50 protein-coding genes and 1 riboswitch (1 of these 51 only partly in view) are annotated in these 56628 nt (G+C 68.2%); of the genes, 15 read left to right on the plus strand and 35 right to left on the minus strand.

The annotated features are described in order from the left end of the window. Positions 1–226: 226 nt before the first annotated feature. The 5 genes from ASF94_RS18395 to ASF94_RS18415 form a co-directional block, all read right to left on the minus strand. A complete protein-coding gene (locus ASF94_RS18395; RefSeq protein ID WP_056669978.1) occupies positions 227–1615 on the minus strand; it encodes a phospholipase D-like domain-containing protein in 1389 nt (462 codons plus the stop codon). Then, positions 1612–3195 (minus strand): ATP-binding protein, encoded by a 1584-nt coding sequence (locus ASF94_RS18400; protein WP_156382595.1) that lies wholly within the window; start codon positions 3193–3195, stop codon positions 1612–1614. The genes ASF94_RS18395 and ASF94_RS18400 overlap by 4 nt, the downstream gene beginning before the upstream one ends. Next, complete coding sequence (locus tag ASF94_RS18405) at positions 3192–3851, minus strand: response regulator transcription factor (RefSeq protein WP_056669981.1); 660 nt, start codon at positions 3849–3851, stop codon at positions 3192–3194. Before ASF94_RS18405 ends, ASF94_RS18400 begins: the two co-directional genes overlap by 4 nt. A gap of 218 nt (positions 3852–4069) precedes the next feature. Beyond that, on the minus strand, positions 4070–5623 hold the full coding sequence (locus tag ASF94_RS18410) for a Do family serine endopeptidase (RefSeq protein ID WP_056669985.1): 1554 nt from the start codon (positions 5621–5623) through the stop codon (positions 4070–4072). A gap of 232 nt (positions 5624–5855) precedes the next feature. Then, positions 5856–7907: a serine/threonine-protein kinase gene (locus ASF94_RS18415; protein WP_056669988.1), complete on the minus strand. Its 2052-nt coding sequence runs from the start codon at positions 7905–7907 to the stop codon at positions 5856–5858. A gap of 195 nt (positions 7908–8102) precedes the next feature. Here ASF94_RS18415 and ASF94_RS18420 point away from each other — a divergent pair, with 195 nt between their 5' ends. Then, entirely contained in the window at positions 8103–9014 is a 912-nt protein-coding gene (locus tag ASF94_RS18420) for a 23S rRNA (adenine(2030)-N(6))-methyltransferase RlmJ (RefSeq protein WP_056669991.1), read from the plus strand. A 92-nt stretch (positions 9015–9106) separates the two neighbouring features. On the opposite strand, the gene ASF94_RS21845 is transcribed toward ASF94_RS18420, so the two are convergent. The 5 genes from ASF94_RS21845 to ASF94_RS18445 all read right to left on the minus strand — a co-directional run bounded on the left by ASF94_RS21845 (position 9107) and on the right by ASF94_RS18445 (position 15091). Continuing rightward, the gene (locus ASF94_RS21845) at positions 9107–9943 is read right to left on the minus strand and encodes a septal ring lytic transglycosylase RlpA family protein (protein WP_235505429.1); all 837 of its coding nucleotides are present in this window, start codon (positions 9941–9943) and stop codon (positions 9107–9109) included. A gap of 203 nt (positions 9944–10146) precedes the next feature. Further along, positions 10147–11007 (minus strand): methylenetetrahydrofolate reductase [NAD(P)H], encoded by an 861-nt coding sequence (metF, locus tag ASF94_RS18430; protein ID WP_056669994.1) that lies wholly within the window; start codon positions 11005–11007, stop codon positions 10147–10149. After that, positions 11004–12005: a TlyA family RNA methyltransferase gene (locus ASF94_RS18435; RefSeq protein WP_056669997.1), complete on the minus strand. Its 1002-nt coding sequence runs from the start codon at positions 12003–12005 to the stop codon at positions 11004–11006. The genes metF and ASF94_RS18435 overlap by 4 nt, the downstream gene beginning before the upstream one ends. A gap of 119 nt (positions 12006–12124) precedes the next feature. Further along, positions 12125–13564, minus strand: a complete 1440-nt coding sequence (ahcY, locus tag ASF94_RS18440) for an adenosylhomocysteinase (RefSeq protein WP_056670000.1) — start codon at positions 13562–13564, stop codon at positions 12125–12127. 87 nt (positions 13565–13651) lie between these two features. Next, positions 13652–13735, minus strand: a riboswitch (S-adenosyl-L-homocysteine riboswitch). A gap of 48 nt (positions 13736–13783) precedes the next feature. Next, a complete protein-coding gene (locus tag ASF94_RS18445; RefSeq protein ID WP_056670002.1) occupies positions 13784–15091 on the minus strand; it encodes an MFS transporter in 1308 nt (435 codons plus the stop codon). 199 nt (positions 15092–15290) lie between these two features. Here ASF94_RS18445 and ASF94_RS18450 point away from each other — a divergent pair, with 199 nt between their 5' ends. The 9 genes from ASF94_RS18450 (at position 15291) to ASF94_RS18490 (ending at position 25629) form a co-directional block, all read left to right on the plus strand. After that, positions 15291–16919 (plus strand): peptide chain release factor 3, encoded by a 1629-nt coding sequence (locus ASF94_RS18450; protein ID WP_056670005.1) that lies wholly within the window; start codon positions 15291–15293, stop codon positions 16917–16919. Further along, positions 16888–18756 carry a glycosyltransferase family 39 protein gene (locus ASF94_RS18455; RefSeq protein WP_156382596.1) on the plus strand — a complete coding sequence of 623 codons (1869 nt, stop codon included), beginning with the start codon at positions 16888–16890 and terminating at the stop codon, positions 18754–18756. The genes ASF94_RS18450 and ASF94_RS18455 overlap by 32 nt, the downstream gene beginning before the upstream one ends. Further along, entirely contained in the window at positions 18740–19699 is a 960-nt protein-coding gene (locus ASF94_RS18460) for a glycosyltransferase family 2 protein (RefSeq protein WP_056670012.1), read from the plus strand. The genes ASF94_RS18455 and ASF94_RS18460 overlap by 17 nt, the downstream gene beginning before the upstream one ends. A 47-nt stretch (positions 19700–19746) precedes the next feature. Continuing rightward, positions 19747–20178 (plus strand): GtrA family protein, encoded by a 432-nt coding sequence (locus ASF94_RS18465; protein WP_056670015.1) that lies wholly within the window; start codon positions 19747–19749, stop codon positions 20176–20178. A 78-nt stretch (positions 20179–20256) separates the two neighbouring features. Next, positions 20257–21246, plus strand: a complete 990-nt coding sequence (locus ASF94_RS18470) for a glycosyltransferase family 2 protein (RefSeq protein ID WP_056670018.1) — start codon at positions 20257–20259, stop codon at positions 21244–21246. 95 nt (positions 21247–21341) lie between these two features. Continuing rightward, entirely contained in the window at positions 21342–23195 is a 1854-nt protein-coding gene (locus tag ASF94_RS18475; RefSeq protein ID WP_056670564.1) for a hypothetical protein, read from the plus strand. Further along, the gene (locus tag ASF94_RS18480; RefSeq protein WP_056670021.1) at positions 23192–24319 is read left to right on the plus strand and encodes an acyltransferase; all 1128 of its coding nucleotides are present in this window, start codon (positions 23192–23194) and stop codon (positions 24317–24319) included. Before ASF94_RS18475 ends, ASF94_RS18480 begins: the two co-directional genes overlap by 4 nt. Positions 24320–24362: 43 nt before the next feature. After that, positions 24363–25229 carry an HAD hydrolase family protein gene (locus tag ASF94_RS18485; protein WP_056670024.1) on the plus strand — a complete coding sequence of 289 codons (867 nt, stop codon included), beginning with the start codon at positions 24363–24365 and terminating at the stop codon, positions 25227–25229. 118 nt (positions 25230–25347) lie between these two features. Next, on the plus strand, positions 25348–25629 hold the full coding sequence (locus ASF94_RS18490; protein WP_056670027.1) for a hypothetical protein: 282 nt from the start codon (positions 25348–25350) through the stop codon (positions 25627–25629). 339 nt (positions 25630–25968) lie between these two features. Here ASF94_RS18490 and ASF94_RS18495 read toward each other — a convergent pair whose 3' ends face one another. Then, a complete protein-coding gene (locus ASF94_RS18495; protein WP_056670030.1) occupies positions 25969–26931 on the minus strand; it encodes a tripartite tricarboxylate transporter substrate binding protein in 963 nt (320 codons plus the stop codon). 394 nt (positions 26932–27325) lie between these two features. On the opposite strand from ASF94_RS18495, the gene ASF94_RS18500 reads away from it, so the two are divergent. Beyond that, the gene (locus tag ASF94_RS18500; protein WP_056670033.1) at positions 27326–28795 is read left to right on the plus strand and encodes a hypothetical protein; all 1470 of its coding nucleotides are present in this window, start codon (positions 27326–27328) and stop codon (positions 28793–28795) included. Positions 28796–28889: 94 nt separating this feature from the next. Here ASF94_RS18500 and ASF94_RS18505 read toward each other — a convergent pair whose 3' ends face one another. The 7 genes from ASF94_RS18505 to ASF94_RS18535 form a co-directional block, all read right to left on the minus strand. Further along, on the minus strand, positions 28890–29282 hold the full coding sequence (locus ASF94_RS18505; RefSeq protein WP_235505430.1) for a hypothetical protein: 393 nt from the start codon (positions 29280–29282) through the stop codon (positions 28890–28892). Between the two features lie 288 nt (positions 29283–29570). Beyond that, the gene (locus ASF94_RS18510) at positions 29571–30308 is read right to left on the minus strand and encodes an amino acid ABC transporter ATP-binding protein (RefSeq protein WP_056670037.1); all 738 of its coding nucleotides are present in this window, start codon (positions 30306–30308) and stop codon (positions 29571–29573) included. Positions 30309–30381: 73 nt separating this feature from the next. Further along, positions 30382–31050, minus strand: a complete 669-nt coding sequence (locus ASF94_RS18515) for an amino acid ABC transporter permease (RefSeq protein ID WP_200933146.1) — start codon at positions 31048–31050, stop codon at positions 30382–30384. A 1-nt stretch (position 31051) separates the two neighbouring features. After that, positions 31052–31780 carry an amino acid ABC transporter permease gene (locus ASF94_RS18520; RefSeq protein WP_056670040.1) on the minus strand — a complete coding sequence of 243 codons (729 nt, stop codon included), beginning with the start codon at positions 31778–31780 and terminating at the stop codon, positions 31052–31054. A 117-nt stretch (positions 31781–31897) separates the two neighbouring features. Next, positions 31898–32800 (minus strand): transporter substrate-binding domain-containing protein, encoded by a 903-nt coding sequence (locus ASF94_RS18525; RefSeq protein WP_056670044.1) that lies wholly within the window; start codon positions 32798–32800, stop codon positions 31898–31900. 119 nt (positions 32801–32919) lie between these two features. Then, on the minus strand, positions 32920–33810 hold the full coding sequence (locus ASF94_RS18530; RefSeq protein ID WP_056670046.1) for an amino acid ABC transporter substrate-binding protein: 891 nt from the start codon (positions 33808–33810) through the stop codon (positions 32920–32922). 250 nt (positions 33811–34060) lie between these two features. Continuing rightward, complete coding sequence (locus ASF94_RS18535) at positions 34061–35002, minus strand: LysR family transcriptional regulator (RefSeq protein ID WP_200933148.1); 942 nt, start codon at positions 35000–35002, stop codon at positions 34061–34063. A 227-nt stretch (positions 35003–35229) separates the two neighbouring features. On the opposite strand from ASF94_RS18535, the gene ASF94_RS18540 reads away from it, so the two are divergent. Genes ASF94_RS18540 through ASF94_RS18550 form a run of 3 tightly spaced genes read left to right on the plus strand, consistent with a single transcriptional unit; the run spans position 35230 to position 38204 of the window. Then, the gene (locus ASF94_RS18540; protein WP_056670050.1) at positions 35230–35829 is read left to right on the plus strand and encodes a TRAP transporter small permease; all 600 of its coding nucleotides are present in this window, start codon (positions 35230–35232) and stop codon (positions 35827–35829) included. Beyond that, complete coding sequence (locus ASF94_RS18545; protein ID WP_056670051.1) at positions 35826–37124, plus strand: TRAP transporter large permease; 1299 nt, start codon at positions 35826–35828, stop codon at positions 37122–37124. The genes ASF94_RS18540 and ASF94_RS18545 overlap by 4 nt, the downstream gene beginning before the upstream one ends. Positions 37125–37154: 30 nt before the next feature. After that, positions 37155–38204 carry a DctP family TRAP transporter solute-binding subunit gene (locus ASF94_RS18550; protein WP_056670052.1) on the plus strand — a complete coding sequence of 350 codons (1050 nt, stop codon included), beginning with the start codon at positions 37155–37157 and terminating at the stop codon, positions 38202–38204. Positions 38205–38259: 55 nt separating this feature from the next. Here the strand turns inward: ASF94_RS18550 and ASF94_RS18555 are convergent, their stop codons facing one another. From ASF94_RS18555 to ASF94_RS18570, 4 genes are all read right to left on the minus strand, one after another. Further along, positions 38260–38580, minus strand: a complete 321-nt coding sequence (locus ASF94_RS18555) for a nucleotide pyrophosphohydrolase (protein WP_056670054.1) — start codon at positions 38578–38580, stop codon at positions 38260–38262. A 68-nt stretch (positions 38581–38648) separates the two neighbouring features. Beyond that, complete coding sequence (locus ASF94_RS18560) at positions 38649–39167, minus strand: GNAT family N-acetyltransferase (RefSeq protein WP_056670058.1); 519 nt, start codon at positions 39165–39167, stop codon at positions 38649–38651. Then, positions 39164–39442 carry a DUF1778 domain-containing protein gene (locus ASF94_RS18565; RefSeq protein ID WP_056670059.1) on the minus strand — a complete coding sequence of 93 codons (279 nt, stop codon included), beginning with the start codon at positions 39440–39442 and terminating at the stop codon, positions 39164–39166. Before ASF94_RS18565 ends, ASF94_RS18560 begins: the two co-directional genes overlap by 4 nt. Before the next feature lie 119 nt (positions 39443–39561). Beyond that, a complete protein-coding gene (locus tag ASF94_RS18570; RefSeq protein WP_082493408.1) occupies positions 39562–41460 on the minus strand; it encodes an ABC transporter ATP-binding protein/permease in 1899 nt (632 codons plus the stop codon). Between the two features lie 41 nt (positions 41461–41501). Here ASF94_RS18570 and ASF94_RS18575 point away from each other — a divergent pair, with 41 nt between their 5' ends. Continuing rightward, on the plus strand, positions 41502–42044 hold the full coding sequence (locus tag ASF94_RS18575; protein WP_082493409.1) for an acyl-CoA thioesterase: 543 nt from the start codon (positions 41502–41504) through the stop codon (positions 42042–42044). Between the two features lie 271 nt (positions 42045–42315). Here the strand turns inward: ASF94_RS18575 and ASF94_RS18580 are convergent, their stop codons facing one another. From ASF94_RS18580 to ASF94_RS18640, 13 genes are all read right to left on the minus strand, one after another. Continuing rightward, positions 42316–42903 carry a polymer-forming cytoskeletal protein gene (locus ASF94_RS18580; protein WP_056670061.1) on the minus strand — a complete coding sequence of 196 codons (588 nt, stop codon included), beginning with the start codon at positions 42901–42903 and terminating at the stop codon, positions 42316–42318. A gap of 159 nt (positions 42904–43062) precedes the next feature. Next, on the minus strand, positions 43063–43572 hold the full coding sequence (locus ASF94_RS18585; protein WP_056670064.1) for a thioesterase family protein: 510 nt from the start codon (positions 43570–43572) through the stop codon (positions 43063–43065). A gap of 401 nt (positions 43573–43973) precedes the next feature. Further along, complete coding sequence (locus tag ASF94_RS18590; RefSeq protein WP_056670577.1) at positions 43974–44786, minus strand: enoyl-CoA hydratase; 813 nt, start codon at positions 44784–44786, stop codon at positions 43974–43976. 17 nt (positions 44787–44803) lie between these two features. After that, positions 44804–45634 carry an acyl-CoA thioesterase II gene (locus ASF94_RS18595; protein ID WP_056670067.1) on the minus strand — a complete coding sequence of 277 codons (831 nt, stop codon included), beginning with the start codon at positions 45632–45634 and terminating at the stop codon, positions 44804–44806. A gap of 262 nt (positions 45635–45896) precedes the next feature. Next, complete coding sequence (locus ASF94_RS18600; RefSeq protein WP_056670070.1) at positions 45897–47096, minus strand: acetyl-CoA C-acyltransferase; 1200 nt, start codon at positions 47094–47096, stop codon at positions 45897–45899. Between the two features lie 75 nt (positions 47097–47171). Beyond that, a complete protein-coding gene (locus ASF94_RS18605; protein WP_082493410.1) occupies positions 47172–47699 on the minus strand; it encodes a DUF4442 domain-containing protein in 528 nt (175 codons plus the stop codon). Positions 47700–47711: 12 nt separating this feature from the next. Further along, the gene (locus ASF94_RS18610; RefSeq protein WP_056670074.1) at positions 47712–50114 is read right to left on the minus strand and encodes a 3-hydroxyacyl-CoA dehydrogenase/enoyl-CoA hydratase family protein; all 2403 of its coding nucleotides are present in this window, start codon (positions 50112–50114) and stop codon (positions 47712–47714) included. 21 nt (positions 50115–50135) lie between these two features. Continuing rightward, positions 50136–50570 carry a DUF2147 domain-containing protein gene (locus ASF94_RS18615; RefSeq protein WP_056670075.1) on the minus strand — a complete coding sequence of 145 codons (435 nt, stop codon included), beginning with the start codon at positions 50568–50570 and terminating at the stop codon, positions 50136–50138. A gap of 47 nt (positions 50571–50617) precedes the next feature. Then, complete coding sequence (locus tag ASF94_RS18620; protein ID WP_056670076.1) at positions 50618–52423, minus strand: acyl-CoA dehydrogenase C-terminal domain-containing protein; 1806 nt, start codon at positions 52421–52423, stop codon at positions 50618–50620. Positions 52424–52504: 81 nt separating this feature from the next. Further along, positions 52505–53170 carry a TetR/AcrR family transcriptional regulator gene (locus ASF94_RS18625; RefSeq protein ID WP_056670079.1) on the minus strand — a complete coding sequence of 222 codons (666 nt, stop codon included), beginning with the start codon at positions 53168–53170 and terminating at the stop codon, positions 52505–52507. Positions 53171–53657: 487 nt separating this feature from the next. Beyond that, on the minus strand, positions 53658–54365 hold the full coding sequence (slmA, locus tag ASF94_RS18630) for a nucleoid occlusion factor SlmA (RefSeq protein ID WP_082493411.1): 708 nt from the start codon (positions 54363–54365) through the stop codon (positions 53658–53660). Positions 54366–54496: 131 nt separating this feature from the next. Next, a complete protein-coding gene (locus ASF94_RS18635) occupies positions 54497–55960 on the minus strand; it encodes a sensor histidine kinase (protein WP_056670081.1) in 1464 nt (487 codons plus the stop codon). Between the two features lie 102 nt (positions 55961–56062). Further along, positions 56063–56628 carry the 3' portion of a response regulator transcription factor gene (locus tag ASF94_RS18640; protein WP_056670083.1) on the minus strand. 142 nt of this gene lie beyond the right edge of the window, so 566 of the gene's 708 nt are visible here — the last part of the coding sequence; its start codon lies beyond the right edge, outside the window; it ends in the stop codon at positions 56063–56065.

Consider the following 56628-nt stretch of genomic DNA (forward strand, 5'->3'; position numbering starts at 1 on the left):
CGCACAGCAGGGTCGCCCTTTCTTTGGTGACTTTCTTTCGGCGAGACGAAAGAAAGTTACTCGCCCGCCGGGGCGAAATCCCGGCCCCGGGAAGCAAAGACCCAGCACCCGCCAGCACCGCCCGGGCAGCGCGCAAAGGCTTAGACAAGCTCAGCCCGAACGGCCAGCAGATCAGCAGGTCGACAGTCAACGAGATCGATGACCGCCTGCCAGGCGAGGCCCCACGCTAAAGCTGAAACCCCACAGCCCGCACCACCCCTTCCGCCACATCCCGCCCCCAGGACGGCCTGCGCCCCCGATAAGGCGCTGCCCGAGCGATCTCCGCCCCACACCAGTCCGCCAGCCAGCGCACCTGGGCGGGCGAGTAGAACGCCGCCATCGCCTCGTAGTTGAGGAACAGGCTGCGCGCATCCAGGTTGAGCGACCCGCACAGCGCGACCTCGTCATCGATCAGCACCGCCTTGGCATGCACCATGTGCGGCGCCAGCCAGACCTGCGCGCCGGCGGCAGCCAGTTCGCGCAGCGACCGCTCGCGCGCCCAGTCGGCCAGGCGATGGTTGGAGCGCGCGGGCACCAGCAGGGTCACCTGAACGCCGCGGCGGCAGGCCAGGCACCAGGCTTCCAGCAGTGCGTCGTCCGGCACGAAGTACGGCGTGAAGGCCACGATGCGTTCGCGGGCATGGTAGGCGGCGGCCACCAGCAGGGCATGCACGGTGTCGTCGGCGTGGTCCGGGCCGCTGGGCAGCCACTGGGCGAGCGGGCCCTCGGGCGGCTCGGGCACCGGCGCCAGGGGCAACACGGTGCGGGGCGCGCGGCCGCTGGCGGCATGCCAGTCGGCTGCGAATTGCAGCGCGGCCTGCACGGCGAGCGGGCCCTGCGCCACGTAGCTCAGGTCGATCCATGCCGGCACGCCCGGGCGGTCCAGGAAATATTCGCAGGCGAGGTTGCGGCCACCGCTCCAGAGCCGCTCGCCGTCGGCCACCACCAGCTTGCGGTGGTTGCGCAGATTGGTGCGGCCACGCAAGGGGTTGTGCAGCACGGGCATGAAGCGCTGCACCTGCACGCCGTCGCGCCGCAGGCCCCGCAGCAGGCGATGGGGCATCTGCAGGCTGCCGACCGCGTCGACCAGCAGGCGAACGGCCACGCCCCGCTGCACGGCCCGCAGCAGCCCCTGCGCCACCAGCCGGCCGATCTCGTCGTTGGCGAAGACGAAGGTGCAGACGTCCAGGCTGCGCTCGGCGCCATCGATGGTGTGCATCAGCCCGCGCAGGGCGGCGGAGCCGTCGGCGTGCATGTCGACAGCGTGGTTGCGCTGCGCCGGGGCCAGCTCCATGCAGGCCAGCAGTTCCGCAGCCCAGGCGGGTCCGCCTTGGGGCAGCGGCGTGGAGGAAGCCAGCCGTGCATGCCGCACCGGCCGGCCGAACTTGCGTGTGCCGACCAGCAGGAAGAGCGGCACGGCGAAGTACGGAAAAGCGATGATGGCCAGCACCCAGCCCATCGCCGCCGAGGGATGGCGCCGCTGGTAGCCGATGCGGGTGGCCATGACGTAGATCAGCAGCCCCACGGCCACGAATACCGCATGGCCCAGGCCCGACAGCACCGCGACGCGGATCATGCGCAGCCGCCGCCGCCCGCGCGCAGCGCGGAGGGCTGGAGTTCAGGCGTGTCCACCGCCACCAGGGTGGCATGCAGCGGCAGGCGCACCGCGATGCGCAGCCCGCCCAGGCGGTCCGAGCGGCCCAGCTCCAGCGTGGCCCGGTGCATGCGCGCGATGGTCTGCACGATGGACAGGCCCAGGCCACTGCCCGCGATGGGGCGGCCCTGCGCATCGGCCTGCGCAGCGCGGTGAAAGCGCGCCAGCACCTGCGCACGGTCTTCCTCGGCGATGCCGGGGCCGCTGTCTTCCACCACCAGCTGCAAGGCGGCCGGCTCGCCGTGGGCGTGTGCGTCGGCGTTTGCGTCGGCGTCGGCCCCGGGTCCACTGCCCTCACCCACCGCGGTCACGCTCACGTCCACCGTACCGCCCGCGGGCGTGTACTTCAGGGCGTTGTCGATCAGGTTGCGCAGCAGGATGCGCAGTGCCTCCGCATGGCCCGGCACGGCCACGGGGTCGGCACGGCCCAGGCCCAGGTCGATGCCGCTGGCCTGCGCCTGAGCGGCGGCGTCCACCACGGACTGGCGGGCCAGATCGGCCAGCACCACGGGCTGCGCGGGAGTGCCCGCCGTCAGCCGGGCCTCCTGGCGGGCCAGGGCCAGCAACTGCTCCACCAAGGCCGTCGCGCGGTCGATGCCGGCGGCCAGCCGCCCGACCGCCCGCTCCCGCGTGGCCTCGTCGGGCGCGCGCTGCAGGCCCTGCACCTGCAGCTTGAGCGCCGCAAGAGGCGAGCGCAACTCATGGGCGGCGTCGGCCACGAAGTGCTGCTGCGCCTCGAACGCCCGCTGCACGCGGCCCAGCAGCAGGTTCAGCTCGTCGACCAAGGGCCGGACCTCGGCGGGCAACGCGTTCCCATCGACGGGCGAGAGGTCGTCCGCCTGCCGCCTGGCGACCTGGCGGCGCACGCGCTCGACCGGGGCCAGCGAACCGCTCACTGCCCACCACACGGCCAGCGCCAGCAGCGGCGCGAGCAGCGCGATGGGCGCGGCGGTGCGCAGCGCCAGCGCCCGCGCCATGTCGCGCCGCGTGGCCATGTCCTGCGCCACCTGAATCACCTGCGCCCGGGTCTGGACCGACAGCACGCGGTAGGTGGTGCCGTTGGCGTTCACGTTGGAGAAGCCCAGCACGGCGCGCTGCGGCAGGGCGGCCCCCACCGCCGATTCGTACACGCGCAGGCCGTCGGAGGACCACACCTGCACGACGAATTCATGGTTCTCCACTTCGCCCGGCGGCAGCGGCGCATCGCCCGACGGCAGCGAGGGCAGCCCGGGGCGCAATGCCTGCGCCATCTGCTGCATGTGGTAGTCGAACAGCAGGTCGGCTTCGGCCAGCGCAGCGCGATAAGCCAGCCCGACCTGCGCCAGCGCAGCGCATGCGATGGCGGCCAGCAGGAACCAGAGCAGGCGCGCGCGCAGCGACGGTGCGCGGGCGCCCGCCCCTGAGGGCGAAGACGCGGGTGCCGGGGCGGGCGCGCCGGGTGCGCCGGGTGCGTCCGCGTGGGCGCCGTGGGCGCTGTTGGCACTGCGGGCGGGCCCGGTCATGCCTTCGGAACCATGTAGCCCACGCCGCGCACGTTCAGCACCAGTTCGGCGCCCAGCTTCTTGCGCAGGCCGTGGATGTACACCTCCACGGCGTTGCTGCTGATCTCCTCGCTCCAGCCATAGAGCTTTTCTTCCAGTTGCTGGCGCGACAGCACCGCGCCGGGCCGCGCCAGCAGCGGCTCCAGCACCGCCCATTCCCGGGCCGACAGCACCACGGCCTGGCCCTGCACGGTGACTTCGCGGGTCGCAGGGCAGATGACCACGCCCTGGTGCTCGTACACCGGCTCGGCCCGGCCGGCCGCTCGGCGGGTGAGCGCGCGGATGCGCGCCAGCAGCTCGTCCATGTCGTAGGGCTTGAGCAGGTAATCGTCGGCACCCGCGTCGAGGCCCTCCACCCGCTGGGCGACGGCGTCGCGGGCGGTGGCGATCAGCACGGGTGTGCGGTCCTTGCGGGCCCGCAGGTCGCGCAGCACGGACAGGCCATCACGGCGCGGCAGGCCCAAATCCAGCAGGACCAGGTCGTAGGTCTGGGTGCGCAATGCCGTATCGGCCAGGGCGCCGTCGCGCGCCCAATCCACGGCGTGGTGATCGGCGCGCAGCAGGTCGTGCACGGCTTCGCCGATCATGGGGTCGTCTTCCACCAGCAGAAGGCGCATGGGACAGGATTCCGGTCAGAAGTCAAGGCGCCCCCGCCGGGGCGCTGGACAGGGGGCCATCAATACGGCGACGGCGGCAGCGGCGGAGGTGGCGGCTGCGGCGGCAGGGTCGGTGCGGGCGACAGTCATGCCGCCAAGGATAGCGGCTGCGATGTTCCCGCAAGGCAGGACGGCGCCTCGGCAGCGGCTTGCCGAGCCGCCGCCCGGGGCCCGCCCCGTCACCCCAGCCGCACGGGCACGAAGATCTTGTTGCCGTCGCGCTCGATCAGCAAGGCCACCGACTTGCCGGACTTGGACACCGCCTCGCGTACCTGGTCGAGCCCCTGGGCCGGCGTCCCGTTGACGGCCAGCAGCACGTCGCCGGGCGCCACGCCCGCCTGCGCAGCCGGGCCGCGCACCTGCTCGATCAGCAGACCGCCCTCCACGCCTGCCTCACGCCGCTCCTGCGGGGTCAGCGGCCGCAATGCCAGGCCCAGCTGGCCCTTGCCCACCCCCTTCTCGCCCGCGGCGGCCTGGGCCGCCTTCCTGTCGCTGGCGTCGCCCAGCGTGGCGACGATCTCTTCCTTCTTGCCGTGGCGCCACACCTCCATGCGCGCCTGGCTGCCGGGCGCCGCCTGGCCGACGAAGGCCGGCAGGTCGCCCGAGGCCACGATGGGCTGGCCGTCGATGCTGCGGATCACATCGCCCGACTTGAGCCCCGCCTTGTCGGCCGGCCCGCCGGGCTCCACACCCGCCACCAGAGCGCCCTCAGGCTTGTCGAGCTGGAACGAGTCGGCAAAAGCCTGGTTCACTTCCTGCACCGACACGCCGAGCCGCGCATGGCTGGCCTTGCCGGTGGCGAGGATCTGGTCCTTCACCTTCGCCGCCACCTCGATCGGAATGGCGAACGAAACGCCCTGGTAGCCACCGGAGCGGCTGTAGATCTGCGAGTTGATGCCCACTACCTCGCCGCGCGTGTTGAACAGCGGGCCGCCGGAGTTGCCCGGGTTCACCGCCACGTCGGTCTGGATGAAGGGCACGAAGCTGTCGTCCGGCAGGGCTCGGCCCTTGGCGCTGACCACGCCGGCCGTCACGCTGTTCTCGAAGCCGAAGGGCGAGCCGATGGCGAGCACCCATTCGCCCACGTTCAGCGCCTGCGTGCTGCCCAGCTGCACCACGGGCAGGTGGCTGGCGTCGATCTTCAGCACCGCGATGTCGGTCTTGGGGTCGGAGCCCAGTACCTTGGCGCGGAACTCGCGCCGGTCGGTCAGCTTGACCGTGACACTGCTGGCGCCCTTGACCACGTGGGCGTTGGTGAGCACCACGCCATCCGGGCTGACGATGAAGCCCGAGCCCTCGCCCTGCATCGGCACTTCGCGCTGGGGCTGCATGCGGCCGCCGCCACCGGGCATGCCGAAGCGCTTGAAGAATTCGTAGAACGGATCGTTCGGGTTCATGCCCTGCGCACCGCGCTGCTGCGCGGCCGGGGTGTCGTCGTCATCGTCGTCGCCCTCGTCCCCCGCGCCGCCGAGCGACGTCTTGGTGGTGCCGGTCACGCTGATGTTGACCACTGCGGCGCCATTGCGCGCCGTGATCTGGGCGAAGTCCGGCATCGCCACGCCGCCGGAGGGCAGGCCACCGGGTGCCGCCGCCGCCGCGACAGCCACCGGCTGCGGCACCGCGGCGTGCCCGGGCCGCATGTTGGTGACGAGCCCTGCGCCGGTCGCACCCACGGCGCCCGCAGCGATCAGCGCCAGGGTCAGGCGGCGTGGGGTGGAGAGAATGGAGTTCATGGCAGACCTTTCGGTAGGTTGTTGCATGAACGCCAGTGTCGGCAGCGACACTTAGGCCGGGCTTAGGCCGGGCTTAGGCCGCGCCTGGGCCGGGCCTGGGCGGCGGGGCACGGAAACCATCCGGAAAGCCGGACGGGCCACGGCAGGCGCCGCCACGCCGGGGAGACGAAGCCCGCAGGCCGGAAGGCGTCTGCCAGGACGCTCCCACGGCCGGCGCGCAGGTGCTGTGCCGCTATTGCGAGAACATCTCCCGCTTGCGCGCCTCTTCCTCCTGGCGGCGGCGGTTTTCGACGCAGACGGGATAGCTGCCCGCACCGGCCGCCTGGCATTCGCGGTGAATGCACATGGGGCGGGTGAGCACCGAGGCGCTGGCACAGGTCTCGCTGGGGTTGGGCGGCCGGGCCGGCCGGCTCGGTGCGGCAGGTGCGGGAGTAGGTGCGGCGGGCGCGGCAGGGGCGGCTTCCGCAGCGGGCGCCGTGGTGGCGGGTGCCGCTGCCGCGACCGGCGTCTCGCGCCGGGTCGCGGGCTTGGCCGGACGCGGGGCCGGCGCGTTGACGAAGGCGGGCGCCGGAGCCTCGGCCGAAGCCACTTGCGCCGCGGGCGTGGCGGCGGCGGGCGCCGCGGCTGCGGCAGAGGCTGCCGGCAAGGCAGCGGAGGCCGGGGCCGTGGCCGCCTCGGCCATCTCGGTGATGATCTGGTCGTCGGGTGTGCGGGGCGGCTGCTTGGGCGCTGCCCGCCACCAGAAGATCAGGGCGATGGCGGCAACGACCAGCAAGCCCAGCAGGGCGAAGACCATCTTCCGAGACGGCGCCCCCTGGCCGCCACCCGCCACCGTTGGTGCAGTGGAAGCAGGCGCCTCGGGCGGTACACCGCCCCTCGCGGCAGTGCGGGCCGTGGGCGCGGATGCCGGGGGCTGCGGCGCGGGCACCGGAGGCGCGGGTACAGGCGCAGGCACAGGCACAGGCGCAGGCACAGGCACAGGCACAGGCACAGGCACAGGCACAGGAACAGTAACAGGCGGCGCCAGTGGAGCGGAAGCGGGCTCGGGGGCGAGGACCAGATCGACATCGACGGCAGCGGGAGGCAGCGGCTGCGGGTTGGCCCCAGACGCCGCAGGCGTGGAGGGCACCAGCGGCTCCGGAGCCGGCACGGGGGACGGCACGGCGGCTGCCGCGCTCGCCACCGCTGCCTGCTCTGCCAGCACCTGGGCCAGCGGCTGAGGCACCCGGGTCGTGGACGTCGCTGCCAGGTCCTGCGGCATCGGCGCAGGGGGCGCCCGGCCGTCGGACGCCCCGGGATCGACCCAGATGCTTCCCAGCTCGGCCCGGAAGTCGAATTGCTCCAGCCCCCCGGTTGGCGCCTGCAGCTCCAGCAACTGCGAGAAAGCGTCGATGGACTGCGGCCGGTCTTCGGGGCGCAGCTGCAGTGCCTGCGACATGGCGTGCACGAACGGGGCGGAATACGAGACGCCGAACTGCTCCTGCACGGTGCGCGCCACGCGGTCGAACGGCACCATGCGGTCGCGGATGGCGCGCAGCGTGGCGGGCAGCGGCGTGTCGTTGCACAGGCAGCCGTGCATGACGGCGGCCAGCGAATAGAGGTCGCTCCACGGCCCCTGGCGCAGGTCGCTGCCGGCGTCGGTGTATTGCTCGATGGGGGCGTAGTTGACCTTCAGCACGGCGGTGTGCTGGCGGTCGCGGTCGCTGATGGCGCGGCGGGCGGCGCCCAGGTCCAGCAGCACCGGAGGACCCACGTCCTGCAGGAAGATGTTGTCGGGCGAGACGTCGCGGTGCAGCATCTGCGCGTCGTGCAGCACCCGCAGGGCACCCAGCACCGACCACAGCACCTTGCGCAGCCACGCCTCCGGCGGCGGCGTGCGCATGTGGGCGCGGGCCTGCTTGAGGGTCATGCCGCCATAGAGCGGCATGACCATGTAGGCCGTGTGATTGGCCTCCCAGAAGCGGAACACCTTGACCAGCGAGGGGTGGTCGTACTGCGCCAGCAGCCGCGCCTCGTTCACGAAAGAGGCCAGACCGGCCTGGTAGGACTGCTCGTCGGCCGACGAGCGCACCCAGAGCGTCTGCCCCTGCGTGCGCCCCGCCAGCGACGACGGCAGGTATTCCTTGATGGCGACGAAGCGCATCAGGGAATGGTCGAAGGCGCGGTACACCATGCCGAAGCCGCCCACGCCCAACAGCGACAGCACCTCGAACTCTCCCAGGCGCGCACCGGGCTGCAGCGCATCGACATGGTTCACGGCGCTGGCAGAAAGGGGACTGGACATGGTGGGAGGGACGGAAGGGGCGTGAAACGAAAAACCGGGCGCCCAGGGGCGCACACCGCCCATCGTAGCGTGCGCTGCACAAGACGGGCGCGCCATCATGGCGGAAGAAGCGCCGCGCAGGCGACAAAACCGCCTTCCGGCGTGGAAAGCGCGTTCGGCGGGGCGCCCGGCGGCCGCGCTGGTTACCATTGGGCGATGTTCAGTTATCGCCACGCCTTCCATGCAGGCAACCATGCGGACGTGCTCAAGCACACCGTGTTGATTGCCACCCTGCAGCATTTGACCCAGAAAGACGCGGCGCTGACCGTGCTCGACACCCATGCGGGGGCCGGTCTCTACCGGCTGGACGGCGACTATGCCAGCACCAGCGGCGAGGCGGCCGACGGCATCGCCCGGCTGCTGGCACCGGCACCGGCTGACGCCAAGGGGGCGGCATCCGCGCCGCTGTCCCCTGCCCTGCAGGCCTATGTGGACGTTGTGCGGGCCTTCAACCAGGGCACGCAGACCCGCGTGTACCCCGGCTCCCCCTTCATCGCCCAGCACCTGCTGCGCAGCCACGACAAGCTCAAGCTGTTCGAGCTGCACCCGACCGACCTGCGCTCGCTGGCCGGCAACGTGGCCCAGCTCGAAGCCGGCCGCCAGGTGGCCGTGCTGCACGAGGACGGGTTCGAGGGTGTGAAGAAGTTCCTGCCCCCGCCGGCCCGCCGCGCGCTCCTGCTCTGCGATCCCAGCTATGAAATGAAGAGCGACTATGGCCGCGTGCTGGACATGGTGGCCGACTCGCTCAAGCGCTTCGCCACCGGCACCTATGCCGTCTGGTACCCGATCATTCCGCGGCCCGAGGCGCACGACCTGCCGCGCCGCCTGAAGACCATGGCCGTGAAGGCGGGCAAGCCCTGGCTGCACGCCACGCTGACGGTGAAGAACAGCAAACTGGTCGAGAACGCCGAAGGCGAGAAGCGCCGGCCCGGCCTGCCCGCCAGCGGCATGTTCCTCATCAACCCGCCTTTCACGCTCAAGGCCGCGCTGAAAGACGCCCTGCCGCAGATGGCCGAACTGCTGCAGCAGGACCGCCACGCCGCGCACAGCCTCGAATCGGGCGGCTGACCGGCCCCGCTGCCCGCGGCTGGCGCCCCGGCCAGCGGGGCACGGACGCCATCCCGCCCATTCCCCCATCCCGGCCGTGCCGCCTGCGCGGCTCAGTCCGCCTGGTCCTTGTCCGGGCAGCCGCCATCGTCCTCGGCGGCCAGCGCCGTGATGGCCACCGACTTGGTGCCCAGCCCCAGCATGCCCAGCTGTTTGGCTGCGGCCTGGCTCAGGTCGATGATGCGGCCGGCCGCATGCGGCCCCCGGTCGTTGATGCGCACCTGCACCGAGCGGCCGGTCGAGAGGCTCCGCACGCACACGCGCGTGCCGAACGGCAGAGTGGGATGGGCGGCGGTGAGCGCATACATGTCGAAGCGCTCGCCGCTGGCCGTGCGGCGCTTGTGGAACCGCGCGCCATACCACGACGCCATGCCCTGCTCGTCCGGCTCGGCATCTTCACCGGCGTCCGGGCCGCGCAGGCCCTCGCCGGGCTTGTCGCGCTCCAACGAATACATGCCGTTCGGCCCCGGCACGCCTGCCGGCGCAATGGACGGCACGACGGTGGAAATGGGCGGCAGATCGGCCTCGCGCTGCGCCGGGCGGCGCCCGGGGGCCGCGGCTGCAGCGTCGGCAGCCGCTCTGGCCGAAGCGCCTTCTCGGGAGGCTGAACCGGAACCGGAACCGGAACCGGCGTCGGCAGGCGCAGCGGCAGCGCTCCTGGGCGGCGCGATCAGCGTGCGCAGCGGCGCACGGGAGGGCGCGGCTGACGGGACCGCTGCGGCAGGGCTGTCGCCGTCCCCGGCTCGGTCGCCGCCTGGCACCGGCGGCGCCGAGGGCACCGCGCATGCCGTCAACACAAAGACGCTGGCGAGCACGGCGGAGCGGCGCAGCGTGCGCGGGGAAAGGCTCACCAGCAGATGACGAAGACCGGCGACCGCGATGCGCCTCATGCGGTCCGCGCCGGAAGGTGGGCTGTGCGGCGGGCGCCGACACGCCACCAGGGGGCGTTGGAATTTTTCATCGGCGCGATGTTAGCCGAGCCTTTCGGGGCCGCGTAACGAGTCGCAGCCGGGCGCGAAGGGCGGGCCGTGTGGACTGCCGGGTGCGCAAGGCCGTCGCCCCGCTGGCCCGGAAAACCCGGCGCCGATCCTGCTTACAGGCCCAGGCGCCGGCACAGCTCCAGCGTGGCCCCGCTCTGGTTCATGGTGTAGAAGTGCAGCGCCGGCACGCCGCGCGTGCGCAGTTGCTCGCACAGTTCGGCAACCACGTCCAGGCCGAAGGCGCGGATGCTGGCCACGTCGTCGCCGAAGCCCAGCAGGCGCAGCCGGATCCAGCGCGGGATCTCGGCGCCGCAGGCGTCGGAAAACCGCATCAGCTGGGTCGAGCCCAGGATGGGCATGATGCCGGGCACCACCGGCACGTCCAGGCCCAGGCGGCGCGTCTCGTCCACGAAGCGGAAGTAGGCGTCGGCATTGAAGAAGTACTGGGTGATGGCCGAGTCGGCCCCCGCCCGCACCTTGGCGGCGAAGGCCTGCAGGTCGGCTTCGGGCGAGCGGGCCTGCGGATGCACTTCCGGATAGGCGGCCACCTCGATGTGGAAGTCATCGCCCGTCTCCGCGCGGATGAAGGCCACCAGGTCGCTCGCATAGTGGAAGGCGCCGCCCGCGCCGTAGCCGCTGGGCAGGTCGCCGCGCAGCGCCACCAGGCGCTTGACGCCCATGGCCTTGAGCTGTGCGAGCTGGGCGCGCACCGTTTCCTCGGTGGCGCCGATGCATGAGAAATGCGATGCGGCGCTGACGCCTTCGGACAGGATCTCGCGCACGGTGCCGAACGTGCCTTCCTGCGTGGAGCCGCCGGCGCCGTACGTCACCGAGCAGAACTCGGGTTGGCGGGCATAGAGCTGCTGGCGCACGGCGCGCAGCTTCTCGGCGCCCTCGGCCGTCTTGGGCGGGAAGAATTCGAAGCTGACCGGCAAGGCAGCGGACACGGGAGGGGAAGCGGGGCGTTGGCTCATGCGGCGCTCCTGGCATGGATGAAGAATTCGCGGTTGCCATCACCGCCATCGATCGCGCTGTCGTGCCAGCCGACCACGGTCAGGCCTGCGGCGGCGCAGCAGTCGCGGATGCGCTGCTCGACCACCGGGTAAAGCGTTTCATCGCGCACGATGCCGCCCTTGCCGACCTGGCCTGGCTGCAGCTCGAACTGCGGCTTGACCAGCATCAGCAGCTCGCCGCCGGCTTTCAGCAGCGGCGCCACGGCGGGCAGGATCAGGGTGAGCGAGATGAACGACACGTCGCCCGTCACCAGGTCGAAGACGGGCGTCACGTCGACGGACTCCAGCCCCGCACGGCGGCGGCGCACGGTGGGCAGCGTGCCCTGCGCGCGGGCCCGGGCCTTGGCCGACCGCTCGGCCTTGAAGGCTTCCACGTCGTGCTCCTTGGCATCGTCGCTGTCGTCGTAGTCGTCATCGACCATGCCGCCGTTGCGCATCCAGCTGTAGGGTGCCTCGGGCTGGGTATCGTTGTCTTCCGGTTCCTGCTCCACCTGTTCGGAAAGCGCTTCCTCGCAGGCATCCTGCAGCGACTCGGCGGTGATGGAGCGGGCGTTGAGGCCTTCCACGGCAACGACGCGCGGGTCCTGCCGCAGCCGGTCGTGCAACTGGCCGTGGCCCACGTCCACGCCGATCACCTGCGCGGCCCCCTGCTGCAGCAGGCAGTCGGTGAAGCCGCCGGTGCTTTGGCCCACGTCCAGGCAGCGCCAGCCGGCCACGCGCAGGCCCGTCGCCTGCAGCGCGCCTTCGAGCTTCAGGCCGCCGCGCGAGAGATACCGCGCCTCGGCCTGGTCGAGCAGCTGCACTTCGGCGATCTCGGGAATGTCGTCGCCGTTCTTGGCGACCTTGTTCCACGGCAGGCTGGCCGCCAGCCGCCACTGCACGCCGGCGGCGATCAGGCGTTGCGCCTGCGACCGGGTGGTTGCGTGGCCCTTGTCCACCAGGTAGACGTCTGCGCGCATGCGCCCATCCTTTTTTCAGAGTCAAAAGTGCCACCGGCGCTGATGAATAAAGCGCCGGTAGCTATTATTTTTATAGCAAACAGCTTGCGCCGGCAGAGGCTGCCAGCGCAAGCAGGTGCTTAGTAGCGGTAGGTGTCGGGCTTGAACGGGCCGCTCTTGCTTACGCCGATGTAGGCGGCCTGGGCGTCCGTCAGCTCCGTCAGCATGGCGCCGACCTTCTTCAGGTGCAGGCGTGCGACCTTCTCGTCCAGCAGCTTGGGCAGTACGTAGACCTTGCCGGCTTCGTACTGATCGGGCTTGGTGAACAGTTCGATCTGCGCGATGGTCTGGTTGGCGAACGAAGACGACATCACGAAGCTGGGGTGGCCCGTACCGCAGCCCAGGTTCACCAGGCGGCCCTTGGCCAGCAGGATGATCTTCTTACCGTCGGGGAAGGTGATGTGGTCCACCTGCGGCTTGATCTCTTCCCATTCGTACTTCTCGATCGACGCGACGTCGATCTCGTTGTCGAAGTGGCCGATGTTGCAGACGATGGCCTGGTCCTTCATCGCCGCCATGATGTCGTGCGTGATGATGTCCTTGTTGCCGGTGGTGGTCACGAAGATGTCGGCCTTGTCGGCCGCGTATTCCATCGTCACCACGCGGTAGCCTTCCATGGCCGCCTGCAGCGCGTTGATGGGGTCGATCTCGGTGACCCACACCTGGGCCGACAGGGCACGCAGCGCCTGGGCAGAGCCCTTGCCCACGTCGCCGTAGCCCGCCACCACGGCCACCTTGCCGGCGATCATGACGTCGGTGGCACGCTTGATGCCGTCCACCAGCGATTCACGGCAGCCGTACAGGTTGTCGAACTTGGACTTGGTGACCGAGTCGTTCACGTTGATGGCGCGGAACAGCAGCGTGCCCTTGGCGGACATCTCGTTCAGGCGGTGCACGCCGGTGGTGGTCTCTTCGGTCACGCCGATGATCTCGGCCGACTTGCGGCTGTACCAGGTGGCGTCTTCGGCCAGCTTCTTGCGGATGGCCGCGAACAGGATGCGCTCTTCCTCGCTGCCGCCGTCGCCGGCCACCAGCGATGCGTCCTTCTCGGCGCGCTGGCCCAGGTGCATCAGCAGCGTGGCGTCGCCGCCGTCGTCCAGGATCATGTTGGGGCCTTCGCCGGCGCTGCCCTTGGGGCCGAAGTCGAAGATGCGATGGGTGTAGTCCCAGTAGTCTTCCAGCGATTCGCCCTTGATGGCGAACACCGGCGTGCCGCTGGCGGCAATGGCGGCCGCGGCATGGTCCTGCGTGGAGAAGATGTTGCACGAAGCCCAGCGCACGTCGGCGCCCAGGGCCTTCAGGGTTTCGATCAGCACGGCGGTCTGGATTGTCATGTGCAGCGAACCGGTGATGCGCGCGCCCTTGAGCGGCTGGGCCGCGGCAAACTCCTCGCGGATGGCCATCAGGCCGGGCATTTCGGTTTCGGCGATCTTGATTTCCTTGCGGCCCCAGGCGGCAAGGGAGATGTCGGCGATGGCTTGGTCGGCCTGATCGGCCTGGGGCTTGAGAACTGCGCTCATGGTTTTCTCCAGTCAAGGATGGCAATGAAAACCACGCAGGTCCGGCGACGGGAGATGGGAGGCAGTCGCTCACCGCACCGAAACCAGCGTGGGTGAGCGTCGTTGCGAAGGAACCGGCTTCCGAGCCTCACGCCCCGCTGTGCTGGGGACGCTGCAACGCTCCTCGGAAAGGCGCGTATTGTACAAAAAGCGCGGGCCAGCCGGGGCCCGCCAGGCCGGTCAGCGTGGGGCACTGCCGCAGAAGGCGCGCGTTGTCCCGGCCCTCAGCCGCAGCGTGAAGAAGAGAGCGAGCCCCAGCAGCAGCATGCAGAACAGCACCACGGCCGGCCACTGCCCTCGCTCCCAGAAGCCGCCCGCCACCACGCCCAGCACGCTGGAGGCCATGTAGTACGCCAGCAGGTACATCGACGACGCATGGCCCTTGGAATGCAGCGCCGACGCGCCCACCCAGCCGCTGACCACCGCATGCCCGCCGAAGAAGCCGAGCGTGAGCAGGCAGATCCCGGCGATCAGCGTGGCCAGGTGCGACGGCAGGGTGAGCAGCACGCCGGCGGCCATGAGCGCCACGCAGCCCAGCAGCACCACCGGGCGCCCCAGCCGGTCGGCCAGCGCGCCGGCCCAGGGCGACGCGCACATGCCCAGCAGATAGGCGCAGAAGATCAGGCCGATCTCCGCCTGGCCCAGCCCGAAGGCAGGCGACGACAGGCGAAAGCTCACCAGGTTGAAGACCGAGACGAGCGGCCCCACCAGCAGGCAGCCGACGGCGACCAGCAGTGGCAGCACGGGGTTGCGCAGATGCTCCCGCCAGATGGCTGCGTTCTGCCGCACCCCCATGCCGGCCGCGCGCACGAAGCGGCGCGAGGGCGGCAGCAACAGCACGAAGCCGATGGCGACCAGCAGGTCGAGCACGCTGACGATGACCATGGCTTCGCGCCAGCCGAAGGCGTCGGTCAGCAGCCCCACGCCCACCCGGCCGGCCATGCCGCCGAACGCGGTGCCGCCGATGTAGAGGCCCATCGCGTAACCTAGTCCCCGCGCATCGATCTCCTCGGCCAGATAGGCCATGGCCACGGCCGGAACGCCGCCCAGCAGCACGCCCTCCAGCGTGCGCGCGGCCAGCAACAGGGACCAGTGCGGCGCCAGGGCCGCGAGCAGGTTGCAGAGGGCCGCCAGCGCCATCGAGCCGAACATCAGCCAGCGCCGCCCCACCGCCTGGGACACCGCACCCGCCACCAGGATCGAGACCGCCAGTGCGGCCGTGCTGACCGACAGCGCCACCGAACTGGCGGCCGCGCCGATCTGGAAATGCCGCGCGAACTCCGGCAGCAGCGGCTGGACGCAGTAGAGCAGCGAGAACGTCGCGAAACCCGCGAAGAACAGCGCGATGGTGATGCGGCGGTAGGCCGGCGTGCCCGCCACCGCGCCACCGGGCAGGGCGGAATCTGCGGCCGGTGCGGCAGGGGCGGCGGAAGCCGTAGATGCAGCGGAGGGCGGAGGGATCGGTAGGTCGGTGGGGGAGGTTGTCATGCGGATCGCCACGGCGGAGGTCGGCCGCGATTCTGCGCGGGCACTCCGGCGCTGTCCAATCCGAAGGCGACCGATGCGGCGCCGCTAGAATCCCTGCGACTCATGGGGCCTGTGGCGGTGCGACCGCGCACTGCGCCCACGGCCCTTGCGCGACGGCCACGACGCCGCACGCCCCCTCCATTGCCATCCGAGCCCGCCCTTGTCATACGCCCCAGAAACCCGGCGCCGCCGCACCTTCGCCATCATTTCCCACCCTGACGCGGGCAAGACCACGCTGACGGAAAAGCTGCTGCTGTTCTCGGGCGCGATCCAGATCGCTGGCGCCGTGAAGGGCCGCAAGGCCAGCCGCCACGCCACCAGCGACTGGATGGAAATCGAAAAGCAGCGCGGCATCTCGGTCGCCTCGTCGGTGATGCAGATGGCGTACCGGGACCATGTGGTCAACCTGCTCGACACGCCCGGCCACAAGGACTTCTCGGAAGACACCTACCGCGTGCTGACCGCGGTGGATTCGGCGCTGATGGTGATCGACGCCGCCAACGGCGTGGAAGCGCAGACGCGCCGGCTGATCGAGGTCTGCCGCCAGCGCGACACGCCCATCATCACCTTCGTCAACAAGATGGACCGCGAGGTGCGCGACCCGCTGGACATCATGGACGAGGTCGAGCGCGAGCTGGGCATGCCGTGCTGCCCGATGACCTGGCCCGTGGGCCAGGGCAAGAACTTCGGCGGCATCATCAACCTGCGCACGCAGGCCATGACGGTGTTCGAGAGCGGCAGCGAACGCCGCCCGCAGGATTTCGAAGCCATTCCCCTGTCGGACGAGACGGCCCTGCGCGCCCGCTTCGGCGCTGAATTCGATGCCGCGCTGGAGAGCATGGAGCTGGCCGTGGGCGCCTCGCCCGCCTGGAACCAGGAAGCCTTCCTGGCCGGCAAGCTCACCCCGGTGTTCTTCGGCTCGGGCGTGAACAACTTCGGCGTGATGGAGGTGCTGGACGCGCTGGTCGACATGGCCCCCTCCCCCGGGCCGCGCGTGAGCACGCTGCAGGTCAACAAGCAGCCGGTGGTCAAGACGATCCAGCCGGAGGACGAGGGCTTCTCCGGCGTGGTCTTCAAGGTGCAGGCCAACATGGACGCCAACCACCGCGACCGCATCGCCTTCGTGCGCGTGGCCTCGGGCAAGTACACCCCGGGCATGAAGCTCAAGGTGCAGCGCACCGCCAAGGAACTGCGGCCCACCTCGGTCGTCACCTTCATGAGCCAGCGCCGCGAGGCGGTGGAAGAGGCGTATGCCGGCGACATCATCGGCTTCACCACCCACGGCGGCGTGCAGCTGGGCGACACCATCACCGATGGCGCCAGCCTGCAATTCACCGGACTGCCTTTCTTCGCCCCGGAAATGTTCATGACCGTGGTGCTGAAGAACCCGCTGCGCACCAAACAGCTGCAGCAGGGCCTGGCGCAGCTGGGCGAGGAAGGGGCCATCCAGGTGTTCAAGCCCGATGCGGGCGGCAACATGCTGCTGGGCGCGGTCGGCCAGCTGCAGTTCGAAGTCGTGCAGCACCGGCTGAAGACGGAATACGACGCGGACATCCGCCTGGAGAACTGCCAGTACACCGGCGCCCGCTGGATCACGGCCGACACTGCGGCCGACCTGCGCGCCTTCACCGACGCCTACCCGCTGCGCCTGGCGCATGACGCGGCGGACACGCTGGCCTACCTGTGCACCAGCCCTTACGACGTGCGGCTGGCGCAGGAGCGGTTCCCGAAGATCCACTTCCATCCGCTGCGCGAGCATGCGGGGCTGGCACTGCAGGCGGCGGGTTGATGACCGCCTTCGTCGCGAGCGGACACCCGATCCCATGAACGACAAACTGGTTTTCGCTGCCCAGCAATACACCTCGCTGCTGGTCTTCGCGATCGCCTTCTGGGGGCTGGGCAGGACGGCCCTCGCCTGCTGCAACACGCGTGCCTACCCTGTGGATCGCTGGCTGCTGCAGGGGCTGGCCATCGTGCTGGGGCTGGGCCTCGCCACCGTCGCCTTGCAGAGCATCGCGGCCGCCGGCCTGTTGCGTCGATCCAGCATCAACCTGCTCCTGGCGCTGGGCTGGGCCCTGGCGCTGCTCCAACTCGCCCGATCCGTGCGGCACGGCCCGGCCACGGCAGCGACAGCAGCAGCGGCAGCACAGCCCCTGCAGGTCTGGCCCTATGCGCTGGTGCCGCTGGCGCTGGTCGTTCCCCTGGCCGTGTCGGCGCTGCACCCGCCCTACCGCTGGGACGAGCTGATGTACCACCTGCCGCACGCGCGGGAGTGGGCTGCCACGGGGCGCCTGCAGATCAACGAATGGCTGCGCTATCCCTACGCACCCGCCAACCTCGGGCTGCTGTACGCCGCGGGGCTGATCATCCGCGGCGACGTCTTTACCCATCTGCTGCATGCGCTGACGGGCGCCATGGTGGCGCTGCTGGTCTTCCGGCTGGCACTGCATCATGGTGGCCGCCTTGCGGCCTGCCTGGCTGCCAGTTTCTGGATCCTGCTGACGCGCGACGAGTTCGCGGCAGCGCATGTCGACATGGGAGTGAGTGCCTTCGTTTTCGGCGGCCTCATTGCGCATCTCCAGTGGGAACGCCACCGGGCCGACCGCGCATGGCTGGTGCTTTCCGGCCTGCTGCTGGGCTGTGCCGCGGGCTCGAAATACCAGGCGCTCGGGCTGCTCCCGTTCTTCTTCGGCTGCATCGCCATCCAGCCGCACCGTGTTCGTAACCTGCTGCTCTGGTCGGTGTCGCTGGCCATTCCATGCATCTACTGGTACGCGCGCAACTTCCTTCTCACCGGCGACCCCTTCAACCCGCTGGGTGGAAGCGTCTTCGGGTACGGCAACTGGAGCGCGGCTGACATGCGCTACCAGCTGTTCGACCTCAAGAACGCTGCCAACTGGCCTGAGTGGTTTTTGTGGCCCGCCGCGCTGGCGCCGCTGTCTGCTGCGCTGCGCCGCAACCCTGCCGCGCTGCGCCTGCAGATCTTTGCCGCGTTCGGCTTCGCGGTGTGGCTGGTGACATCCCATTACGACCGGTACCTGATGCCGGTCTTTCCGGTGCTGAGCGTGCTCAGTGCGGTCGTGATGGTCCAGACCCTGCAGTGGGTGACCGGCCGGCTTCCCTCCGTGATGTCCGAAAAGGCATCGAGTCCGCGCGCGCGCCGTGCAGGCGGGGTGCTGGTCGCCGTGGCGGTGTCGATTCTGTCGGTGAACTGGTGGATCAACACCGTGCCGAAACAGTGGCGCAACGTGGCAGCGAACGAGGCAGAGCGCAATCAGATCCTCATGGGCAGCGTGACGTCGTACGGGCTGGGCCAGACGATCCAGCACCAGCAGCTCGGCAGAACGTACCAGTGGGGCCTGGAAGGTGCGATCTACTACTTGCCCAATCCCGTCTATGGCGACCATTTCGGGCCCTGGCGCTACCGCGACATGGACGGGCTCTCGGCTCGGCAGCTGGCCGAAAAACTGACCTCCCAGCATTACGAGACCTTGCTCGTCCATCGGGCGACCGTACCGGGCCTGGAAGCGAAACCTGAGTTCACCCGCTATTTCACGCCCATCGCCGAGTCCAACGGGGACAAGGCCTACAAAGTCATTCCAGGACCCTATGCCGATCAATCTTGACGCCTCGCCCCGCGACCTGTCCGCCACGCGCATCGCCGTGATCGTTCCCTGCTACAACGAAGCACTGGCGATCGGTCAGGTACTGACAGGCTTCCGGCAGGCACTTCCGCATGCGGCGCTGCATGTCTTCGACAACAACTCCACGGACGACACCGCTGCAGTCGCCCGTGCGCATGGCGCCGAAGTCACCCATGTCCGCCTGCGGGGCAAAGGCAACGTGGTGCGCCGGATGTTCGCGGACGTGGAGGCGGACATCTACATCATGGTCGATGGCGACGCCACCTACGATGCGTCTCAGGCGCCGCACATGGTCTCGATGCTCCAGCAGCACAAGCTGGACATGGTCATCGGCAGCCGGGTCGACGACGGAACGAACCATTCCACCTATCGGCCAGGCCACCGCCTCGGCAACCGGCTGTTGACCGGATCGGTGCTCTGGATCTTCGGCGGCCACTTCACCGACATGCTGTCGGGCTACCGGGTGTTCTCTCGGCGCTACGCCAAGTCGTTCCCGGCCTCCGCGCAGGGTTTCGAAACGGAAACCGAACTGACCGTGCATGCGCTGGAGCTGCGGATGCCCTACGCAGAGCACCCCACGGCCTACAGCTCCCGGCCGGAGGGCTCGACGAGCAAGCTGTCGACCTTCAAGGATGGCTGGAGGATTCTCAAGACCATCGCCAAGCTGGTGATCAGCGAAAAACCGCTGGAATTCTTCGCACTGCTGGCCCTGCTGCTGGCGGTGATCTCCATCGGCATGGCTGTGCCCATTGCGCTGACCTACCTCGAATACGGCGTGGTGCCCCGCCTGCCCACGGCAGTGCTCACGACCGGGATGATGCTGTCCGCCCTGCTGTCGCTCGTCTGCGGCGCGGTGCTCAACACGGTGACGCTCGGCCGGCGCGAGGCCAAGTGGCTGGCCTACCTGGCGACCCCTGCATCCTGATCCCTCCAACCCATGCCGAACCTCTTCACGCAGGAACCCGCCACATCGTGACCACCCAAGCGAAGGACGGAAAGTCCTATCGACAGTTCATCTCCTTTTGCATCGTGGGGGCTGCCGGTTTCCTGGTCGATGTTGGGCTGCTCTACGTGTTCTCGCCCTGGGTCGGCTGGTATGGCGGTCGCGTGCTGTCGTTCATTGGCGCAGCGACGGCCACATGGGTGATGAATCGGAGTTTCACCTTCTCGCCCGACACCGCCGGCCACCGCTACAGCGCCTGGCAACAGTATTGGCGCTACATGGTCGCGATGCTCGGTGGGGCTGTCGCCAACTACGTTGCGTACGCCACGGTGCTGATGCTCGTCCATGCCAGCTGGGCACCGGTCGCGGGGGTCGCCGCAGGCAGCGTGTGCGGCATGGCCATCAATTTCCTCAGTGCCCGAAAATTGGTTTTCGGAACCAAGCGGCCGCCATCGACATAGTTTTCGCCACAGGCTGCTCCACGTTCAGACCGCTGGCCGGCATCGCTGGTCACGGGCAGGCTGCCGGAGCTGTTCACCATGCACATTGCCGTTGCCATTCCCTGCTACAAGGTCACCCAGCGTGTGCTCGGCGTGATCGAAGCCATCGGGCCCGAGGTCAGCGTGATCTACGCGGTGGACGACGCCTGCCCGGACCACAGCGGCGCCTTCATCCGGTCGCATTGCAGCGACCCCCGGGTCCAGGTGCTTTTCCATGCGGAGAACCGCGGCGTCGGGGGGGCGGTGGTCTCGGCGTATCAGCAAGCGATTCTCGACGGCATGGACATCGTGGTGAAGATCGACGGCGACGGCCAGATGAACCCGGCCCTGCTGCCGCTGTTCGTGCGCCCCATTGCGACGGGGCGTGCCGACTACACCAAAGGCAACCGCTTCTTCCGCCCGGAGTCCGTCCGCGGCATGCCCGCGATGCGGCTGTTCGGCAATGCCGTCCTGTCGTTCATGACCAAGCTCAGCTGCGGCTACTGGACCATCATGGACCCCACCAACGGCTACACGGCGGTGCACACGCGCGTGCTGCGCGAGTTGCCGCTCGACAAGCTGGAACGTCGCTATTTCTTCGAAACGGACATGCTGTTCCGCCTCAACACCCTGCGGGCGGTGGTGCGGGACGTTCCCATGGACTCGGTGTATGCGGACGAGGAATCCCATCTCAAGGTGCGCAAGGTGCTGCCCGAGTTCCTGACCAAGCATGCGTCCCGGCTCGCCCGCCGCTTCGCCTACAACTACTTCATCCGCGACTTCAATGCGGGGTCGATCTATATCCTCGCCAGCTGTGCACTGTTGAGCTGGGGCCTCCTCTTTGGCGGATGGCATTGGGCGCGCAGCATCCACGCCGAGATCCCCGCCACCAGCGGAACGGTGATGCTGGCGGCCTTGCCCATCATTGTGGGCATCCAGTTTCTGGTGGCCTTTCTTCACCACGATGTCAGCAGCGTGCCCACCGAGCCGCTCAGCCCGCAACTGGCAGACGATGCACTGAGTCTGCCGCCCTCCTTGCCGGGCCGGTGACCCCGCGCTTCGTTCAAGCGCGCACCGGCTCCGGCACCGGGCACCCGGTTCCGGTGCCGCCGTCCCGCCCCTCCAACCGCTCTCAGGACACGTTCATGCTATCGACCTGGATCCGCCTCACCTGCTGCGGCCTGCTTGCCCTCCCGGCCTCCCTGTCCCTGGCCCAGCCCGCCTCCACCTCGTCACCTGCGGGTGAGTCCGTCATGTGGATTACCCCCAGCATCGGGGGCATGGCCCTGTGCGACAAGGCCATGGACGATCCCAAGATCACCGATCTGGCGGTCGCCGACCAGGAGTGCCGCAAGCGCAAGGCCGACGGCGCCGTGGCGGCCGTCACACGCCTGCTCGACACCCTGGAGCCCGGAGGACCGCAGGGCCGGGTCCAGGTCGGATACACCGCCACGCTGCAGCTGCTGGACCTCTACCGCAAGACGCCCAAGGGCTGGGAGATCGACCAGGAGCGGCTGAACAGCATCTTTCGCACCATCGAGAAAATCAAGCGTCCCGTGGTGCTGTACCTGTCCTCCAGCCATTTCGACTCCCAGGGTCCGATCACGGAGGAACTGATCAAGGATCCGCGCAACCTGCTGCAGCTGAAGAACGGCAAACCGCTGGAGCTGGGGTACTTCGGCTACCGGATCGTGCCCTACACGCTGCTGGCCGATCCGACCATTCCGGTCAATCGCTACCGTTTCGAAGCGGTGCGGCACGTTGCGAAGCGCATCAAGGCGATGCCCGAGGCAGTACGCAAGCGCGTCATCGCGATCACGCTGGCCGGCGAGCTGCATCACCTCTTTCCCGACTTCGAACACGGCATGGGAGCGTATGCCGACATCCAGGTGACCGACTACAGCCCAGGCTCGGTGGCGGGCTTTCGCAGCTGGCTGCAGAAGAAATACGGCACCGTCAGCGCCATGCAGGAAAAGACCGGGCTGGCCTACGCCTCGTTCGACGTGATCCAGCCGCCTGCGAAAGACATTCGCAAGGAAACCCTCTCTACCTTCGGGGACCACTACGACGCCTTCGCGGACGGCACGCTGCCTTTCACCGGCTGGCTCTGGGACCCGCTCAAGAAGGTCACCCGGCTCGATCTCTACGTGGACGGCAAGCTTCTGGCGGAGGTGCCCTACGGCATGAACCGCCTGGACGTCTACCGCGCGGAGGCTTCCATCACCAGCCCCAACACCGGCTTCCGCTACGACCTCGACTACAGCCAGATGCGTGTGGGCAAGCACCGCGTGCAGGTGGTGGCCATGTCCGGCGGCAGCCGCTACCTGGTCGGCGAGCGCGACTTCGTGATCGTGCCGCGCGACCAGAGCAGCGTCCCGAACACGACCCCGGTGTCCGTCAACGGCCTGAAGGGCGTGGACAAGGTCGAAGGCGTGCGGTCCTGGCTGGATCTGCCCAAGTCGCTGCAGGACGTCTATTTCAACCCCCTGGCGCGGGACTGGAATGCGTACCGCGAGGTGCAGGTTCGAGACTTCACGCAAGCCTTCCACGACGTCGCGCTGAAAGCCGGACTGCCCCGCGACAAGCTCTACTCGCACCAGATCGTGCCCCAGGTCAATTCCACCTGGAACCCACAGCTCTTCGCAGCAGATCTGAGCCTGGCCGCCGACGTGCCATGGAAACAAGGCCTGAACATGTACGGCGGCGCCACCGACAGCGCCTGGATGCGCAAATTCCTGGCAGATCGCAAGATCAGCGACTACGGCGTGCCGGAGTTCAACCCCCAGCAGTGGAAGACCCCAGGCGTGCATCTGGCCGCCTTGCAGAGCCACTTGAAAGGCGGCGCGCGGTTCGTGAGCCCCTATTACTTCTCGATCATTCCCGATAAGTTCAAGGCGGGCGTGGAACACAGCGTGAATCGCATGGAGATCGGCCCGACGAATCCCAAGGACGGGTCGGACGCTCTCTACCAGGCCATCATCGAATTCGCGCGTCAATGACCACCCCTCCGGCACCGCCGGTCGCCCACGGCGAGCCCCTGGCCCGCCGCATGCCCGCCCTGGACGCCCTGCGCGGACTGGCGGTGGTGCTGGTGCTGATCTACCACCTGCACGAATACGTTCCCCTGCTGTGGGGCGGTCGCACCGCCTTTCCCATCGGAGGTACAGCGTCCCGCTCGCTGGGCTTTCTCTGGATCGGGGTGGACCTTTTTTATGTGCTGAGCGGGTTCTTCATCGGGATGGCGGTGCTGCGCCCCCGTGACTGGCAGCCGATGGCCTTCATCCGGGGCCGTCTGACACGCATCCTGCCGGCCTACTACGTGTCCCTGGTGCTGATCGTCGCCGTGCTGGAGCCGGCCCTGGCATCGCAGCTCAAAGGCTGGATCAACATCCTGCTGCATGTGCTCATGCTGCACTCGCTGCAGGAATGGACGATGTTCTCGATCAACGGGCCCTACTGGACCCTGGGCATCGAGTTCGGGTTCTACCTGCTGATGCTGGCGCTGGGGCCGGTGCTGCGGCTGCGCCGCGGCTGGATCGTTCTGGTCCTCATGTGCGCGGTCTGCTTTCTGTGGCGGGTCAACCTGCTGGTCGGCGTGGCGCCCGGGCAGCGATTCTTCTGGGGCGTGCAGATCTTCGGCATGCTCGATGAGTTCGCGCTCGGCATCGCCCTGGCCATGCTGCACCACCGGGGCTGGTTGGACCGGCTGGCGGACAGGCCGATCCGGGCCGGCGGCCTGCTGCTCGTGCTGGGCTGCCTGCTGATTGCGGGCTGCTTCTGGTACTTCCTCACCATGACCATCGACTACTGGTCCAATCCGTGGACGGTGCTCTTTTCCCGCACGGTGCTGTGCCTGGGCTTCTCCCTGTGGATCGCCGCATTCCTGGTGTTGTCGCGCGAACGCTGGTTCAACCGCTGCGCCCAGGCAACGGGCCTGCCCTGGATCGGCAAGGTCAGCTTCAGCGTCTATCTCTACCACGTCCCCGTGATCCTGGTGATGCACCGGGCTGCGGAAACCTGGCTGCCCGGCCCCGGCTGGATGGCTTCGGTCGTGGCCATCACGCTGCTCGTGTCCTATGCCAGCCACCGCTGGGTCGAACAGCGCTGGCATCGAAGTGCCTGAATTACCAACCGCGAGGCGTGCTGCGCCCCCCACGACATCCTCCATGCTTGCTCTCGACCAATGGCCCGCTGCGGCCGCGCGCGCTATCCACGGCGTATTCACCGACATCGACGACACCCTGACGACCGAAGGCGTCATCACCCGCGACGTGATCGACGCCATGGCCTCGCTGCGCGCGGCCGGCGTGCTGGTGATTCCCATCACCGGCCGCCCGATCGGCTGGTGCCAGCCGTGGATGGACGCGCCGCCCGGCGCGGCCTTGCCGGTCGATGTCATGGTGGCGGAGAACGGAGCGGTCGCGTTCTCCCGCGCAGGGGTCGGTGGGCAGGCTGCGCTGGCAGGACAAGGTGCCACGCACGCCGCAGGGCCATCGGCAGGCGGGGGCGGCCTGGTCAAGCTCTACCAGCAAGACGGCGCGACGCGGCAGGCCAACCAGTCCCTGCTGCCGCGCATCGCTGCCCGCGTGATGACCGAAGTGCCCGGCGTGGAATTGAGCCGCGACAGTGCCGGCCGTGAAACCGACATCGCCTTCGACTACGCCGAGTTTGCGCGCCACCCGCCCGAGGTGGTGGACCGGGTGCTGCAGGTGCTGCGCGACGAAGGCATGCGCACCACCGTCAGCAGCATCCACATCCACGGCTGCTTCGGCGACTTCGACAAGTGGCAGGGGGCTCGCTGGATCGTGCGCGAGCTGTTGCAGCGCAACCTGGCGGATGAGCTCGACCGCTGGGTGTTCGTCGGGGATTCCGGCAACGACCAGCCGATGTTCCAGCATTTCATCCACAGCGTCGGCGTGGCCAACATCGCTCACGTCGCCGACCGGCTGACGCATCTGCCCCGCTACATCACGCAGCAGGCGCGCGGGGCCGGCTTCTGCGAAGTGGCGCAGGCGATTCTGGCTGCGCGCTGACAGGCGCTCCCCGCGCCCGCGACCGACCGTGCGGCCAGGTATGCCGTTCGTCGCGGCTTGATGCAACTCTGACGCAGACAGTTGCGCCAGAGGGGCCTGAGCTGCGCTAGAGTTCCGTATGGACCCGATCAACACCCTCAGACAATGGCAGGCCTTTGACCGTTCGCGCCCGACCCTGCCCGGCGAAACTCTCCTGGTGGCCGGCGTCGGCCTGGCACTCATTGCCGTGTCGTTGCGCTCCGAACATCGCGGCACGGCCGCGGTGCAGGCGGCGGCTGGCGGCGCCCTGCTGCTGCGCGCGGCCCGGGGCTGCGAATATCTGACCCAGCTGCCCCAGCCCCGCCCTGCGCCCGCGTGGGACGCGCACCTCGAAGACGCGCGCGCGTTGGGCCTGGACTGAACCCCTCCGCTCTGGCTGGGCGTGCCGCCTTGCCGGCTGCAACGCACCTGCGCGAGCAAAAGCATGCAGGCGCCTCCTGCATAAGCTATCTGCGCCAGCGTGGCGGGCGCCGCTGCACGCGCCCTGTGGGCACCGCCGTGCCATCGGCATGGCTGCATGAGGTCTTCTGATGGGGTGGTCGCCGCAGCGGGCCCTGTCGGCGGCGTCCTCTGCCCCCAGCCGTCAGCGGTCAGCGCGGAGCGCTCAGCGCCCAGGGAAACTCAGATCCCACGGGGCATTCGCACTCGCAAACGCCCGCCTCGCTTGCCATGCCATCGATAGCCCGCCCAGCCCGGCGGCTCAGGACGCCTTGGCCAGTCCCAGCTTCTCGACCAGCGCCTTCTCGCGCGCGAAGGTCGTTTCGGCAAACTTCTGATAGGCCGACGTGCTCATGTAGATGGGCACCATGTCGTAGCGGGCCAGAGCGGCGCGGTAGCTCTCCTGCTCCATGGCCTGCTTGAAGGCATCGTGCAGCCGGCGAACCACATCGGGCGGCGTGCCCCGGGGAGCGCCCAGGCCGAACGGCGAGTTCTGCACCACGTCGATGCCCAGCTCTTTGAGCGTGGGTGCATCCGGAAACTTGGCCAGCCGCTCTGCGCCCCAGGTGTTAAGCACCCGCAGCTTGCCGGCTTCGACCTGTGGGGCGAAGCCGGTGGAATCGGCAGCCGCCATCAGTTGGCCGCCCAGCGTGGCCTGCATCAGGTCGGCACTGCCCTTGTAGGGGATGTGCAGCAGCTCGATGCCCAGTTGCTGCGCAATGAGTTCCATCGTCAGGTGCGGGCTGGTCAGCGTTCCGGTGGAGCCATAGCTGAGCTTGCCGGGGTTGGCCTTCGCGTAGGCCACGAAGTCAGCCCAGGTCTTGAACGGGGAGTTGGCAGGAACGACCACGCCGAAGGCGTAGCCCGTCAGATTCAGCACATAGCTGATGTCCTTGACCGGGTCCCAGTTGATCTTGGTGGTGTAGGGCAGCCGGAACACGCCCAGCGGGATCTGCGCCACGGTGTAGCCGTCGGGTGCCGAGGTCTGCAGCGCCTGCGCGGGCAAGGTGCCGCCCGCACCCGGCTTGTTGTCGATGATGACCGGCTGGCCCAGCACCTTGCCTGCCTCCTCCGCCAGCATCCGCATGGTGATGTCGGTGGGGCCGCCCGCCGGGAACGCGACGATCAGCTTGATGGACTTGGTCGGGAAGGCCTGCGCGCGAGCGACGAAGGCAGGAGCGGCCAGGCTGGCGGCGGCCAGTTGCACGAGTTGGCGACGATGCATGGATGCGGAATTCCTTGTGGAAAATGGCGGAAAGAGATCCATCCATTGCACCGTATTGCCGCGGTGTTTCGCACACCGTAAACCCTGGCACCTGTCCCGAACGTGTCAGCGGTGCAGGCAGCCGATCGCAACCGTTCGCTCCCCATCCCCCATCCAGCCTCGGCCCAACGCTATTAACTCAGGAGCAAAGAAGAGACGCGCGCCGTGCAGAATCCGCTCCGGCATGGGGTCTTTGGGGCGGGCCGGCGCGCGTTCCTACAACCCCCGCCGGAAGGTGCCGACAGTTTGGCTCCGCGTCACCACCTAACTTCGCCACACGGGCTCAGAGGCGTCGAACGCAAGCCCTCCCCACCCGCCCGCCCTCCCCCGCCCCGTTTCCTGAAAGGAAGCTCCCATGTTGTCGCACCGTGTCGCGCCCACCGCCATGGGGCTGCTGCTTGTGTTCGTCGGGCTGGTCGTGGGCACGGGCGGCGTCTGGCTGATGGCGCTGGGCGGTTCGTGGTACTACCTGCCTTCGGGCCTCCTGATGGTCCTGACCGGCCTGCTGCTGCTGCAGGGCAGCCCTTCGGCGCTCTGGGTCCATGCCGCTCTGCTTGCGATCACCCTGGCCTGGTCGCTGTGGGAGACGGGCTGGGATGGCTGGGCGCTGGTCGCCCGGGGCAACGTGGTGTGGCTGATGGGGCTGGCGATGCTGACCCCATGGTTCCTGCGGGGCCTGGACGCGCCCACGCCGCCCATGGCCCGCAAGGGCCTGGGCACCGCACTGGCCAGCTTTGCCCTCGTGGGGGTGACGGCCACGCTGGCACCCGCAGTTGGGTCCGACCGCCTGGCCCACGCGCCTGGTACGGCGGCCCAGTCCGCTGCGTCGGCACACGCCGGCCTGGCCCTGACCGGACAGACCGCCCCCGCTGCGCTCTTCCAGGATGGCTGGGAGCGGGTCGCCCCGACGCGCCATGCCGATCTGCAGGCCGCAGAGCCTGAGCTGTCCTCGCCGCTCGCCGAACCTTCGCACTGCCCTGGGGCCTTGCTCATCCCTACCTCGCAGGGGCGCCTGGTCGCTTTCAATGCGGCCGACGACGCGGGCTGCAGCGGTTTCGGCAATGAAGATTCCAGCGATGGCGACGGCGTGGACGTCATCGAATTCCCGCCCTTCCGCGGCTTCATCGACAACGTCAACTGGCGTGCAGCAGCGCAGGCGCTGCACCGCAACATCGAAGCGCATCCTGCCCTCCTGCTCAATCCCTCCCAGGAGCGGGCATCCATCGCGCAGGCAGCTGACCGTACCACCCCCGACCTTCCCGCCGAGCGCAGGCCCATGACCGGCGCCGCGATGTGGGGCGTGACGCTGCTCGACCAGCTTGCCTGCCGCATCGCCTTCGAGACGCTGCGGTTCGAAGGCCGCTTCACCCGGCCCATGGCCCTGGGTCTGTCGCTGCAGACGCCCCAACTGGGCGGACGCGAGCTGGTGGTTTCCGGCCCGGCCATGTTGATGTTCACGGCCGAGGTGGTGGCATTGCCGCCCGGCATGGCGCGTCGTGCGGAGCTGCTGGCCGAGGCGGATGGAGGAGATGCGTTGGATGGCCTGCGCCATGCGGCGCTGGTGGATTCTTCCGGCGCTGCTGCGCCCTCGGGCGCCCCACTGGGCACCGGGGATTCAGGCGCGGACACCACGCTGTACGCCGTGCGCCTGCAACCTTTTCTTTCCCCCATCGGCCTGCCCTGCCAGGCGCCGCCCTGGCAGTTGCAGCCAGCGCCCGGCGCGCTGCAAGCCATGAAGCCTGCCCCGCTCATGCCAGCTTCGCCTTTCTACACACGGTCGGGCCAGCCGATGGCGGCCGCGCCATCGGACGCGTCTGCCCTTTAATCAGAGCGGGCGAACGAAGGGTTGAGATTTCGCACGATGGCGCGAACGGCTTTGCGGCTGGGCCTTCTCCATCGCTGCGCAGCGTGCTGTGCATTCACGGCCCACGCGGAGCCTCGCTGGACTCGAGCGTGTCCATCTGCAACGGCTGCGCGTCGCAGCCCGTGCCGGCCGCGATCCAGCGCCGCGCCAGCGCCTTCAGCCATCGCAGGGCCCACGGGCGCCGCAAGCCGGTGCCTCGCGCCGGATCGCTGAGCAATCCACACCAGTAGCGCTGCGCTTCCTCGTCCCAGCGCAACACCGCGCAAGGCCCGCGCCGCTTGCGCGAGACGATCATGCCTGCCGGGCAGGGCTCCGCGAGGCAGCACAGGCCGCAGCCGTTGCAGGGTTCGCCCGGTGCCGGTTGCCGGGGGGCGCCCACCCGCCATTGCACAGGTTGCCAGCCCCCGGAAGAAGGCTGGGCGTGACCGATGGAGGCATCGTCATGCATGGCGAGGCGGAGAGCAAAGCGGCAGGGAAGAGCAACGCGAGGACGTCTGGTCGCTGAGGACTTGTGCGCCCCACGCAAAGCCGAGGGGAAGCTTCAGCTTTGCGGGATGCCTAGCGGTCCTGAGCAGCACGTTCGGACACCCGGACACTCAGGGCTGCCGGGCTCGGATGTACGTCCTTCGGCGGGCGGCCTGCTGCGCGAAGCTGGCGCCGCAGGACCGGCTTCGTTCCGCGCCGGCATGCAGCTCGGTGCCCAGCTGCAGGCAGTGCAGCAGCCGGGCACAGGCGATCAATGCTGCAGGATCTTGTTGAGGAATTCCTTGGTGCGTGGCTGGCGCGCGTCCGGGTTGCCGAAGAAGTCTTCCTTCGTGCAGTCCTCCAGGATCTTGCCGCCCACGTCCATGAAGATCACGCGGTGGCCGACCTTGCGGGCGAATCCCATTTCGTGGGTCACGCACATCATGGTCATGCCTTCGTTGGCCAGGCCCACCATCACGTCGAGCACTTCGCCCACCATTTCGGGGTCGAGCGCGGACGTGGGTTCGTCGAACAGCATCACGATGGGGTCCATCGACAGGGCGCGGGCAATGGCCACGCGCTGCTGCTGGCCGCCCGACAGCTGGCCCGGGAACTTGTCCTTGTGCGCCGACAGGCCCACGCGGTCCAGCATCTTCAGGCCGCGCACCTTGGCGTCGTCGGCGCTGCGGCCCAGCACCTTCACTTGCGCGATGGTGAGGTTCTCGGTCACCGACAGGTGCGGGAACAGCTCGAAATGCTGGAACACCATGCCGACTTGGCTGCGCAGCTTGGGCAGGTTGGTCTTGGGATCGTGCACGGCCACGCCGTTGACCCAGATCTCGCCCTTCTGCACCGGCTCCAGCGCGTTGACGGTCTTGATCAGCGTGGACTTGCCGGAGCCCGACGGGCCGCAGACCACGACCACTTCACCCTTCTTGATGGTGGTGGAGCAGTCGTTGAGCACCTGGAAGCTGCCATACCACTTGGAAACGTTCTTGAGTTCAATCATTTGCTTTATTCCTCACTCGCTCGAATCACTCTCGTGTGTTCGCTCGGCTTTCGTTGGGGGTTCGTGGAGGGGCTCAACGGATGATGGCGATCTTGCGGTGCAGCCGCTTGACGAACCACGATAGCGCAAAGCACATCACGAAATACACGACCGCGGCCAGCAGGTACGCCTCGATGGGCCGTCCGTAGTTTTTGCCTGCCGTCTCGAAGCCCTTGAGCATGTCGTAGGCGCCGATGGCATAGACCAGCGACGTGTCCTGGAACAGGATGATGGTCTGCGTCAGCAGCACCGGCAGCATGTTGCGGAAGGCCTGCGGCAGGATCACGTACTTCATGTTCTGGCCATAGGTCATGCCCATGGCCTGGCCGGCGAACACCTGGCCGCGCGAGATCGACTGGATGCCCGCGCGCATGATCTCGCTGAAGTAGGCCGCCTCGAAGGCGACGAAGGTGATCACCGCGGACATCTCCGCGCCGATGGGCTTGCCGATCAGGAACGGCACCAGCAGGAAGAACCACAGGATCACCATCACCAGCGGAATGCTGCGCATGCCGTTGACGTAGATGGTGGCGGGCACGTCCAGCCACTTCTTGCCCGACAGGCGCATCAGCGCCAGCACGGTGCCCAGCAGAATGCCGCCGATGGTGGCCACGATGGTCAGCACGATGCTGAAGTAGAACCCCTTCAGGACGAACTTGCTGATGATGTCCCAGCTGTAGAAGGAGAAGTCGAGATTCATCATGTCAGTGGCCCCCTGCGCCGCTGGACGCGATGAAGCCAGGCACCCGCGAGCGCTTCTCGATGAACGCCATGATGCGGTTGATGGCGAAGGCCGAGATGATGTAGAGGCCCGTCACCGCCAGGTAGATCTCGATGCCGCGCGAGGTTTCCTCCTGCGCCTGCATGGCGAACATGGTCAGTTCGGCCACCGATACGGCGAACGCGACGGACGAGTTCTTGAAGATGTTCATCGTCTCGCTGGTGAGCGGCGGAATGATGATGCGGAACGCCATGGGCAGCAGCACGTAGCGGTAGTACTGCACCGTGGTGAAGCCCATCGCCATGCCCGCGTAGCGTTGACCACGCGGCAGCGCCTGGATACCGGCGCGCACCTGTTCGGCGATACGCGCCGAAGTGAAGAAGCCGAGCGCCAGCACCACCAGCACGAAGCCGGAGACACCCTTCATCGCAGGAAACACCGCCGGCACCACGTGGTACCAGAGGAAGATCTGCACCAGCAGCGGGATGTTGCGGAACAGCTCCACCCATGCGTTGCCGAAGCCGACCAGAAACTTGTTGTCCGGCAGCGTGCGAATCGTGCCGATGATGGAGCCGGAGACGAGGGCGATCACCAGCGCGAGCAGGGCGACGGACACCGTCCAGCCCCATGCAGAGAGCATCCACTGCAGGTACGTCGGGTACTCACCGCCCGGATCCTGCAGGAACACCTGCCAATCCCAATTCGATCCCATGGGAATTCCTTCTTTGAATGGTTTTGTCTTCCACCGTGCCCCGCCAGCCAGCTGGCCTGCTTACAAAAAACGCCCACTCGCGTGGGCGTTCTTGGCGGGGACGGGCACCGGGGGTGCTCAGTCCTTCAGCGTGTACTCTTCAGCAGGCTTGTCGTTCGGGTTGGCCCAGGCTGCCTTGGTGGCTTCGCTGGCTGGCAGGCCGATCTTCACGTTGTTCGGCGGGATGGGCTGCATGAACCACTTGTCGTAGAGCTTGGCCATTTCGCCGGACTTCATCATGCCCTTGATGCTGTCGTCCACCACCTTCTTGAAGGCGGGGTCGTCCTTGCGGATCATGATGGCGATGGGTTCCACGCTCAGCGTTTCGCCGACGATCTTGAAATCGGCCGGGCTCTTCGACTTGGCGATGTTGGACGCCAGGATGGAGCCGTCCATGATGAAGGCGTCAGCGCGGCCCGATTCCAGCAGCAGGAAGCTGTCGGAGTGGTCCTTGCCGAACACTTCCTTGAACGACAGGCCGTCGGCGCGCTTGTTCTTGCGCAGCGTCTGCACGGACGTGGTGCCCGTGGTGGTGGCCAGGGTCTTGCCGTTCAGGTCCTTGATGCTGGCGATGCCGGAGTTGGCCTTCACCGCCATGCGGACTTCTTCCACGTAGGTGGTCACGGCGAAGGCCACGTCCTTCTGGCGCGCCTGGTTGTTGGTCGTCGAGCCGCACTCGATGTCCACCGTGCCGTTCTGCACGAGGGGGATGCGGTTCTGCGACGTGACGGGCTGGTACTTGGTTTCCAGCTTGGCCAGGCCCAGGTGCTTTTGCACATCGGCGATGACCTTGGCGCACACGTCGTAGTGGAAGCCGGTGTACTTGCCGTCGCCGAGGGTAAAGGAGAGGCCCGAGGATTCGCGCACGCCTTCCGTGATCGTGCCGGACGCCTTGACCTTCGCCAGCGTGTCGCCGGCCTGTGCAAAGGCGCTGCCTGCGGCCAAAGCGGTAATGGCCACAGCCAACAGATGTTTCTTCATGGATATCTCCTTAACTTGCGAACACAAAACAGAGGCTTTCATTCTAGAGGTCGGTTTCCAGCGGGCAACCCGCATAAACCAGCCTCCCGAACAGGGGTGCCCGGCCATCACTCAGCCGGTCAGAACGGAACTTGGTCCGTCGGGTATTTCCAGAAATCGCGCAGCAAATAGCTGACCGGCAGATTCAATGCGCGGTTGTAGGGGGCAATGGGCTGCGCGAACCATTTGTCATAGATGGAGTAGATCTCGCGGCTGGTGATCAGCCGGCGCATTTCGTCGTCTACCAGTTTCTTGAATTCCGGGTCGTCCTTGGACAGCATGATGGCCAGGGGCTCGGTGGTGACGAAACGCCCCACCACCTTCAGCGACTGGGGGTCCGGCCGCTGGGCCGCCAGGCCGAACAGCAGCACGTCGTCCATGACGAACGCGTCAGCCTCGCCCTTGTCCACCATCTCCACCGCCTTGCCGTGCTCGGGTGCCTCGAGCAAGGTGACGGCCATGTGCCGTTCGCGGATCAGTTGCTGCATGGCCTTGAGCGGGGTCGTGCCCTGGGTGGACACCACCTTGCGGCCCTCCAGATCTTCCAGCCGGTCGACCGGGCTGGCGCGCCGCACCAGCAGGCGTGCGCCGGTGATGAAGTGGGGAATGGTGAAAGCCACCGCCTGCCGGCGCTCGGCGTTGTTGGTCGTGGAACCGCATTCCAGATCGGCCTGGCCCTTGCGGATCGCATCGATGCGCGTGGCGGGGGTCACCTGCAGGAATTCGACCGGCATGTCTTTCATGCCTGTCTTCCTGCGCACCACTCCGGCGATGCGCAGGCACAGATCCATGGCGTAGCCCATGGGCTTGCCCGCCTGCACGTACGAGAACGGAACCGCCATTTCACGGTGCGCGATCACCAGCTTGCCGCCGCCTTGCACCTTGGCAAGCACCCCTTGCGCGGAAGCACCCAGCGCGCAGCCGAGTGCAAGCACCGTGCCGCCAAAGAGTTTCCAGAACGTGAGATTCATGAAAGGGGTTTCGAGATGTGAAGGTGCCAGCAGAAAGCAATCTCTGCGCCAGTTATGGGAGGCTGCGGCAGATTGCCGGGGTGCTTCATCGCGGAGCCGACTGTAAGTGCGGCGGGGCGCAGTTTCCAATGCCAATTGCGAGCCAATGTTATGCGCAACCCACATACTTCGGGTTAACCCGGGGCATAACCTTGCACCTGAGCAGAAGGGTCATTCCGCTGCGCGGAAGACAACGAACCGCAACGGAGGGTTACGAACGATTGCCGTCGGTGGTCAGCGTCTGCAGATAGGTCCAAAGAGACTGCGCCATGCCCTTAGGCTGCTCTTTCGCCGATGGTTTCTCGCGGTAGGCGCGCACCTCCATCACCATTTGCAGATCGTCCACCCCCGGCGGTGCGGCGCTGACCAGCCGGCGCGAGCGCAATTCCTTTTTCACGGCGCTGTGCGGAAGGAAAGCCACGCCATGGCCTTCCAGCGCCATGGCCTTGAGGCCCTCGGCCATGTCGGTTTCATAGACCCGGTCGAGGTGGATGGCCGCACTCGACTGCTTGAGGATCAGTTCCGTCACGCGGCCCAGGTAGGCCCCGGGCGCATAGCCCAGGTAGGGCAGTGGCTGCCCGGGCCGGCCCGGCAGGCTGAAGAGCGGCTGCCCGTCCGTGCCCGCCTTGGCATAGGGCGAGATCACCTCCTGCCCCAGCGTGACCATCTCGTAGCGGTCGGCATCCAGCTGGAAGGGCTGCGAAGGGTGGTGGTAGGCGATCAGCACATCGCAGCCGCCTTCCACCAGCCGCAGCACCGCGTCGTGCACGTTGAGCGCGATCAGCCGGCTTTTCAGCGGCCCGAACTTGTCGCGCAGCCCCGACACCCAGGCCGGGAAAAAGGTGAAGGCCAGCGTGTGCGGTACCGCGAACTCGATCATGTCCTTGCCGGCACTGGTGTGCGCACGCAGCATCGCGCGGGTGTTCTGCAGCGCCTGCAGCATTTCCAGCGACTGGTCGTAGAGCGTCTTGCCAGCCGGGGTCAGCCGCGTGGGGTAGGAGCTGCGATCCACCAGATCGGTGCCAGCCCAGGCTTCGAGCGCCTGGATGCGACGTGAGAAGGCCGGCTGCGTCACATGCCGCAGTTGCGCCGACCGGCTGAAGCTGCGGGTTTCCGCCAGACTGACGAAGTCTTCGAGCCACTTGGTTTCCATGGCGCGCATTATGTTCGCGCGGGTACCCCCGGCAAACCGATGCTGCAGTGCGGGAACACCCCACGCGGCGGCACGCACCTTTGGTTGCAGAATGGCGCTGGCGCCCACCGCGCCGCTTTGTTGTCCACGCCGCCGGTCCACGACACCGGCTGGCAGAGCGACCGTGTTGCTTGCCGCCTTGCTGCGCTCTGCGTTTGTCCGACCCTCTGCCTGTCTGTTTTTTCTCCATGCCCGCACATCCCCCGTCCGGCGATACGCCCGACGCCTCCGTGGCCCCTGACCGCGCCCCCCGCGTTCCCGGCGACCCCCACGCCCCGCCCCGTTCCCTGCGCATCGAAGACTGGCTCACCGTGATCGTGATGGCGCTGCTGGCCCTCATCACCTTCGCGAACGTGCTGGTGCGCTATTTCACCAATTCCTCGTTCGCGTGGACGGAAGAGATCTCGGTCTTTCTGATGATCGTGCTGGCGCTGGTGGCCGGCTCCGCCGCCGTGGCGCGCGACCGGCACATCCGCATCGAATGGTTCGCCGAGCGCGGCTCGCCCGCGCGGCGCCGCTTCCTGGCGCAGTTCGGCGCGGCCCTGGTGGCGGTGCTGTTCGGCGTGATCGCGGTGCTGAGCGTGCGCGTGGTGTACGACGACTTCCGCTTCGACGAAACCTCGCCCGGCATCGGGGTGCCGCAGTGGTGGTATTCGATCTGGCTGCCGATCCTGTCGCTGCTGATCACCTGGCGCGCCATCGGTCTCTACATCCGCCAGGGCCGCCGGCCCGACGCCTTCTTCATGGACGCCGACGCCCAGGGCCTGCCACCGGAGCGCCAGCCATGATCGCCACGCTGCTCTTCGTGGCCTTCCTGGTGCTGATGTTCGTGGGCGTGCCCATCGGCGCGGCGCTGGGCCTGGCGGGTGCCGCCGCCATCGCGCTGGCCAACCAGGAAACCCAATGGCTCGGCCTGCTGGCCGTGCCGCAGAACTTCTACGCCGGCCTGGGCAAATATCCGCTGCTGGCCATTCCCATGTTCGTGCTGGTGGGCTCGATCTTCGACCGGTCCGGCGTGGCGCTGCGCCTCGTCAACTTCGCCGTCGCCATCGTCGGGCGCGGCCCGGGCATGCTGCCGCTGGTGGCGATCGCCGTCGCCATGTTCCTGGGCGGCATCTCGGGCTCGGGCCCGGCCAACGCCGCCGCCGTGGGCGGCGTGATGATCGCGGCCATGAGCCGCGCGGGCTACCCGGGCAGCTTCTCGGCCAGCGTGGTGGGCGCGGCTGCGGCCACCGACATCCTGATCCCGCCTTCGGTCGCCTTCATCATCTATTCGGTGCTGGTGCCGGGTGCCTCGGTGCCCGCGCTGTTCGCGGCCGGCATGATTCCCGGCGTGCTGGCCGGCATCGCGCTGATCGTGCCCGCCGTTTGGCTGGCGCGCCGCCACAAGATGGGCGCGCTGGAGGCTTCCATGCCCCGGCCCGCCTTCTGGAAGAGCCTGCGCGAAGCCTCCTGGGGCCTGGCCGCGCCGGTGCTGATCCTGGGCGGCATGCGCGCGGGCTGGTTCACGCCGACCGAGGCGGCCGTGGTGGCCGTGTTCTACGGCCTGTTCGTGGGCATGTGCATCCACCGCACCATCGGCATGCGCGACCTGTTCCCCATCCTGCGCGAGGCGGGCGAGCTGTCGGCGGTGATCCTGCTGGTGGTGTCGCTGGCCGGCATCTTCGCGTTCTCGCTGTCCACGCTGGGCGTGATCGACCCGGTGGCCAAAGCCATCGTGAGTTCCGGCCTGGGCGAATACGGCGTGCTGGCGCTGCTCATCCTGCTGCTCATCACCGTGGGCATGTTCCTGGACGGCATCTCGATCTTCCTGATCTTCGTGCCGCTGCTGCTGCCGATCATGAACCACTACCAATGGGACCCGGTGTGGTTCGGCGTGATCCTCACGCTGAAGGTGGCGCTCGGCCAGTTCACGCCACCGCTGGCCGTGAACCTGATGGTGTCGTGCCGCATCGCCGGCGTGCGCATGGAATCCACCGTGCGCTGGGTCGGCCCCATGCTGCTGGCCATGGGCCTGGTGATGCTGCTGGTGATCGCCTTTCCGCAGCTCGCCCTCTGGCTGCCCGCGCGGCTGGGCTATTGATCGATTCGAATCCACAAGGAGACTGAGACCATGAAACTGCGCACCTTCCTCACCACCGCCGTGGCCGCTGCCGCCGCCCTCGCCTTCGGCGCCACGCCCGCCCTGGCGCAGGGCAGCGGTGCCACCAACTACAAGAGCGAATACCGCATGTCGCTGGTGCTGGGCACGGCCTTCCCCTGGGGCAAGGGCGGCGAGATCTGGGCCAACAAGGTACGCGAGCGCACGCAGGGCCGCATCAACATCAAGCTCTATCCGGGCGTCTCGCTCATCCAGGGCGACCAGACGCGCGAATTCAGCGCGCTGCGCCAGGGTGTGATCGACATGGCCATCGGCTCCACCATCAACTGGTCGCCGCAGGTCAAGCAGCTGAACCTGTTCTCGCTGCCCTTCCTGTTCCCCGACTACGCCGCCGTCGATGCCGTGACGCAGGGCGACGTGGGCAAGTCCCTCTTCCAGACGCTGGACAAGGCTGGCGTGGTGCCCCTGGCCTGGGGCGAGAACGGCTACCGCGAGATCTCCAACTCCAAGAAGGCCATCAAGAGCCCGGCCGACCTGAAGGGCATGAAGATCCGCGTCGTCGGCTCGCCCCTGTTCCTGGACACCTTCACCGCCCTGGGCGCCAACCCCACGCAGATGAGCTGGGCCGATGCCCAGCCCGCCATGGCCAGCGGCGCCGTGGACGGCCAGGAAAACCCCCTGTCGGTCTACATGGCCGCCAAGCTCTACACCGTGGCGCAAAAGCACATCACGCTCTGGGGCTACATGAACGACCCGCTGGTCTTCGTGGTCAACAAGGACATCTGGAACAGCTGGACGCCCGCCGACCGCGAGATCGTGAAGCAGGCGGCCATCGACGCCGGCAAGGAACAGATCGCCATCGCCCGCAAGGGCCTGGTGGAAGCCGACAAGCCCCTGCTCAAGGAAATCGCCGGCCACGGTGTGACGGTGACCCAGCTCACGGCCGAGGAGCGCGAGGCCTTCACCAAGGCCACCCGGCCGGTGGTGGACAAGTGGAAGGGCCCCATCGGCGCCGACCTGGTGAGCGCGGCGGAAAAGGCGATTGCGGCGCGCAAGCCCTGAACGGCGCAACCTCCCGGCCCCAAGCCCTGCACGCGCGGGGCTTTTTTTCGTGCCGTCAACGCACCCGGGGCGGGTGCTTGATGGCGTTCTTGCGCAGCTTGCGGGTGACGGCGGCCTCCAGATCGACACCCGTGTGATCGGCCAGCTGCAGCAGGTAGAGCAGCACGTCGGCCATCTCCTCGCCCACCCGCTCGCGCCCTTCGGCCTGCTGCGCCAATGACCGAGACTCTTCGGGCGTGAGCCACTGGAACAGCTCCAGCAGTTCCGCCGCCTCCACCATCAAGGCCATTGCTAGGTTCTTGGGCGTGTGGAAGGGCTGCCAGTCGCGGTCGGCGGCAAAGGAGCGCAGTTGCGCCTGGAGATCGTCTATGTCCATGGTGCTTCCCAGATCACTCACTTTTTCATAGCAGCTGGCTTTTGATCCACCAGCGCCAGAGGCCATTTTCATTCCAAATTTTCACCCGCCGCGGCCACGGACGCTGCAATGTCCGCCATCGATCGGAACAGCACCAATGGGTCGTCGCGCGACGCCGCAAACCCCCGCCGCAACCAAAATGCCGCCGCGCCCTCGTCCACCGCATGCACGACCAAGGCACGTCCGCCGATGAGCCGGGCCGCCGCCATGCTGCGCTGCAAGGCGTGCTTGACCAACCCCGTGCCGACGCCCTGGCCCGCCCAGCGGCTGTCCGTGGCCAACTGGCCGAGCAGCAGGCAGGGCACGGGATCGGGCGGCTGTCCGGTGCGGATGGATCGCGGCAGCTGCGCGGGCAGTACCGCTGTGGGCGACAGGCCATAGAAGCCGACCACGCGCCCCTCGACATGCACCACGACCACCGCCGTGAAGCCTTTCTGCTGATGGGACAGTGCGCGGGTCTGCAGCCACCGGTCCAGCGCGGGATGGCCACACGAAAACGAGGCCACCTCATGCTGCGCCGTCAGGGCCTGCGGCCCCTCGATCTTCACGAAGCGCGTTCCCAGGGCGCGGGGCGCTGCAACACCTCCACCATCTCGGGCACCGCCGTGCCGGGCGTGGCAAGCACCGCCAGGAATTCCTCGAAGCCCTCAGGGCTCATGCGGATGGGCAGGGATTCGAGCAAGGCCTCTTCCGCCGCACGCACCGCCGCATCGCGCATGAACTCGGTCCGCGAGCGCCCGCGCAGCATGGCGGCCCGGTCGATCATGGCCAGGTCGCTCACCGCGAGGCGCAGCGAGAGGGGGTGGTTGGCAAGTGGGGTCATTCACGGATTCTATTAGCGTATTGCAAATAGCACTACAAGCCGGTCATACCGCAGATGGTTCTACGGCGCCTGGCAAACCTTCAGCCCCGATCTGGTGCGGGCGCTACTGCGCTACGGCGCTACTGCCCGCCCTGACTTTCGTGGCGCTGCAACGCCCACATGCTCGCGTACCGCCCGCCGCGCGCCAGCAGTTCGGCATGCGTGCCGCGCTCGATGATCTGGCCCGCGTCCATCACCAGGATCTCGTGCGCATCAACCACGGTGGACAGGCGGTGCGCGATCAGCAGCGTGGTCTTGCCTTCGGCCGCGCTCTGCAGCTCGGCCTGGATCGCGCGTTCGTTGGCGGAATCGAGCGCGCTGGTGGCCTCGTCGAAGATCAGGATGGGCGGGTCTTTCAGCAGCGTGCGGGCGATGGCCACGCGCTGCTTTTCGCCACCCGAGAGCTTCAGCCCCCGCTCGCCCACCGGCGTGGCGTAGCCCTGCGGCGTGGCGGCGATGAAGCCGTGGATGCGCGCCGCCTGCGCGGCGGCTTCCACCTCCTGCTGCGTGGCGCCGGGCCGGCCGTAGGCGATGTTGTAGGCGATGGTGTCGTTGAACAGCACGGTGTCCTGCGGCACGATGCCGATGGCGCGGCGCACGCTGTCCTGGGTGACGGCACGCAGGTCCTGCCCGCCCAGCGTGACGCGTCCTGACTGGATGTCGTAGAAGCGGTAGAGCAGCCGCGCCAGGGTGGACTTGCCGGAACCCGATGGGCCCACCACCGCCACGGTACGGCCGGCGGGGATCTCGAAGCTGACCCCGCGCAGGATGGGACGCGCCGGGTCGTAGGCGAAGTGCACGTCCTCGAAGCGCACGGCGGGCGGGCCCTGCAGCACGAGCGGCACGGCACCGGGCGCATCGGCCACCTCGCGCTCGCGGTCCATCAGGGTGAACATCTTGTCCAGGTCGGTCAGGCTCTGCTTGATCTCGCGGTAGATCACGCCCAGGAAGTTGAGCGGTATGTAGAGCTGGATCATGAAGGCGTTGACCATGACCAGGTCGCCCACCGTCATGCGCCCGTCCGCCACGCCCTGCGCGGCGCGCCACAGCATGCAGACCAGGCCGGTGGCGATGATGAGCTGCTGGCCGGTGTTGAGCAGCGACAGCGAGGTCTGGCTTTTCAGCCGCGCGCGGCGCAGGCGCTGCAGGCTCTCGTCGTAGCGGCGCGCCTCGAAGGCCTCGTTGTTGAAGTACTTGACGGTCTCGTAGTTGAGCAGCGAATCCACGGCCTTGGCATGCGCGGCCGAATCGAACTCGTTGGCCTGGCGCCGGAAGTGCGTGCGCCATTCGGTCACGCCCACCGTGAAGGCGATGTAGAGCGCCAGCGCGCCCAGCGTGATCCAGGCGAACCAGGCGTCGAAGCGCACGGCCAGCACCGTGAGCACCATGAACACCTCGATCAGCGTGGCGCCGATGTTGAAGAGGGTGAACGAGATCAGCGACTGGATGCTGCCCATGCCGCGCTCGATGTCGCGCGTCATGCCGCCGGTCTGGCGCTCCAGGTGAAAGCGCAGCGACAGGGCATGCAGATGCTCGAAGGTCTGCAGCGCAATGGTGCGGGCCGCCCCCTGCGTGGCCTTGGCGAAGACGAGTTCGCGCAGCTCGGTGAAGACCGAGGTCGAGAGCCGCAGCAGGCCGTAGGCCACGATCAGCGCCACGGGTACCACCACCACGATGGCCGGGTTGCCGGGCGTGAGGGTCATCGCATCCACCAGGTGCTTGAGCAGCAGCGGCACGCCGACGTTGGCGGTCTTGGCGCCCAGCACGAACACCAGCGCCGCGATCACGCGCCACTTGTATTGCCACAGGTAGGGCAGCAGGCGTGCGATGGTGCCCCAGTCGGAGCGCCGCGGGGCGGGTGGAGCGGCCGGCTCCGAGGACGGCGGGGAATGCGGCGCAGATCGGGTTGCGGCGCTGTGCGGGGACGCGTGGGGATGCGGGGCGTGGGGGGAGGCAGCAGATTCGCCGTGGGGGCGCATGAAGGACAATTCCGGTTGTTGTTTTTACCGAGATTGTGCCCATGACCGAATCCGCCCGCGCGACGCCCCCCTCGGCCGCGCCCGCCACGCCCGCTGCCACCGCCACGCCCGCGCCGACCGCCGCCCTGACCGCGCTGCCGGCCGACAAGGAACTGGTGCTGAAGGTCATCCCCATGCCGGGCGACTGCAACGCCAACGGCGACATCTTCGGCGGCTGGGTGATGGCGCAGGTGGACCTGGCGGGCTCGGTGCTGCCCGCGCGCCATGTGCAGGGCCGCATGGCAACGGTGGCGGTGAATGAATTCGTGTTCAAGCAGCCGGTGCGCGTCGGCGACATCCTCTCCTTCTTCGCCAGCGTGCAGCGAGTGGGCCGCACGTCGGTCACCGTGCAGGTGGAGGTGTATGCCGAGCGTTTCGCCGCGCAGGGCCGCTATGTGAAGGTGACCGAGGCGCGGCTGACCTACGTGGCCATCGATGCGGCCGGCCGGCCGCGGCCGATCGTCGTGGCCGGCGTTGCTGCCGCAGACCCTGCCCCGGGTGGTGCGGCGGCGGCCACCGGCGCCACCCCGCCTGCCGGCGCTTGAATCGACCTGGGGGGCGAGCCCGCCAGACGTTCTGGCACCGCCCGCCTCTGGTGGCGCACCCCAATGACGAAGCCGCCACCGGCTCCCGCTGCGCCGTGATGCGCGGGAAGCCGATGGCGGCTTGCGTGTATCTTCGGGCAGCCTCCGCCCGAACGCAGGAGCGGCGGCGGTAGCGGCGGTAGCGGATGCAGGCCCTGCTCTGGCATGGCCCCCATGCGGTGGTCTCGTGCGCCCCACCTTCCGGTCAACCCGCCGGCATGGCCTGCCGCAGTCAGGCCGCAGCCAGCGCCGGCGAATCGTTGCGGGCGTAGGCGGTGGACGCAGAGGTGCTCGACTGGCCGCGGCCGGCGCTGCCGCCGGCCTCGATCTCGCCGGAGAGCTGGCCGCCCTCTTCGATCACCACCTTGCCGTACCGGATCTTGCCCGTGACCTTGCCGGTGCTGTAGATCACCAGCTTCTGGCGCACCGTCAGCGTGCCGTCGAACTCACCGTGGATCTCGGCGATATCGATCTCGGCCGAACCACGGAAGGCGCCCTGCTCGGCGATCTGGATGACGCGCGAATCCATCGTCGCTTCGACGGTCCCTTCCACCACCAGCGTGTCGCAGTCGGTGATCTCCACTCCCTTGAGCTTGATGTTCGGGCCCACGGTGAGCTTGCTGCCCACTCCCTCACCGGCGGCGGCAGCCGGCGACGTGCCCGTCAGCGGTTTGCTGTTCACGGCCGGGCTGGTGCCCAGCGGATTGGCAGCCGTCGCCGCCGTACCGGGCGTGGTGGCGCCACCCAGCACGGAGCCGGGCTGACGGGGCTGGAATGCGTCGGGTTCACGCTTGCCAAAGAAAGGGTTTTGCACGGCCATCAGATCTCCTTGAAAAGAGGGCCATGCTAGAAGTGCAGAGCAGTGAAAGATCCCAGCGTTACGCAAGAACGGTAACGAAACCGCTCGTTCGTAGCATGCGCTTGCAGGGTTTGCAGCGACACACATCGGGGCAGCGGTGCAGAGTCCCCGCCTGATGTCTCACGCGACGATGTATGCCGCCGCGCCTGCCGCCAGCAGCGCCCCGTCCGCGCCGAAGAATTCCATGCGCGTGCTGGCCACCCGCGAGCCCAGGCGCAGCACTTCAGCGCGCATCGTGAAGTGGTCGCTGTCCACCCCGGGACGCAGATAGTCGATGCGCAGGTCGATGGTGCCCAGGCGGCCGAAGCGCTGCAGCCGCTGGAGGGGTGATTCATCCATGTGCCTGGCGCCGATGGCCGCCATGACCGCCAGCCCGCCCATGGCATCCAGCGACGCGCTGATTACGCCGCCGTGCAGCCGCTGGTGGCCGTAGTGCCCGACGAGGTCGGGCTTCATGTCGATGCGGGCTGCCACCTCGTCGGGCCGCACGCTGTGCACCTTCAGGCCCAGCAGGCGGTGAAAGACGATGCGTTCTTCGAAGATCTCGGTGAGGCCGGCGATGAACTCGGGCTCGAAGTCGGGCAGGGGTTGCACGGTGGAGGCCTGTGTTTCATATGCTATGTTTTTCATAGCATTGGGCGCCCTATGCATGAGCGCTGGAGGATGAATGGGCTTGTTTTTGCAAGCCGACGGCAGGTAGAGGCCGCGCTGGAGCCGGGGTGAGGTACGGACAAAACTGCGGGGGCCACTGCGTGTCGACCCTCCGTCGGTGGCCGGACCTCAGCTGGCGCTGAAGTCCGGGCGGCGTTTTTGACGAAAACTTCTGGCGCCACTGCGTGTCGCTCCACCTCCGGTGGCCGGACTTCAGCTGGCGCTGAAGTCCGGACGGCGTTTTTGACGAAAACTTCTGGCGCCACTGCGTGTCGCCCCGCCTTCGGTGGCCGGAATTCAGCTGGCGCTGAAGTCCGGACGGCGTTTTTGACGAAAACTGCTGGCGCCACTGCGTGTCGCCCCACCTTCGGTGGCGGCCTTCAGCTCGCGCTGAAGTCCGGGCGGCGTTTTTCCATGAAGGCGCTGAAGGCTTCCTTGGCGGCGGGCTGGACCAGCATGCGGCCGAAGCTCTCGCCTTCTTGCGCGATGCGTTCCAGCACTTCGGGTTGCTGGGCGTGCTTCATCAGGCGCTTGGTTTCGATCAGCGACGACAGCGGCTTGGCGGCCAGCTTGCGGGCCTGGGTCTGGGCGACCATGTTGCATTCGGTGGGCGGCACCACGCGGTTGACCAGGCCCACTTCCAGCGCGGCTTCGGCCATGAAGGGTTCGCCCAGCAGCAGCGCTTCGGCGGCCCGGTGGTAGCCGAACATGCGCGGCACGAGCAGGCTGGAGCCGGCTTCGGGGCACAGGCCCAGGTTGACGAAGGGCATGGAGAACGCGGCGTTGTCGCCGGCATAGACCAGGTCGCAATGGAACAGCATGGTGGTGCCGATGCCCACAGCCGGGCCGCAGACGGCGGCGACGACGGGCTTCGGGAAGGTGGCGATGCCGCGCAGGAAGCGGAACACCGGCGAGTCCTGGGTGGACGGCGTCTGCTGCAGGAAGTCGCCGATGTCGTTGCCGGCGCTGAAGATGGCCACGTCGCCCTGCAGCACCACCACGCGCACTTTCGCGTCCTGCGCGGCGGCGTCGAAGGCGTCGGCCAGCGCCGCGTACATGGCGCGGGTGATCGAGTTCTTCTTGTCCAGCCGGTTGAAGGTGATGGTGGTGATGCCGGACTCGGTGTGGACCAGGATGTCCTGCGAGGCGGTGCCTGCCGTGCGGTCCGTGCCGGCCGTGGTGGTGTCGGTCATGTCGTTCATCCTTGTGCTCATTCCTTGTAGTAGACGATCTGGTGGCTGCTGGCCAGCAGCTGGCCGGCGCGGTTCCACAGTTGTGCGGTCTGGTCGAAGAAGCCGTTGCGGAACTCCTGCGCCTGCGCCTGGCCCAGCACATGGCCGGTGCCGGTGGCCTGCAGCTGCGCGCTGCCGGCATGGAAGTACACGGTGAGCGACACCGTGCCCGCCGGCACGCGCTGCGCGCGCCGCAGCCAGACGCGAGGGTAGAACACATCGGCCAGCGCCGCCAACGCGCAGAAGTCCAGCGGCCGCTCGGGCGCGTCGCGCATCCAGAGCCGCGTGAGGCTGCCGGCATGGCTGCGGCCGTCCCATTGCTGGGGCATGTCGCCGGCCACGGGGCGCAGCTCGTACCGGTCCAGCCAGGCCACGCCCAGCCCCTGGCCCAGCGGCTGCAGGCCTTCGGGCGCGGGTGCCTCGGGCATGGGGGTGTCGGTTTCGCTCCATGTTTCGCGGCGCGCCGCAGTCACTGCGGTGCCGGTGGTGGTCGTGACCATCGCGCCATCGGGGCCGGGCTGGGTGATGGACAGCGTCCAGTGCTGGGTGGACCGGTTGGTGCGCACCGGCGTGGCCTGCACGGTGAAGTCGCCCTGCCCCACCGCGCCTGCGTAGTTGACGGTGAGCGACAGCGGCTCGCCGAGCCGCGCGGGGTGCTGCATCACGGCCTGCAGCAGCGTGGCGGCCGTGGCGCCGCCGAAGGGCCCCACCATGTTCCAGTAATCCGGCGTCGTGCGGCCGGTGTAGCGGTCGGCGCCGTCGGGGGTGAGCGCCAGCGCATCGTCTAGAGGGTGCAGAGCATCGGTCATGGTGACTGAGTGTGCCGTGGTTGAGAGCAACGTGCCGTCGTGCCTGCGACTTTGCTTGGCGAAGGGCACGGCCGGACTTCACCAGCAGACGCCGTGGAACTGGCTCCGCCAGGCCACCGGCGTCGTCCCCTTCCCGCGCGCCAGCGCGAGAGAAGGGGCAGAGGGCCGCGGCTCCCAACCTGCCCGCGCAGGTTGGGACGGCCCGAAGAGCTGCCGCCTCTGGCGGCTGCACGGAGCGGCTACGCCGCTCAGGGGGTTGTACCTAGACTTTTTCGAAGATGCCCGCCGCGCCCTGCCCCATGCCCACGCACATCGTGACCATGCCGTACTTCAGGTTCTTGCGGCGCAGCGCATGCACCACCGTGGCGGCGCGGATGGCGCCCGTCGCGCCCAGCGGATGGCCCAGGGCGATGGCGCCGCCCATGGGGTTGACCTTGGCCGGGTCCAGGCCCAGCTGGCGGATGACGGCGAGCGACTGGGCGGCGAAGGCCTCGTTCAGCTCGAACCAGTCGATGTCCTGCTGCTGCAGGCCGGCGTAGCGCAGCGCGGCCGGGATGGCCTCGATCGGGCCGATGCCCATGATGCTGGGCGGCACGCCCTTGCTGGCGAAACTGACGAAGCGCGCCAGCGGGGTCAGGCCGAAGCGCTTGACCGCCGATTCGCTCGCCAGGATCAGCGCGCCCGCGCCGTCGCTGGTCTGCGAGCTGTTGCCCGCCGTGACCGAGCCGCGCGCCGCGAACACGGTCTTGAGCTTGGCCAGGCCCTCCAGGCTGGTGTCGGGGCGGGCGCCCTCGTCCAGCGACACGGTGCGGCTCTTGGCGATGGCCTCGCCGGTGGCGAGGTCAGCCGTGCGGTCGGTCACCTCGATGGGCGTGATCTCATCGGCGAATTCGCCGGCCTGCTGCGCGGCCAGCGCCTTCTGGTGCGACTGCAGCGCGAAGGCGTCCTGGTCTTCGCGGCTCACCTTCCACTGCTGGGCGACCTTCTCGGCCGTGAGGCCCATGCCGTAGGCGATGCCCACGTCGCCGTCCCGCGCGAAGATGCTGGGCGACAGCGAGGGCGTGTTGCCCATCATGGGCACCATGCTCATGCTTTCGACACCGGCGGCGATCATCACCTCGGCCTCGCCCACGCGGATGCGGTCCGCCGCCATCTGCACGGCCGACAGACCCGAGGCGCAGAAGCGGTTGACGGTGATGCCCCCCACGCTGGTGGGCAGCCCCGCCAGCACGGCGCCGATGCGCGCCACGTTCAGGCCTTGCGCGCCTTCGGGAATGGCGCAGCCGCAGATGATGTCCTCGATGGAGGCCGGGTCCAGCCCCGGCACCTGGGCCAGCGCGGCCTTCAGCGTCGTGGCCAGCAGGTCGTCCGGGCGGGTGTTGCGGAAGAAGCCGCGGTGCGACTTGCCGATGGGCGTGCGCGTGGCGGCGACGATGTAGGCGTCCTGCATTTGTTTTGCCATGGAGAAGGCTCCTTGATTCGTTCGACCCATCGACCTCGCGATCGGTGAGTGCATGGTTTGGGTTCGTTCGGTCGGCTACTTGGCGGCGCGGGTGGACGGCACCCAGGCCCAGGTGAATTCGCACTCCACCGGCTCCGCGCCGGTTTCGTCCGTCACCGTGACCTGGACCTGCATCTCGCCCTTGGTTTCGGCCTTCATGGCGGCGCGCTGCGCATCGGTCAGCACCGCCACGGCGCGCAACGCACCGTTGGCGCGCTTGCGGAAGGCCATCTTCATGTCCTTGGCCAGCGGCACGCAGTCGTCGCGCACGTTCAGGCCCACGGCCATGCCGGTGGCCGTCTCGGCCAGCAGGTTCATCGCCGAGGCATGGATGCCGCCGATGTGATTGCGCACCCGGGGCTCGTTGCGCAGCCGCACTTCCACCCGGTTCGGCGACATCTCGACGAACTCCACGCCGGCCGTGCGGGTGAACGGCACGGCGCGGCGCAGCACCAGGTTGCGCACCCAGGGGCGCAGGAACTTCGGGTAGTCGTCGATCTGCTCCAGCTGCAGTTGCAGCCGGTTGGGCGCGAACACGCTAGCCAGGTCCGGGGTCATGGTCATGCGGTCGGCCGATCAGTTGCGCAACGGCTTGCCGGTGTTCAGCATGCCCAGGATGCGTTCTTGCGTTTTGGGGTGCTGGATCAGCGCGCAGAAGGCCTTGCGTTCCAGCGCCATCAGGTATTCCTCGCTCACCAGCGTGCCGGCATCCACGTCGCCGCCGCAGACGATTTCGGCGATCAGCGTGGCGATGTGTTGGTCGTGGTCGCTGATGAAGCCGCCGTCGCGCATGTTGACCAGCGAGCCGCGGATGGTGGCGATGCCGCTGCGCCCGGCCACCGGGAACAGGCGCCTGGCCGGCGCGCGCCAGCCGCTGGCGGCCATGGCCTTCGCTTCGTTCAGCGCGACGAACAGCACCTCGTCCTTGTGCGGCACGACGATGTCGCTCTCCAGCAGATAGCCCAGCTTGCGCGATTCGAGCGCGCTGGTGCCCACCTTGGCCATGGCGGCGGCGGTGAAGCCTTCCGTGAGGAAAGGCAGCAGGTCCTTGCCCGTGGACGCGGCGGCGTTCTCGGCCGCGCGGCGCGCGATGTAGGTCAGGCCGCCCGCACCCGGCACCAGGCCCACGCCCACTTCGACCAGGCCGATGTAGCTTTCCATGTGCGCCACGCGGCGGGCCGAGTACACGGCCAGCTCGCAGCCACCGCCCAGCGCCATGCCGTGGATGGCCGAGATGACCGGCACCTGCGCATAGCGCAGGCGCAGCATCAGGTTCTGCAGTTCCTGCTCCACGCTTTCGATGGCCGAGATGCCGGCGACCACGAAGGCGGGCATGGTGGCCGCCAGGTCGGCGCCCACGCTGAAGGGCCCGTCGCCGGACCAGATCACCAGCCCGTCGTATTCGCGCTCGGCGGTGTCGATGGCCTCGACCAGGCCTTCCATCACGTCGGGGCTGATCGCGTGCATCTTGCTCTGGATGCTGGCGATGAGCACCTTGCCATCGAGCGTCCAGGTGCGCAGCGCGTCGGACCCGGCTACCGTGGTGCCGGCCGTGCGCCAGTCGGGCAGGTTCTTTTCGCCCAGCAGCGGCTCGGGGAAGTGCTGGCGTTCATAGACGGGCAACTGGCGGCGCGGCACGAACTTCGACTGGGAAGCGCTCCACGAGCCCTCGGCCGTGTGCACGCCGCCGGCCTCGGCCACCGGGCCCTTGAACACCCACTCGGGCAGCGGCGCCTTGCTGAGCGCCTTGCCCGCATCGATGTCCTCCTGGATCATCTTCGCCACGTCGAGCCAGCCGGCCTCCTGCCACAGCTCGAACGGGCCCTGCTTCATGCCGAAGCCCCAGCGCATGGCCTGGTCCACGTCGCGGGCGTTGTCGGCAATCGTCGCCAGGTGCACGGCGGCGTAGTGGAAGCTGTTGCGCAGAATGGCCCAGAGGAAGCGGCCCTGCGCGCCCTCGGCGTTGCGCAGCAATTTCAGGCGCTCGGCGGCGGGCTTCTTGAGCATGCGGCCATAGACCTCGTCGGCCTTCTGGCCGCCGGGCACGTATTCGCCCTCGGCCAGGTCGAAGCGCAGGATGTCGCGGCCCACCTTCTTGTAGAAGCCGGCCTTGGACTTTTGGCCCAGGTGCTTCATCTCGATGAGCTTGTTCAGCACTTCGGGCGTGCCGAAGCTGCCGTAGAACGGGTCCGTCTCTTCCGTCAGGTTGTCCTGCAGCGTCTTGATGACATGGGCCATGGTGTCCAGCCCCACCACGTCGGCGGTGCGGAAGGTGCCGCTGGAGGCGCGCCCCAGCTTCTTGCCCGTGAGGTCGTCCACCACGTCGTAGGTGAGGCCGAAGTTCTCCACTTCCTTCATCGTGGCCAGCATGCCGGCGATGCCGACGCGGTTGGCGATGAAGTTAGGCGTGTCGTGCGCGCGCACCACGCCCTTGCCCAGGCCGCTGGTGACGAAGGCTTCGAGCTGGTCCAGCACTTCCGGCCGGGTGGTGGGCGTGTCGATCAGCTCCACCAGCGTCATGTAGCGCGGCGGGTTGAAGAAGTGGATGCCGCAGAAACGCGGCTTGATCGCATCGGGCAGCGCCTCGGAGAGCTTCGTGATCGACAGCCCGGACGTGTTCGACGCCACGATGGCGTTCGGCGCGACGAAGGGCGCGATCTTCTTGTAGAGGTCGAGCTTCCAGTCCATGCGCTCGGCGATGGCCTCGATGACGAGGTCGCATTCGCGCAGCTGGTCCAGGTGCTCTCCGTAGTTGGCCTGGCCGATCAGCGCGGCGTCTTCGGCCACGCCCAAGGGCGCGGGCTTGAGCTTCTTCAGGCCCTCGATGGCCTTGGTGACGATGCCGTTCTTCGGGCCTTCCTTGGCTGGCAGGTCGAACAGCACCACGGGCACCTTCACATTGGCGAGGTGCGCGGCGATCTGCGCGCCCATCACGCCTGCGCCGAGCACGGCGACTTTCTTCACTTGGAATCGGGACATGGTGTTTCTTGTCGAATGGATTTATTGGACGCGCTGCCACGTTTGCGTTCGCCAGAAAGGCCCCAGGTAACCGCGCACTTCCAGCTTGGCGCCGCCGTCGATGGGCGTGAAGCTGGCGCGGTATTCCTTGCCGTTTTCGGGGTCGAGGATCTTGCCGCCTTCCCAGACGTCCTTGCCGTCGGCCTTCCTGCCGCCGCGGATGATCTCCAGCCCGGCGATGGGCTGGCCCTTGCGGTCGTCGGTGCATTCCACGCAGGTGGCGTCCGGGGCCGTGTCTTTCTTCAGCGACTTCTCGATGCGGCCGGTGAGCGCGCCCGCCGCTTCGCCGATGCGGATCTGGGCTTTCGCCTCACCCGTCTTGTCGTCGATGCTGCGCCACGTGCCCACGGGCGTCACCTGGGCCCAGACGGGGGCGGCGATTGCTACACAAAAGATAGCTGCTAGCGCTTTATTCATGAGGGCTCCTGGGCAAAAACGTTGAGAAGATTGCAAGCGTGCGGCGCTCAGGCCAGCGCGGCGTCGGTGTCCATCAGCGGCTTGGCGCCAGCGCGGGCGGTGCGCATCAGCGTGGCCGTTTCGGGGAACAGCTTGGCGAAGTAGAAGCGCGCCGTCTGCAGCTTGGCGACGTAGAACGGGTCGTCGTTGCCGGCGGCGATCTGCCGCAGCGCCACCTGGGCCATGCGGGCGAACAGGTAGCCGAACACCAGGTGGCCGGCCACGCGCAGGTAATCGACGGCGGCGGCACCCACTTCGTCGGGGTTCTGGAAGCCCTTGAAACCGATCTCGGTGGTGAACTTGGTCATCTGCTCGCCCAGCATGGCGATGGGGTTGATGAACTCGGCCATCTTCTCGTTCACACCTTCTTCCTGCACCAGCTGGCCCACCAGCTTGCCCAGTTTTTTGAGCGTGGCACCGTTGTTGCCCAGCACCTTGCGGCCCAGCAGGTCCAGCGACTGGATGGTGTTGGTGCCTTCATAGATCATGTTGATGCGGTTGTCCCGCACGAACTGCTCCATGCCCCATTCCTTGATGAAGCCGTGGCCGCCGAAGACCTGCATGCAGTGGTTGGTGGCAATGTGGCCGTTGTCGGTGATGAAGGCCTTGACGATGGGCGTCAGCAGCGCCACCAGTTCGTCCGAGTCCTTGCGCACCTTTTCGTCCGGGTGGCTGTGCGCCTTGTCCAGCAGCAGCGTGCAGTAGATCTGCAGCGCGCGGGCGCCTTCGGCATAGGCCTTGGCCGTCAGCAGCATCTTGCGCACGTCGGGGTGCACGATGATCGGATCGGCTTCCTTGTCCTTGGCTTTGGTGCCCGACAGGCTGCGCATCTGGGTGCGGTCCTTGGCATAGGCCAGCGCGTTCTGGAAGGCCACTTCGGTCAGCCCCAGCGACTGGTTGCCCACGCCCAGGCGGGCCGCGTTCATCATCACGAACATGGCCTGCAGGCCCTTGTGCGGCTGGCCGACCAGGGTGCCGATGGCGCCATCGATGGCGATCTGCGCGGTGGCGTTGCCGTGGATGCCCATCTTGTGCTCGAGGCCGGCGCAGAAGATCGGGTTGCGCTCGCCCAGGGAGCCGTCGGCATTCACCAGGTACTTGGGCACCACGAACAGGCTGATGCCCTTGCTGCCCTTGGGCGCATCGGGCAGGCGGGCCAGCACCAGGTGGACGATGTTCTCGGTGAAGTCGTGCTCGCCGGCGCTGATGAAGATTTTGTTGCCGGTGATCTTGTACGTGCCTTCCGGTGCGCCGGCCACGGGCTCGGCCTTGGTGCGCAGCATCCCGAGGTCGGTGCCGCAGTGGGGCTCGGTCAGGCACATGGTGCCGGTCCACTCGCCGCTCACCAGCTTGGGCAGGTAGGTCTTCTTCTGCTCGTCGGTGCCGTGCGCCACCAGCGCCTCGTAGGCGCCGTGCGAGAGGCCCGGGTACATCGTCCAGGCCTGGTTGGCGCTGTTGAGCATTTCGTAGAGGCATTGATTCACCACGAACGGCAGGCCCTGGCCGCCGTATTCCGGGTCGCACGACAGCGCCGCCCAGCCGCCCTCGATGTACTGCGCATAGGCTTCCTTGAAGCCCTTGGGCGTGGTCACTTCATGCGTCTGCTTGTCGAGCGTGCAGCCCTCTTCGTCGCCCGAGATGTTGAGCGGGAACGCCACGCCGGCGGCGAACTTGCCGGCCTCTTCCAGCACGGCATTGATGGTGTCCTCATCGACCTCGGCATGCCGGGGAATGGCCTTGAACTCGTCGGTGACGCGGAAGACCTCGTGCATCACGAATTGCATGTCGCGCAGGGGCGGCGTGTAGCTGGGCATGTTGGCTCCTGAAAGGGTAGGACTGAAGAAAAAAAGGGAAGGAGGAAGTCGTTGGAGAACGAAGGGATGGGCCCGCTGCGGTCAGCCGCCGCTGGCTTCGGCCACGCCGTAGCGGGCCAGGATGTTGTCGAAGCCGGCATGCGCGCGGTCGATGGAGCCGGGCGTCTGCAGGAAGCGCGCCTCGTAGTGCAGCGCCAGAATCAGGCCGTGGATCTCGAACAGCATCTGCTCGGGGTTCACGTCGGCACGCAGCTCGCCCAGTTCCATGGACTGCTCGATGGCACGCTTCATCGCGGCCAGCCAGGTCAGCACCGAGCTGGCGAGCGCGTCGCGCACCGGGCCGGCGCGGTCGTCGAACTCCACCGCACCGCTGATGTAGATGCAGCCCGAATCGATCTCGATGGAGGTGCGCTGCATCCAGTTGCCGAACATGGCACGCAAACGGGCCACGCCACGCGGAGCGGCCATGGCGGGGTAGAACACCTCCTGCTCGAAACGGGCGTGGTATTCGCGCACCACCGAAATCTGCAGTTCCTCGCGCGAGCCGAAGTGCGCGAACACGCCGGACTTGCTCATGCCGGTGACGTCGGCCAGCGCGCCGATGGACAGCCCTTCCAGCCCGATGTGCGTGGCCAGGCCCAGGGCGGCCTCGACGATCACCGCCTTCGTCTGCTGGCCCTTCTGCAGGGCGCGCCCATCGCGCGCGGCCGCGCGCACGGGTTTGGTGGGAGAGGACGTATCAGCCATGCGTAAAATAAAACGAACGATCGTTCTATTTTGCATGAAAACCTGCGGTAGAGCTCAGTTCCTGGTGGCGGATGGGGGCTTGCCAGGGAAAACCCTGAAGCCGGCGATGGGTGGGCTTGCGGGCCGTCTCACCGGCCTGCAGCGGCGGCGGTGCGCGCGTTGCAGGAAGCCTGCGCTCACTGGCTTGGCTGGGTGACGATGCTGGGGAGGGTGCGGAGGGTGCGGCCGGGACCCTGTCACAAGGTCTGACTCCACGGGCGGGGGATCAGAAATCAGTATTTCGCTAGCTTCATGCCGTGGCTTCGACAGGCTCGGCCCGAACGGGCGGTGGTGCAGTGAAGGCGGATCACGCACCGCACCGCCCCTTCACAGCACCCGGCGCGCCGACGCTGCGCCCCCCCGAGTCGCGCCATCCCGCGCAGCGCGCCTTCCCCATCCCGCCGAACCGCCAATGGCCTTGCGCCAGCCGGCAGGTTGAGCCTGCGCCCTAGACCAGCAACTGCAGCGAGGCGTCCAGATGCTCGGTGGGCAGGCGCCGGAAGCCCGAACGCGCGAAGCGCTGCAGCCGGCCGCGCACCAGATCGCACAGCGCCGCCGCGCGCACCTGGGCGTCGACGGTCGGCGTGGCGGCGCCGGCAGCGTCCGCCGCCGGCCGCAGGCACAGCCGCAGCGACGACTCGATCCGGTCGAAGAACTGGTTCATGCGCTGCAGCAGGCGCTCGTTTTCCAGCACCAGCGCATCGCCCACCATCACGCGGACCATGCCCGGATTGCGCTCACCGAACTGCAGCACCAGCGCGGCGATGCGCGCCGCGCGCTGGGCGCCGTCGGCCGGGCCGGACTGTTCGGCGGGGCGCTCCATGATCTGGTGGACCAGGGTGAAAACGCTTTGCTCGATGAACTCGATCAGGCCCTCGAACATCTGCGCCTTGCTGGCGAAATGGCGGTAGAGCGCCGCCTCGCTCACCTGCAGTCGCGCCGCCAGGGCGGCAGTGGTGATGCGCTCGGCACCAGGCTGCTCCAGCATGCCCGCCAGCGTCTGCAGGATCTGCACGCGGCGCTCGCCGGGCGGCGGCCTGCGGCGCACGGCGGCGGCAGCGGGCTCGTCTTTCGCGGGCGTGGGTGAGGGGTCTGACGCAGTGGAGAGCAGAGCGGGAGCGGGTCGCGTGTCGGTGTCGGGAGGGAGTGCGGACATGGCAGCCAATGTGTGCAATTGATTCTCGCACAGCGATCCTGACCACCCGCCCCGCCCCGCCCTGCCCTGCCCTGCCCTCCCCCGCCCCGGGCCAGCGCCGGAAGGAGATCGCCACCGCCCGCCGGAGGCGATCAGGCCGTTTGCGTCCCGGCCTGGAAGCGCACCGTGACCAGCAGCCCCTGGCCGGCTGCACCCGCGGCGAGCGTGAGGCTGGCGCGATGGACGTGGGCGATCTCGTCCGCGATGGCCAGGCCCAGGCCGGTGCCCTCGCCCACCGAACCCGGCAACCGGTAGAAGCGCTGCATGACCCGCTGCCGTTCGGCGTCGGGCACGCCAGGGCCGTCGTCCTCCACCTGCAGGAAGGCATGCCCGCCGCGCATGCCGGAGCGCAGCGTGACGCTGCCGCCCGCCGGCGTGTACCTGATGGCGTTGTCGACCAGGTTGGACAGCATCTCGCGCAGCAGCCAGCCGTGGCCGGCCGTGGCCGCCGGCTCCGTCTCCAGCCCCAGGTCGATGCCCTTGGCGGTGGCGGCGTCGAGAAAGGCCTCGAGCAGGCTTTCGCACAGCGCCTTCAAGTCGACCGACTGCGGCGGCTGGGCGTCGAGGCTGCGCGCATCGGCGCGGGAAAGCGCCAGCAACTGGTGCGCCAGCTTGGAAGTGCGCCGGGTGGCCTGCCGCAGCTTCTGCAGCTCAGATGCTCCCAAAGAAATAGCACCACGCCCAGCAGCATCAAGCGCGAGAGGCTGGTTTGACCTGGATTGCGACTGGCCGCCCCGCCCGGGCTCGCCCGCCTCCCCGGCCGACTGGGCCGCCAGCGCCCAGGCCTCCACCTGCGCCTGCAGCCCGGCGAGCGGGGTACGCAGCTGGTGGGCCGCGTCGGCCACGAAGCGCCGCTGGCTCTCCGCCTGCGCGTTGACCAGCGCGAACAGGCGGTTGAGGGCATCGACCAGCGGCCGCACTTCGGCGGGCGAGGCGGATTCGTCGATGGGGCTCAGGTCGCGCGGAGAACGGTGCTCGACGGCGCCCGTCAGCTCCACCAGCGGTTTGAAGGCGCGCCGCACCGCCCAATGAATGGCCAGGGCCGCGGCGGCGATGAGCGCCAGGTTGGGCAGCAGCACGCGCAGCAGCAGCTGCCGCCCCCACTGCTGGCGGGCATCGGATCCATCGGCCAGTGCCACCACCAATTCCCCGGCGCTGGTGCGGCCGCGCTGCACCGCCACGCGGTAGATGATCTGGTCGTGTTCGACGCTGTGGAATTCCGGCACCGCCGTGGTCGGCACCGCGCTGCCCAGCCAGTCGTCGCCGAGCAGCACGCGGCCCGTCAGGTCCTGCACGCTGAAGCCCGAGAAGCCGGCGTTCTGCCGCAGGAACTCTTCGACAGGCGGCGCCAGCAGCAGCAGCGGCTGGCCGTCCTCGGTCATGGCGGGCGAGAGGATGGAGTCGGCCAGCGCGGGCAGCAGCCGCATCAGCCGCTGGTCGTGGCGGCCGGCGGCCTCGTCGGCCGAGCGGTAGTCCAGCCAGGCGCCGATCATGGCCAGCACGCACAGCGGCGCCACCAACAGCAGCAGCAGCCGGTTGCGCAGGTCGGCCGTCACGGGACGCGGCGCAGATCGGCGGAAAGCTTGCGGCTGCATGCTGCGCGCCCGTGGGTCAGAGGGCAAAGCGGTGCGGCGCGGATGTTGCGCCAGCAGTCGCGCTCAGGCGCACGGCGCCTGCAACTCCAGCCGGTAACCGAAGCCCCGGATGGATCGGAGCGCGACCCCGTGGGGCTCGAGCTTGCCGCGCAGGCGCGAAACGTAGACCTCGACCGCATTGGGCGTGATTTCCTTGTCCCAGCCGGTGAGGGCCTGCAGCAGTTTCTCCTTGCTGGCGGGCTTGGGCGCATGGATGAGCAGGTATTCCAGCACCGTCCATTCGCGCGGGCCGAGCTCGATCGGCTGGCGCGCGATCAGGCCCGGGCCGGCACGCACCGTGACGCTGCGGTGCGCCGTGTCCAGCTCGAGCGGGCCGAAGCCGAGGATGGCCGTGGTGGCGGCCTGCGAGCGGCGCAGCAAGGCGCGCAGGCGCGCCAGCAGCTCGGGCAGCTCGTAGGGCTTGACCATGTAGTCGTCCGCGCCCAGGTCCAGTCCCTGCACCCGGTCATGGAGCGCATCCCGCGCCGTGAGGATCAGCACCGGCATGGATGGATGCGCCATCTCCGGCCGGCGCAGGCGGCGCGTCAGCTCCAGCCCGTCCATGCCCGGCAGGCCGATGTCGATGACGG

This window comes from Acidovorax sp. Leaf160 (assembly GCF_001424265.1).
GTDB lineage: Bacteria > Pseudomonadota > Gammaproteobacteria > Burkholderiales > Burkholderiaceae_C > Paracidovorax.

Coding starts and splice junctions, on each gene's coding strand:
- ASF94_RS18395 (WP_056669978.1), bottom strand. CDS start 1,615: ATGATCCGCGTCGCGGTGCTGTCGGGCCTGGGCCATGCGGTATTCGTG.
- ASF94_RS18400 (WP_156382595.1), bottom strand. CDS start 3,195: ATGACCGGGCCCGCCCGCAGTGCCAACAGCGCCCACGGCGCCCACGCG.
- ASF94_RS18405 (WP_056669981.1), bottom strand. CDS start 3,851: ATGCGCCTTCTGCTGGTGGAAGACGACCCCATGATCGGCGAAGCCGTG.
- ASF94_RS18410 (WP_056669985.1), bottom strand. CDS start 5,623: ATGAACTCCATTCTCTCCACCCCACGCCGCCTGACCCTGGCGCTGATC.
- ASF94_RS18415 (WP_056669988.1), bottom strand. CDS start 7,907: ATGTCCAGTCCCCTTTCTGCCAGCGCCGTGAACCATGTCGATGCGCTG.
- ASF94_RS18420 (WP_056669991.1), top strand. CDS start 8,103: ATGTTCAGTTATCGCCACGCCTTCCATGCAGGCAACCATGCGGACGTG.
- ASF94_RS21845 (WP_235505429.1), bottom strand. CDS start 9,943: ATGAGGCGCATCGCGGTCGCCGGTCTTCGTCATCTGCTGGTGAGCCTT.
- metF (WP_056669994.1), bottom strand. CDS start 11,007: ATGAGCCAACGCCCCGCTTCCCCTCCCGTGTCCGCTGCCTTGCCGGTC.
- ASF94_RS18435 (WP_056669997.1), bottom strand. CDS start 12,005: ATGCGCGCAGACGTCTACCTGGTGGACAAGGGCCACGCAACCACCCGG.
- ahcY (WP_056670000.1), bottom strand. CDS start 13,564: ATGAGCGCAGTTCTCAAGCCCCAGGCCGATCAGGCCGACCAAGCCATC.
- ASF94_RS18445 (WP_056670002.1), bottom strand. CDS start 15,091: ATGACAACCTCCCCCACCGACCTACCGATCCCTCCGCCCTCCGCTGCA.
- ASF94_RS18455 (WP_156382596.1), top strand. CDS start 16,888: ATGCGGGGCTGGCACTGCAGGCGGCGGGTTGATGACCGCCTTCGTCGC.
- ASF94_RS18460 (WP_056670012.1), top strand. CDS start 18,740: ATGCCGATCAATCTTGACGCCTCGCCCCGCGACCTGTCCGCCACGCGC.
- ASF94_RS18470 (WP_056670018.1), top strand. CDS start 20,257: ATGCACATTGCCGTTGCCATTCCCTGCTACAAGGTCACCCAGCGTGTG.
- ASF94_RS18475 (WP_056670564.1), top strand. CDS start 21,342: ATGCTATCGACCTGGATCCGCCTCACCTGCTGCGGCCTGCTTGCCCTC.
- ASF94_RS18480 (WP_056670021.1), top strand. CDS start 23,192: ATGACCACCCCTCCGGCACCGCCGGTCGCCCACGGCGAGCCCCTGGCC.
- ASF94_RS18485 (WP_056670024.1), top strand. CDS start 24,363: ATGCTTGCTCTCGACCAATGGCCCGCTGCGGCCGCGCGCGCTATCCAC.
- ASF94_RS18490 (WP_056670027.1), top strand. CDS start 25,348: ATGGACCCGATCAACACCCTCAGACAATGGCAGGCCTTTGACCGTTCG.
- ASF94_RS18495 (WP_056670030.1), bottom strand. CDS start 26,931: ATGCATCGTCGCCAACTCGTGCAACTGGCCGCCGCCAGCCTGGCCGCT.
- ASF94_RS18500 (WP_056670033.1), top strand. CDS start 27,326: ATGTTGTCGCACCGTGTCGCGCCCACCGCCATGGGGCTGCTGCTTGTG.
- ASF94_RS18505 (WP_235505430.1), bottom strand. CDS start 29,282: ATGCATGACGATGCCTCCATCGGTCACGCCCAGCCTTCTTCCGGGGGC.
- ASF94_RS18510 (WP_056670037.1), bottom strand. CDS start 30,308: ATGATTGAACTCAAGAACGTTTCCAAGTGGTATGGCAGCTTCCAGGTG.
- ASF94_RS18515 (WP_200933146.1), bottom strand. CDS start 31,050: ATGATGAATCTCGACTTCTCCTTCTACAGCTGGGACATCATCAGCAAG.
- ASF94_RS18520 (WP_056670040.1), bottom strand. CDS start 31,780: ATGGGATCGAATTGGGATTGGCAGGTGTTCCTGCAGGATCCGGGCGGT.
- ASF94_RS18525 (WP_056670044.1), bottom strand. CDS start 32,800: ATGAAGAAACATCTGTTGGCTGTGGCCATTACCGCTTTGGCCGCAGGC.
- ASF94_RS18530 (WP_056670046.1), bottom strand. CDS start 33,810: ATGAATCTCACGTTCTGGAAACTCTTTGGCGGCACGGTGCTTGCACTC.
- ASF94_RS18535 (WP_200933148.1), bottom strand. CDS start 35,002: ATGGAAACCAAGTGGCTCGAAGACTTCGTCAGTCTGGCGGAAACCCGC.
- ASF94_RS18540 (WP_056670050.1), top strand. CDS start 35,230: ATGCCCGCACATCCCCCGTCCGGCGATACGCCCGACGCCTCCGTGGCC.
- ASF94_RS18545 (WP_056670051.1), top strand. CDS start 35,826: ATGATCGCCACGCTGCTCTTCGTGGCCTTCCTGGTGCTGATGTTCGTG.
- ASF94_RS18550 (WP_056670052.1), top strand. CDS start 37,155: ATGAAACTGCGCACCTTCCTCACCACCGCCGTGGCCGCTGCCGCCGCC.
- ASF94_RS18555 (WP_056670054.1), bottom strand. CDS start 38,580: ATGGACATAGACGATCTCCAGGCGCAACTGCGCTCCTTTGCCGCCGAC.
- ASF94_RS18565 (WP_056670059.1), bottom strand. CDS start 39,442: ATGACCCCACTTGCCAACCACCCCCTCTCGCTGCGCCTCGCGGTGAGC.
- ASF94_RS18570 (WP_082493408.1), bottom strand. CDS start 41,460: ATGCGCCCCCACGGCGAATCTGCTGCCTCCCCCCACGCCCCGCATCCC.
- ASF94_RS18575 (WP_082493409.1), top strand. CDS start 41,502: ATGACCGAATCCGCCCGCGCGACGCCCCCCTCGGCCGCGCCCGCCACG.
- ASF94_RS18580 (WP_056670061.1), bottom strand. CDS start 42,903: ATGGCCGTGCAAAACCCTTTCTTTGGCAAGCGTGAACCCGACGCATTC.
- ASF94_RS18585 (WP_056670064.1), bottom strand. CDS start 43,572: ATGAAAAACATAGCATATGAAACACAGGCCTCCACCGTGCAACCCCTG.
- ASF94_RS18590 (WP_056670577.1), bottom strand. CDS start 44,786: ATGACCGACACCACCACGGCCGGCACGGACCGCACGGCAGGCACCGCC.
- ASF94_RS18595 (WP_056670067.1), bottom strand. CDS start 45,634: ATGACCGATGCTCTGCACCCTCTAGACGATGCGCTGGCGCTCACCCCC.
- ASF94_RS18600 (WP_056670070.1), bottom strand. CDS start 47,096: ATGGCAAAACAAATGCAGGACGCCTACATCGTCGCCGCCACGCGCACG.
- ASF94_RS18605 (WP_082493410.1), bottom strand. CDS start 47,699: ATGACCATGACCCCGGACCTGGCTAGCGTGTTCGCGCCCAACCGGCTG.
- ASF94_RS18610 (WP_056670074.1), bottom strand. CDS start 50,114: ATGTCCCGATTCCAAGTGAAGAAAGTCGCCGTGCTCGGCGCAGGCGTG.
- ASF94_RS18615 (WP_056670075.1), bottom strand. CDS start 50,570: ATGAATAAAGCGCTAGCAGCTATCTTTTGTGTAGCAATCGCCGCCCCC.
- ASF94_RS18620 (WP_056670076.1), bottom strand. CDS start 52,423: ATGCCCAGCTACACGCCGCCCCTGCGCGACATGCAATTCGTGATGCAC.
- ASF94_RS18625 (WP_056670079.1), bottom strand. CDS start 53,170: ATGGCTGATACGTCCTCTCCCACCAAACCCGTGCGCGCGGCCGCGCGC.
- slmA (WP_082493411.1), bottom strand. CDS start 54,365: ATGTCCGCACTCCCTCCCGACACCGACACGCGACCCGCTCCCGCTCTG.